The organism is Mesorhizobium sp. ESP-6-2, from assembly GCF_020164675.1.
Lineage (GTDB): Bacteria > Pseudomonadota > Alphaproteobacteria > Rhizobiales > Rhizobiaceae > Mesorhizobium.
The window spans coordinates 1-54781 of sequence record NZ_JAIUGT010000015.1; the positions used below are offsets into that span (position 1 = coordinate 1).

At 63.9% G+C, this 54781-nt stretch carries 57 protein-coding genes, 1 tRNA gene and 1 riboswitch (1 of these 59 cut by a window edge); of the genes, 29 read left to right on the forward strand and 29 right to left on the reverse strand.

From position 1 onward, the window contains the following. On the forward strand, positions 1 to 263 hold a 263-nt coding region (locus LB532_RS28840), incomplete at its 5' end, for a hypothetical protein (RefSeq protein WP_224557540.1). Between the two features lie 144 nt (positions 264 to 407). On the opposite strand, the gene LB532_RS28845 is transcribed toward LB532_RS28840, so the two are convergent. Together LB532_RS28845 and LB532_RS28850 are read right to left on the reverse strand one after the other, a co-directional pair. Next, positions 408 to 484, reverse strand: a tRNA-Arg gene (locus LB532_RS28845). Positions 485 to 569: 85 nt separating this feature from the next. Further along, positions 570 to 1733: a M20 aminoacylase family protein gene (locus LB532_RS28850; RefSeq protein WP_140640184.1), complete on the reverse strand. Its 1164-nt coding sequence runs from the start codon at positions 1731 to 1733 to the stop codon at positions 570 to 572. A gap of 200 nt (positions 1734 to 1933) precedes the next feature. Here LB532_RS28850 and LB532_RS28855 point away from each other — a divergent pair, with 200 nt between their 5' ends. Both LB532_RS28855 and LB532_RS28860 read left to right on the forward strand, forming a co-directional pair. Further along, positions 1934 to 3094: a D-alanyl-D-alanine carboxypeptidase family protein gene (locus tag LB532_RS28855; protein ID WP_140640185.1), complete on the forward strand. Its 1161-nt coding sequence runs from the start codon at positions 1934 to 1936 to the stop codon at positions 3092 to 3094. A 67-nt stretch (positions 3095 to 3161) separates the two neighbouring features. Further along, positions 3162 to 4268: a CobW family GTP-binding protein gene (locus LB532_RS28860; protein WP_140640186.1), complete on the forward strand. Its 1107-nt coding sequence runs from the start codon at positions 3162 to 3164 to the stop codon at positions 4266 to 4268. A gap of 12 nt (positions 4269 to 4280) precedes the next feature. Here LB532_RS28860 and LB532_RS28865 read toward each other — a convergent pair whose 3' ends face one another. From LB532_RS28865 to LB532_RS28885, 5 genes are all read right to left on the reverse strand, one after another. Continuing rightward, positions 4281 to 4511, reverse strand: coding sequence for a sulfurtransferase TusA family protein (locus LB532_RS28865; RefSeq protein ID WP_181169388.1), 231 nt, complete (start codon positions 4509 to 4511; stop codon positions 4281 to 4283). Positions 4512 to 4522: 11 nt separating this feature from the next. Beyond that, positions 4523 to 5842, reverse strand: a complete 1320-nt coding sequence (locus LB532_RS28870) for a murein L,D-transpeptidase family protein (protein ID WP_140640188.1) — start codon at positions 5840 to 5842, stop codon at positions 4523 to 4525. 253 nt (positions 5843 to 6095) lie between these two features. After that, the gene (locus LB532_RS28875) at positions 6096 to 7046 is read right to left on the reverse strand and encodes an acetyl-CoA carboxylase carboxyltransferase subunit alpha (protein ID WP_140500751.1); all 951 of its coding nucleotides are present in this window, start codon (positions 7044 to 7046) and stop codon (positions 6096 to 6098) included. Between the two features lie 98 nt (positions 7047 to 7144). Then, positions 7145 to 8062, reverse strand: a complete 918-nt coding sequence (locus LB532_RS28880) for a site-specific tyrosine recombinase XerD (protein ID WP_140640189.1) — start codon at positions 8060 to 8062, stop codon at positions 7145 to 7147. A gap of 22 nt (positions 8063 to 8084) precedes the next feature. Continuing rightward, positions 8085 to 8237, reverse strand: coding sequence for a histidine kinase (locus tag LB532_RS28885; protein ID WP_140553359.1), 153 nt, complete (start codon positions 8235 to 8237; stop codon positions 8085 to 8087). Positions 8238 to 8444: 207 nt separating this feature from the next. Between LB532_RS28885 and LB532_RS28890 the strand changes: the two genes are divergently transcribed. Genes LB532_RS28890 through LB532_RS28900 form a run of 3 tightly spaced genes read left to right on the forward strand, consistent with a single transcriptional unit; the run spans position 8445 to position 11127 of the window. Next, positions 8445 to 9056, forward strand: a complete 612-nt coding sequence (locus LB532_RS28890; protein ID WP_140640190.1) for a shikimate kinase — start codon at positions 8445 to 8447, stop codon at positions 9054 to 9056. Beyond that, on the forward strand, positions 9053 to 10237 hold the full coding sequence (gene aroB / locus LB532_RS28895; RefSeq protein WP_140640191.1) for a 3-dehydroquinate synthase: 1185 nt from the start codon (positions 9053 to 9055) through the stop codon (positions 10235 to 10237). Before LB532_RS28890 ends, aroB begins: the two co-directional genes overlap by 4 nt. Next, positions 10234 to 11127, forward strand: coding sequence for an HlyC/CorC family transporter (locus LB532_RS28900; RefSeq protein ID WP_140560158.1), 894 nt, complete (start codon positions 10234 to 10236; stop codon positions 11125 to 11127). The genes aroB and LB532_RS28900 overlap by 4 nt, the downstream gene beginning before the upstream one ends. 47 nt (positions 11128 to 11174) lie before the next feature. On the opposite strand, the gene LB532_RS28905 is transcribed toward LB532_RS28900, so the two are convergent. Genes LB532_RS28905 through LB532_RS28915 form a run of 3 tightly spaced genes read right to left on the reverse strand, consistent with a single transcriptional unit; the run spans position 11175 to position 16009 of the window. After that, positions 11175 to 12719: a SpoVR family protein gene (locus LB532_RS28905; protein ID WP_140640192.1), complete on the reverse strand. Its 1545-nt coding sequence runs from the start codon at positions 12717 to 12719 to the stop codon at positions 11175 to 11177. A 10-nt stretch (positions 12720 to 12729) separates the two neighbouring features. After that, positions 12730 to 14040 (reverse strand): YeaH/YhbH family protein, encoded by a 1311-nt coding sequence (locus LB532_RS28910; protein ID WP_140640193.1) that lies wholly within the window; start codon positions 14038 to 14040, stop codon positions 12730 to 12732. A gap of 19 nt (positions 14041 to 14059) precedes the next feature. Then, positions 14060 to 16009 carry a PrkA family serine protein kinase gene (locus LB532_RS28915; RefSeq protein ID WP_140640611.1) on the reverse strand — a complete coding sequence of 650 codons (1950 nt, stop codon included), beginning with the start codon at positions 16007 to 16009 and terminating at the stop codon, positions 14060 to 14062. Between the two features lie 356 nt (positions 16010 to 16365). Here LB532_RS28915 and LB532_RS28920 point away from each other — a divergent pair, with 356 nt between their 5' ends. Continuing rightward, positions 16366 to 17172 (forward strand): alpha/beta hydrolase, encoded by an 807-nt coding sequence (locus LB532_RS28920; RefSeq protein ID WP_140640194.1) that lies wholly within the window; start codon positions 16366 to 16368, stop codon positions 17170 to 17172. 54 nt (positions 17173 to 17226) lie between these two features. On the opposite strand, the gene LB532_RS28925 is transcribed toward LB532_RS28920, so the two are convergent. Further along, positions 17227 to 17529, reverse strand: a complete 303-nt coding sequence (locus LB532_RS28925; RefSeq protein WP_140640195.1) for a BolA family protein — start codon at positions 17527 to 17529, stop codon at positions 17227 to 17229. A gap of 183 nt (positions 17530 to 17712) precedes the next feature. Between LB532_RS28925 and LB532_RS28930 the strand changes: the two genes are divergently transcribed. From LB532_RS28930 to LB532_RS28945, 4 genes are all read left to right on the forward strand, one after another. Next, the gene (locus LB532_RS28930; protein WP_140553331.1) at positions 17713 to 18333 is read left to right on the forward strand and encodes a J domain-containing protein; all 621 of its coding nucleotides are present in this window, start codon (positions 17713 to 17715) and stop codon (positions 18331 to 18333) included. 123 nt (positions 18334 to 18456) lie between these two features. Beyond that, positions 18457 to 19443 carry a cobaltochelatase subunit CobS gene (gene cobS, locus LB532_RS28935; RefSeq protein ID WP_140500761.1) on the forward strand — a complete coding sequence of 329 codons (987 nt, stop codon included), beginning with the start codon at positions 18457 to 18459 and terminating at the stop codon, positions 19441 to 19443. Positions 19444 to 19454: 11 nt separating this feature from the next. Continuing rightward, entirely contained in the window at positions 19455 to 21353 is a 1899-nt protein-coding gene (cobT, locus tag LB532_RS28940; RefSeq protein ID WP_140640196.1) for a cobaltochelatase subunit CobT, read from the forward strand. Further along, positions 21350 to 22378: an esterase-like activity of phytase family protein gene (locus LB532_RS28945; RefSeq protein WP_140640198.1), complete on the forward strand. Its 1029-nt coding sequence runs from the start codon at positions 21350 to 21352 to the stop codon at positions 22376 to 22378. Before cobT ends, LB532_RS28945 begins: the two co-directional genes overlap by 4 nt. Positions 22379 to 22464: 86 nt before the next feature. Here LB532_RS28945 and LB532_RS28950 read toward each other — a convergent pair whose 3' ends face one another. The 3 genes from LB532_RS28950 to rpmB form a co-directional block, all read right to left on the reverse strand. After that, complete coding sequence (locus tag LB532_RS28950) at positions 22465 to 23145, reverse strand: hypothetical protein (protein WP_140640200.1); 681 nt, start codon at positions 23143 to 23145, stop codon at positions 22465 to 22467. 65 nt (positions 23146 to 23210) lie between these two features. Next, entirely contained in the window at positions 23211 to 23894 is a 684-nt protein-coding gene (locus LB532_RS28955; protein WP_140640202.1) for a queuosine precursor transporter, read from the reverse strand. Between the two features lie 164 nt (positions 23895 to 24058). Next, complete coding sequence (gene rpmB / locus LB532_RS28960) at positions 24059 to 24355, reverse strand: 50S ribosomal protein L28 (RefSeq protein ID WP_140640204.1); 297 nt, start codon at positions 24353 to 24355, stop codon at positions 24059 to 24061. Between the two features lie 251 nt (positions 24356 to 24606). Here rpmB and LB532_RS28965 point away from each other — a divergent pair, with 251 nt between their 5' ends. The 3 genes from LB532_RS28965 to LB532_RS28975 are packed head-to-tail and all read left to right on the forward strand — an operon-like array spanning position 24607 to position 26981. Continuing rightward, positions 24607 to 25395: a DUF3108 domain-containing protein gene (locus LB532_RS28965; protein WP_140640206.1), complete on the forward strand. Its 789-nt coding sequence runs from the start codon at positions 24607 to 24609 to the stop codon at positions 25393 to 25395. 27 nt (positions 25396 to 25422) lie between these two features. Then, positions 25423 to 26310: a DMT family transporter gene (locus tag LB532_RS28970; protein ID WP_140640208.1), complete on the forward strand. Its 888-nt coding sequence runs from the start codon at positions 25423 to 25425 to the stop codon at positions 26308 to 26310. Next, the gene (locus LB532_RS28975; protein ID WP_140640210.1) at positions 26307 to 26981 is read left to right on the forward strand and encodes a lysoplasmalogenase family protein; all 675 of its coding nucleotides are present in this window, start codon (positions 26307 to 26309) and stop codon (positions 26979 to 26981) included. Before LB532_RS28970 ends, LB532_RS28975 begins: the two co-directional genes overlap by 4 nt. Here LB532_RS28975 and LB532_RS28980 read toward each other — a convergent pair. Next, positions 26978 to 27436 carry a cupin domain-containing protein gene (locus tag LB532_RS28980; protein ID WP_224557542.1) on the reverse strand — a complete coding sequence of 153 codons (459 nt, stop codon included), beginning with the start codon at positions 27434 to 27436 and terminating at the stop codon, positions 26978 to 26980. The genes LB532_RS28975 and LB532_RS28980 overlap by 4 nt on opposite strands. A 23-nt stretch (positions 27437 to 27459) precedes the next feature. Further along, positions 27460 to 28227, reverse strand: coding sequence for a hydroxyacylglutathione hydrolase (gene gloB, locus LB532_RS28985; RefSeq protein WP_140640212.1), 768 nt, complete (start codon positions 28225 to 28227; stop codon positions 27460 to 27462). Positions 28228 to 28380: 153 nt separating this feature from the next. Here gloB and LB532_RS28990 point away from each other — a divergent pair, with 153 nt between their 5' ends. The 3 genes from LB532_RS28990 to LB532_RS29000 all read left to right on the forward strand — a co-directional run bounded on the left by LB532_RS28990 (position 28381) and on the right by LB532_RS29000 (position 32031). Then, complete coding sequence (locus tag LB532_RS28990) at positions 28381 to 29157, forward strand: class I SAM-dependent methyltransferase (protein WP_140640613.1); 777 nt, start codon at positions 28381 to 28383, stop codon at positions 29155 to 29157. Between the two features lie 150 nt (positions 29158 to 29307). Continuing rightward, positions 29308 to 31131: an ABC transporter ATP-binding protein/permease gene (locus LB532_RS28995; RefSeq protein ID WP_140640214.1), complete on the forward strand. Its 1824-nt coding sequence runs from the start codon at positions 29308 to 29310 to the stop codon at positions 31129 to 31131. Positions 31132 to 31227: 96 nt separating this feature from the next. Next, on the forward strand, positions 31228 to 32031 hold the full coding sequence (locus LB532_RS29000; RefSeq protein ID WP_140640216.1) for a DUF1194 domain-containing protein: 804 nt from the start codon (positions 31228 to 31230) through the stop codon (positions 32029 to 32031). Between the two features lie 114 nt (positions 32032 to 32145). Here the strand turns inward: LB532_RS29000 and metW are convergent, their stop codons facing one another. After that, a complete protein-coding gene (gene metW / locus LB532_RS29005; RefSeq protein WP_140500775.1) occupies positions 32146 to 32760 on the reverse strand; it encodes a methionine biosynthesis protein MetW in 615 nt (204 codons plus the stop codon). A 58-nt stretch (positions 32761 to 32818) separates the two neighbouring features. Further along, the gene (gene metX / locus LB532_RS29010; RefSeq protein ID WP_140640218.1) at positions 32819 to 33988 is read right to left on the reverse strand and encodes a homoserine O-acetyltransferase MetX; all 1170 of its coding nucleotides are present in this window, start codon (positions 33986 to 33988) and stop codon (positions 32819 to 32821) included. Positions 33989 to 34099: 111 nt separating this feature from the next. Next, positions 34100 to 34177, reverse strand: a riboswitch (SAM riboswitch). Positions 34178 to 34312: 135 nt separating this feature from the next. Between metX and hisC the strand changes: the two genes are divergently transcribed. Next, positions 34313 to 35422 carry a histidinol-phosphate transaminase gene (hisC, locus tag LB532_RS29015; RefSeq protein ID WP_224557544.1) on the forward strand — a complete coding sequence of 370 codons (1110 nt, stop codon included), beginning with the start codon at positions 34313 to 34315 and terminating at the stop codon, positions 35420 to 35422. Between the two features lie 6 nt (positions 35423 to 35428). Continuing rightward, positions 35429 to 36364 (forward strand): prephenate/arogenate dehydrogenase family protein, encoded by a 936-nt coding sequence (locus LB532_RS29020; RefSeq protein ID WP_181169389.1) that lies wholly within the window; start codon positions 35429 to 35431, stop codon positions 36362 to 36364. Here LB532_RS29020 and LB532_RS29025 read toward each other — a convergent pair. After that, positions 36361 to 37290, reverse strand: a complete 930-nt coding sequence (locus tag LB532_RS29025; RefSeq protein WP_140640224.1) for a sugar kinase — start codon at positions 37288 to 37290, stop codon at positions 36361 to 36363. The genes LB532_RS29020 and LB532_RS29025 overlap by 4 nt on opposite strands. A 9-nt stretch (positions 37291 to 37299) precedes the next feature. Then, positions 37300 to 38298 (reverse strand): DUF2125 domain-containing protein, encoded by a 999-nt coding sequence (locus LB532_RS29030; protein WP_140640226.1) that lies wholly within the window; start codon positions 38296 to 38298, stop codon positions 37300 to 37302. Positions 38299 to 38435: 137 nt separating this feature from the next. Here LB532_RS29030 and LB532_RS29035 point away from each other — a divergent pair, with 137 nt between their 5' ends. From LB532_RS29035 to LB532_RS29045, 3 genes are all read left to right on the forward strand, one after another. Beyond that, the gene (locus tag LB532_RS29035; protein WP_224557546.1) at positions 38436 to 38957 is read left to right on the forward strand and encodes a gamma-glutamylcyclotransferase; all 522 of its coding nucleotides are present in this window, start codon (positions 38436 to 38438) and stop codon (positions 38955 to 38957) included. Between the two features lie 118 nt (positions 38958 to 39075). Continuing rightward, the gene (locus LB532_RS29040) at positions 39076 to 40023 is read left to right on the forward strand and encodes an aldo/keto reductase (protein ID WP_140640230.1); all 948 of its coding nucleotides are present in this window, start codon (positions 39076 to 39078) and stop codon (positions 40021 to 40023) included. Between the two features lie 86 nt (positions 40024 to 40109). After that, positions 40110 to 40736 carry a LysE family translocator gene (locus LB532_RS29045; RefSeq protein WP_140640232.1) on the forward strand — a complete coding sequence of 209 codons (627 nt, stop codon included), beginning with the start codon at positions 40110 to 40112 and terminating at the stop codon, positions 40734 to 40736. 40 nt (positions 40737 to 40776) lie between these two features. On the opposite strand, the gene LB532_RS29050 is transcribed toward LB532_RS29045, so the two are convergent. Together LB532_RS29050 and LB532_RS29055 are read right to left on the reverse strand one after the other, a co-directional pair. After that, positions 40777 to 41565, reverse strand: coding sequence for a lysophospholipid acyltransferase family protein (locus LB532_RS29050; RefSeq protein ID WP_140500784.1), 789 nt, complete (start codon positions 41563 to 41565; stop codon positions 40777 to 40779). A 123-nt stretch (positions 41566 to 41688) separates the two neighbouring features. Continuing rightward, positions 41689 to 42591, reverse strand: a complete 903-nt coding sequence (locus LB532_RS29055; RefSeq protein WP_140640234.1) for a LysR family transcriptional regulator — start codon at positions 42589 to 42591, stop codon at positions 41689 to 41691. Between the two features lie 113 nt (positions 42592 to 42704). Here LB532_RS29055 and LB532_RS29060 point away from each other — a divergent pair, with 113 nt between their 5' ends. Continuing rightward, positions 42705 to 43175 (forward strand): DUF1348 family protein, encoded by a 471-nt coding sequence (locus tag LB532_RS29060; protein ID WP_140640236.1) that lies wholly within the window; start codon positions 42705 to 42707, stop codon positions 43173 to 43175. A gap of 24 nt (positions 43176 to 43199) precedes the next feature. Next, a complete protein-coding gene (locus LB532_RS29065) occupies positions 43200 to 43832 on the forward strand; it encodes a pyridoxamine 5'-phosphate oxidase family protein (protein ID WP_140560175.1) in 633 nt (210 codons plus the stop codon). 18 nt (positions 43833 to 43850) lie between these two features. On the opposite strand, the gene LB532_RS29070 is transcribed toward LB532_RS29065, so the two are convergent. The 3 genes from LB532_RS29070 to ftsE form a co-directional block, all read right to left on the reverse strand. Further along, a complete protein-coding gene (locus LB532_RS29070) occupies positions 43851 to 44564 on the reverse strand; it encodes a YdcF family protein (protein WP_140640238.1) in 714 nt (237 codons plus the stop codon). A 99-nt stretch (positions 44565 to 44663) separates the two neighbouring features. After that, on the reverse strand, positions 44664 to 45650 hold the full coding sequence (locus LB532_RS29075; protein ID WP_140640240.1) for a cell division protein FtsX: 987 nt from the start codon (positions 45648 to 45650) through the stop codon (positions 44664 to 44666). Further along, positions 45643 to 46302: a cell division ATP-binding protein FtsE gene (ftsE, locus tag LB532_RS29080; protein WP_027023302.1), complete on the reverse strand. Its 660-nt coding sequence runs from the start codon at positions 46300 to 46302 to the stop codon at positions 45643 to 45645. The genes LB532_RS29075 and ftsE overlap by 8 nt, the downstream gene beginning before the upstream one ends. A gap of 301 nt (positions 46303 to 46603) precedes the next feature. Here ftsE and LB532_RS29085 point away from each other — a divergent pair, with 301 nt between their 5' ends. The 3 genes from LB532_RS29085 (at position 46604) to LB532_RS29095 (ending at position 48357) form a co-directional block, all read left to right on the forward strand. Next, positions 46604 to 47245, forward strand: a complete 642-nt coding sequence (locus LB532_RS29085) for a hypothetical protein (protein WP_140640242.1) — start codon at positions 46604 to 46606, stop codon at positions 47243 to 47245. An 89-nt stretch (positions 47246 to 47334) separates the two neighbouring features. Beyond that, positions 47335 to 47877 (forward strand): hypoxanthine phosphoribosyltransferase, encoded by a 543-nt coding sequence (gene hpt, locus LB532_RS29090; RefSeq protein WP_140640244.1) that lies wholly within the window; start codon positions 47335 to 47337, stop codon positions 47875 to 47877. A gap of 108 nt (positions 47878 to 47985) precedes the next feature. Beyond that, the gene (locus LB532_RS29095) at positions 47986 to 48357 is read left to right on the forward strand and encodes a response regulator (protein WP_181169390.1); all 372 of its coding nucleotides are present in this window, start codon (positions 47986 to 47988) and stop codon (positions 48355 to 48357) included. Here LB532_RS29095 and LB532_RS29100 read toward each other — a convergent pair whose 3' ends face one another. Beyond that, the gene (locus LB532_RS29100) at positions 48358 to 49299 is read right to left on the reverse strand and encodes a DMT family transporter (protein WP_140640248.1); all 942 of its coding nucleotides are present in this window, start codon (positions 49297 to 49299) and stop codon (positions 48358 to 48360) included. 222 nt (positions 49300 to 49521) lie between these two features. Between LB532_RS29100 and LB532_RS29105 the strand changes: the two genes are divergently transcribed. Then, complete coding sequence (locus tag LB532_RS29105) at positions 49522 to 50403, forward strand: LysR family transcriptional regulator (RefSeq protein WP_140640250.1); 882 nt, start codon at positions 49522 to 49524, stop codon at positions 50401 to 50403. Here LB532_RS29105 and LB532_RS29110 read toward each other — a convergent pair. From LB532_RS29110 to LB532_RS29120, 3 genes are all read right to left on the reverse strand, one after another. Continuing rightward, positions 50382 to 50753, reverse strand: coding sequence for a glyoxalase superfamily protein (locus LB532_RS29110; protein ID WP_140640252.1), 372 nt, complete (start codon positions 50751 to 50753; stop codon positions 50382 to 50384). The genes LB532_RS29105 and LB532_RS29110 overlap by 22 nt on opposite strands. A gap of 49 nt (positions 50754 to 50802) precedes the next feature. After that, positions 50803 to 53397 carry a TIGR02302 family protein gene (locus LB532_RS29115; protein ID WP_140640254.1) on the reverse strand — a complete coding sequence of 865 codons (2595 nt, stop codon included), beginning with the start codon at positions 53395 to 53397 and terminating at the stop codon, positions 50803 to 50805. 118 nt (positions 53398 to 53515) lie between these two features. Continuing rightward, complete coding sequence (locus LB532_RS29120; protein ID WP_140640256.1) at positions 53516 to 54457, reverse strand: threonine/serine dehydratase; 942 nt, start codon at positions 54455 to 54457, stop codon at positions 53516 to 53518. A gap of 50 nt (positions 54458 to 54507) precedes the next feature. Here LB532_RS29120 and LB532_RS29125 point away from each other — a divergent pair, with 50 nt between their 5' ends. After that, on the forward strand, positions 54508 to 54781 hold the 5' portion of the coding sequence (locus tag LB532_RS29125) for an ArsR/SmtB family transcription factor (protein WP_140640258.1). It continues 29 nt past the right edge of the window; the window shows 274 of its 303 coding nt (coding positions 1-274); the start codon lies at positions 54508 to 54510; the stop codon falls past the right edge of the window.

Here is a 54781-nt window from a genome sequence, read left to right on the forward strand (position 1 = left end):
GGGGCGGCAAGGGTGGCGGCAAGGGTGGAAGCAAGGGGTCAAATCGTGACGGTGCGATGGAGATCGAAACCGGGCTGATACCCAGTTCAGTCGACGCAACAAACCCTACGCAGGTAAGATCTTTCAAAATTTTCGAGGGCAAGGGATGTCGCCGCGACTACGCACGGTTTTGCCCGACGAAACCGATGGGTAAATGTGACCTTGAAAGCCAGATCGAACGGCTATCACCTGCATGCAGAGCTTTCGTCGAGAAGCATCGGTGAAGCTGACTTGTGACCGGGGCGGATTTCCAGTGTCGGCTGGACATCGTGTTCTTCGAGATCGTGCGCTCCACGCGCCTAGAGGTCTCGGCGCAGAATCACCGCGCGGCATTCTCGGTGCCGTTCCACCTAAGCATTTGGAAATGCTGGTGATCCCGACAGGAATCGAACCTGTGACCTACAGATTAGGAATCTGCCGCTCTATCCTACTGAGCTACGGGACCACGCGGCCCGACACATAGCCGCTTCCGATCGTTTCGCCAAGGGGCGGGCCGAACACAATCGGCCCGCCCCTGCCGCCGCCAGGCCTCAGGCGGCGAGCGCGGTTTCGGCCAGCTTCACCCAGTAGCTCATGCCGTGCGGGATGGCCTCGTCGTTGAAGTCATAGGCCGGGTTATGAAGACCGGCGGTATCGCCATTGCCGATGAAGATGAAGGCGCCGGGCCGGGCTTCGAGCATATAGGAAAAATCCTCGCCGCCCATCACCGGCTGGATGGCGCGATGGACATGGGCGTCGCCGGCGACGTTTGCCGCGATATCGCTCGCAAAGACCGTCTCTTCCGCATGGTTGAAGGTTACAGGGTAGTTCGCCTGGTAATCGACCTCGATCCTGGCTCCGAAAGCCGTGGCCAGCCCGTCGCAGATGCTGCGGATGCGCTCTTCCGACTTCTTGGCGATTTCCTTGCGCAAGGTGCGCACCGTGCCTGCGATCTCGGCCGATTCCGGGATGATGTTGTAGGCGTCGCCGGCGTGGAACTTGGTCACCGACACCACCACGGCTTCGACCGGGTCGGTGCTGCGCGAGGCGATCGTCTGCAGGGCACCGACCAACTGGCTGGTGATGACGATCGGGTCGATCGTGCCGTGCGGCATCGCCGCATGGCCGCCGCGGCCCTTCACGGTGATGGTGAATTCCGCGGTCGCCGCCATGATCGGGCCCGGACGGATGGCGAACTGGCCGACCGGCAGGCCCGGCATGTTGTGCATGCCGAACACTTTTGCGATGTCGAAACGCTCCATCATGCCGTCCTTGACCATCTCGTTGCCGCCACCGCCGCCTTCTTCGGCCGGCTGGAAGATGACCGCCACCGAACCGGCGAAATTGCGCGTCTCGGCGAGATATTTCGCCGCACCCAAAAGCATCGCCGTATGGCCGTCATGGCCGCAGGCATGCATCTTGCCGGGAACGGTCGAAGCATAGGGCTTGCCTGATATCTCGTTGAGCGGCAGCGCGTCCATGTCGGCGCGCAGGCCGATGGTGGCGCCTTCGCCCTGGCGGCCGCGAATGATGCCCACGACGCCGGTCTTGCCCAGCCCCGTCACCACATCGTCGCAGCCGAAGGCCTTCAGCTTCTCGGTGACGAAGGCGGCTGTCTTGAAGACGTCGAAATTCAGTTCCGGGGTCTGGTGCAGATGTCGTCGCCAGCCGGCAACCTCGTCCTGCATTTCGGCGGCACGGTTCAGGATTGGCATGATGGTTCCATCTCGCTGTTGGGGCAGGTCCGCTGCCTTGCAATTGTGATCGTCAGGCACTTTGCCATGTTGACGTCACATAGAGTAAATAGCACCGCAACAATGCGGTCCGTTTTGAGGGCGGACTCATTTTGCTGGCGATCGCGTAAATCTTACGGAGCCAGGGGCGACTACGGCAAGAGGCGATTTCGGATTCGATCATGCGGCACAGGCATTTCCTCAAACTATTCTGCGCGGGCGCCGTGGCGTTCTCGGCGCTGGCCGGGCCGGCGCTGGCCAATCCGGTCGTGCTGTTCGACCTGAACAGCGGCAAGATCCTCGAGCACCAGGACGCGTTCAAACGCTGGTACCCGGCATCGCTGAGCAAGCTGATGACGGCTTATGTGACCTTCCGGGCGATCGCGGCCGGCGAGGTCCGGCTCGATTCGCCGATCAAGGTAACGAAACATTCCGCCGCCGAGCCGCCGAGCAAGATGGGCTTCAAGCCAGGCTCGGTGATGCGGCTCGACAATGCGCTGAAGATGATGCTGGTCAAGTCGGCAAACGACATCGCCATGGCCGTCGGCGAGAATGTCGGGGGATCGCAGGCAGCCTTTGCCGAGCGCATGAATGCCGAGGCGGTCCGGCTCGGCATGAACGGAACGCATTTCGTCAATCCGAACGGGCTTTATTCGCCGGACCAGTACACCACGGCGCGCGACTTGGCCGTGCTGGTAACGGCGATCCGCCGCGAGTTTCCGCAATATGCGCCGTGGTTCTCGATCGAGGGGCTTGCGGTCGGCAAGAAGGCGATCCCCAACTACAACCTGTTGATCGGCCGCTATCCCGGGGCCGACGGCATGAAGACGGGCTTCGTCTGCCCCTCCGGCTTCAACATGATCGGTTCGGCGACCCGCAACGGCCGCACGCTGGTGGCGGTGGTGCTCGGCGAGAAATCGGCGATCACCCGTGCCGAGGCCGCGGCCAAACTGCTCGACCAGGGTTTCGACACGCCTGCCGCTGGCTCGGCCACCATTGCGACGCTGGCACCCTACGGCGACACCATCTCGCCCAACGACATGCGTGACGAGATCTGCAAGAAGAAGGCGCCGGCTGAGCAATCCGAGGCGCCGCCCGCCGTGGCCAAGAACGTGCCGAAATCGCCCTACCAGGAAAAGCTCGACCACGTGCCGACGCTGGTTGCCGTGGGGCTTGGCGGCGCGACCGGCCCGACACCGATGGCCATGCTCGCCCAGGGCGGCCAGGAATATGCCGACGTGCCCATTCCGACCTGGCGGCCCGACAGACCGGCGCCCGGCGCCGGCCCGACGGTGGCGGGCTCGGCTGCGCAGGGCGACCAACCCGTCAAGGTCGCGAACTGAGCATGATCCCGAAAAGTGGAGGCCGGTTTTCGGGAAAGATCATGCTCAAACATAAAGACAGAATCCGATGAGCGGTTTTCCCATCCCGGTTTCCGTGCTGACCGGTTTCCTCGGCGCCGGCAAGACGACGCTGCTCAACCGGCTCCTGAAGGACCCGGCTCTGGCCGACACCGCCGTCATCATCAACGAATATGGCGAAGTGGCAATCGATCATCTGCTGGTCGAACAAGCGTCCGACGGCATCATCCAGCTTTCCGATGGCTGCCTTTGCTGCACGGTGCGCGGCGAACTGGTCGACACGCTGGCCGATCTGGTCGACCGGCAGCAGACCGGCCGCATAGCCCGCCTTGCCCGCGTCATCGTCGAGACCACCGGCCTTGCCGATCCGGCCCCGGTGCTGCAATCGATCATGGCGCATCCGGCCCTGGTCCAAGCTTTCCGGCTCGACGGCGTCATCACCCTGGTCGACGCGGCCAACGGCGATGCCACGCTCGATGCCCATGTCGAGGCGGTCAAGCAGGTCGCCGTCGCCGACCGCATCGTGCTCTCCAAAACCGATCTGGTCGCTGGTCCGGATGGGCTGGAAGCGCTGCGGACGCGGCTGCGCCAGATCAATCCGGGCGCCGAACTGCTGGCTGTCGACGATGCGAAAACGGGTGTCGCGGCGCTGTTCGACTGCGGCCTCTACAACCCGGCGACCAAATCCGCCGACGTGCGGCGCTGGCTCGGCGAGGAGGCGATGCATGACCACGATCATCATGATTATGCCGGGCACGGGCACGACCATGACCAGGGGCACCGGCACGATCAGCGCATCCGCACCCATTCCCTGGTGCATGACGGCCCGGTGCCGTTCTCGGCCATCGAGATGTTCCTCGACCTTTTGCGCTCCACGCATGGCGAGCACTTGCTGCGCATGAAGGGCGTCATCGAACTCGAGGAAGATCCGTCGCGGCCGCTGGTGGTGCATGGCGTGCAGAAAATCCTGCATCCGCCGGCTCGATTGCCGTCCTGGCCGGACGGCCAGCGCGGCACCCGGCTGGTGCTGATCACGCTCGACATGCCCGAAGAGTATGTAAGGCGACTGTTTGCCGCTTTCACCAATCGGCCGTCGATCGACACGCCCGACCGCGCGGCGCTGGAGAACAATCCCCTGGCGATCGCGGGACGCTGATCTTTACGACAGCTATTCGCCGCGCTCGACCAGGAAGCGGTGACCGCCCGATATGGCGGATGTCTCTACGAGATGATGACCAGCGTCGGCGCAGAACGCCGGAATGTCGATAACGGCGAGCGGATCGGTCGTTTCCAGCCAGAGCCGGCTGCCGGGCCGCATCCCGGCCAGCCGCTTCTTCGCCTTCAGCACCGGCAAAGGGCAGTTCAGCCCCTTCAGATCGTAGACGGTGTCGTCGGTCACGGCGAAAAATGTCAGCCGCCGAACATGCCGAGCAGCTTGTTCTTCAGCCTCGTCACGCGGCTCTCGTCGGCACTCGCGGCCTGCGTTTCGGCCGGCGGTGCGGGCTCGGCCGGCGCTTCGATCGTCGCGGTGGCGACAGGGGCTTCCTTGGCGGTCTTGGCCGCTTCCTTTTCGGCCAGCGCCTGCGCCTTGGCGGCTTCCTTTTCGGCCAGCGCTTGCGCCTTGGCCTGCTTGGCAGCTTCTATGGCGGCCAGCCGCTGCTCCTCGGCCTTTTGCTTCGCGGCCTTTTCGGCGTCGAGCGCGGCCATCTTGCGGCCGGCGGGCGAATCGATGCGGCCCATGCGCGCCGTCTCGGTGACCGAGCCGTCCGAATTGAGCGATGGCGGGTCGATCGGCACGCGCTCGCCGCGCGCACGGCGCTTCGACCAGTCGGAGACGATGCTGGCTTCCTTGATGCCGGCGATGGTGGGCTTGGGCGCCGGCGTGCTTGCCTTGAGGGCGCCGTTGAACGCAGCCTCATACGTGCTCTGATAAGCACTGTAGGCGCTTTTCAGCGAATCCGGCTGCGTGGATGCAGGGCAGGGGCCGGTCGGATTGAATGTGGTGCCTTCGGGAGCCACCTGGTTGAAGACGTAGCGCTTCTCGCAAACGTCGACTTTCGGCGGTACCTTGGTGATCTCGAAATTGTCGTAGCCGACCTTCAGCATCTTCCAGAATTCGTAATTCGGATCGTTGCGGTAGCGCGCCATGTTGGCGGCGGTCATGCGGAACGGGAAGGCCTGGATCTGGAACTCGGTCTGGCCGCCCTGGAAGGCATCGCGGCCGAACGCATAGATCTGCTCGATCTGGGGATCGGTCATCGAATAGCAGCCCGAAGACGAGCAGGCGCCGTGCACCATCAGGTTGGAGCCGGTGCGGCCGTTGGCGCGGTCATAGGCGTTGGGATAGCCGATGTTGAAGGACAGATGGTAGTTCGAGCGCGGGTTCATCTGCGCCGGACGCACGGTATAAAAACCTTCCGGCGCCTGGCGGTCACCCTCGGTGTATTTCGGCCCGAGCTTGCCCGACCATTTGCAGATATCGTAGCTGGCGACCATGTCGTAGCGGCCGTTGGTCTTGGCCTTCCAGATTTCGAGCTTGCCCTCTTCCTTGAAGATGCGCGCCATCACCGAGGAGGTGCGCACCATGCCCTTGGCCTTCATGTCGGCCAGGATCTTGTCGGGCAGAGGCTTGTTGGCCTCCGGGGCAAAATCCTTCATCGACGAATCATTGCAGCCGGCGACGGCTATCGCGGTGATGAGAATTCCGGTGCGGGCAAGCTTGGCAAACATGGATAAGGCTACGTCTTCTCTTTCGGGCCAATGGCTTCGAAACGGCCGAGCCCGCATGCTGAACACAGACGGACCGTAAGCCCGTTAACCTTGAAAATTCCTTACCGCAAGCCTCGGCCACCCCTCGCGGCAATTCCATTGAACCGAATCCGGCGGCATTTTTGTGGCGAAATTGCTCATCGCCGCCACATTGCCGTGGAGCGTTGCCGTGGAGGCGGCTTGCCGCGGCCCGGTTGCGCCGCCAAAGGGGTGTTCAGAGGCTGCGGCCCATTGCAAGATACTTCTCGCGGCGCTGCTCGCGAAAATCCATGTTGGCGCCGGCAAAATCCTTCATCGTCCTGGCGATGAGATCGCCCGTCGCGGCAATCACCGTTTCGGGCGCGCGCTGGGCGCCGCCGATCGGTTCGGGAATGATGGCGTCGATGATCTTCAGTTCCAGAAGATCCTGGGCGGTGATCTTCATGTTGGTCGCCGCGTCCTTGGAGCGCGTCGTGTCGCGCCACAGGATGGAGGCCGCGCCCTCGGGCGAGATCACCGAATAGATGGCATGTTCCAGCATGTAGACGCGGTTGGCGGTCGCGATGGCAATGGCGCCGCCCGAACCGCCTTCACCGATGACAACCGAAATCGACGGCACCTTGAGCGCAAGGCAGGCCGAGGTCGAACGGGCGATGGCTTCGGCCTGGCCGCGCTCCTCGGCGCCGACTCCGGGATAGGCGCCCGCCGTGTCGACCAATGTCAGCAGCGGGATCTTGAAGCGGTCGGCAAGCTCCATCAGCCGCACGGCCTTGCGATAGCCTTCGGGGCGCACCGAGCCGAAATTGTGCTTCAGCCGGCTCGCCGTGTCGGAGCCCTTCTCCTGGCCGAGGATCGCTACTGGTTCGCCGCGGAACCGGGCAAAGCCGCCGACGATCGCCTGGTCCTCGCCGAAATTGCGGTCGCCGGCGAGCGGCGTGAAATCGCTGAACAGGCCCTTGATGTAGTCGACGCAGTGGGGCCTGTCGGAGTGGCGCGCCACCTGCACCTTCTGCCACGGCGTCAGCGCCTTGTAGAGATCGCGCAGCGCATCGCGCGACCGCTTCTCGAGCCTGCTGATCTCGTCGGCGACATCGACCGCCTCGCCGTTCTCGGCAAGCTTCTTCAGCTCCAGGATCTTGAGTTCCAGATCCTGCACCGGCTTTTCGAAATCGAGGTAGTTGTACATGCTTGAGCGGACCGATACGTCGGAAGCAAAGACTGGCGGGACCCTGAAATCCGGGGCTCCGGGCGATGGAACGTCGCCCTCACATAGCGATATGAGGTCTAGTCGGCAAGCGGGTGATGATCGTTGACCAGCCGCACCAATCGCTCCTCCAGCACATGGGTATAGATCTGCGTCGTCGATATGTCGGCATGGCCAAGCAGTTGCTGCACGGCCCTGAGATCAGCCCCGTTCTGCAAGAGATGGCTGGCGAAAGCATGGCGAAGCACATGCGGCGAGACCTTGGCCGAGGCAATGCCGGCCCGGGCCGCCAGCCCCTTGAGGTCGCGAGCGAAGACCTGGCGCGAGAGGTAGCCGCTGTCCGACGCGGCAGGAAACAGGAACGGGCTGTCGGCGAAAGCGGGCACCATGGCCCGGGCGGCGAGCCAGGCCCGCATCGCCGCGCGCGCTTTGGCCGACAGCGGCACCATGCGCTCCTTGTCGCCCTTGCCGCGCACCATGAAGAAACGGTCGTCGCGTTGCGCCACCGTCACCGGCAAGCCGACCAGTTCCGAAACACGCAGGCCTGTCGCATAAAGCACTTCGACCAGCGCGTGCAGACGCAGCGCCGCCAGCCTGTCGCTGTCGCCGAGCCCGGCATCGCCGGCCTCCTGCGCGGCGCGGTCGATCAGCCGGCCGGTGTCGGCCTCGCTCATGGTCTTCGGCAGCGGGCGGCCTTTTTTCGGGCTGTCCAGGGTGCCGGTCGGGTCGTCGCCGCGCAGGCCCTCGGCGTAGAGGAATTTGAAGAACTGGCGGATCGCCGACAGTTTGCGTGCCTGCGATGTCGGTGCGAAGCCACGTGCGGCGATGTCGTCGAGATAGGCGCGGATGTCCGCGGCGCCGGCGCCGGCAAGACCGCCAGGGATCTCCTGCGAAGCGTCATCGAGGTCGCGGCGATAGGAGGAAAGCGTGTTTTCGGCGGCACCCCGCTCGGCGCTCATCATCTCCAGAAAGGCTTCGATGCGGGCAGCGCTGTTCATTTCCTGAAGTTTTTCTTCGGGCTCAGTTTTTCTTTGGGTTCAGCTTTTCCGCAGGGATGCGCACGCTCATTTCCGCCTTTTTCGGCTCGACGAACATCACCAACGCGAACATCGTACCATAGGCGATGCCCGCCAGAATCGCTGATATCACGACAAGGCGAAACAGTGTCGGCATCAATCTTCGCCCGTCTTCTTGTTCTGCGTTTCCAAACCCTGTGCCCTTATGGGACGCCAATCCGGCCAATTCAAGCAAGAAGCTGAAGCGCGCCGGCAACTTCCAATGCAGCCGGTTCCTCGCCCGCGGGAGGCCAGCCTGCCTCAGTGCGCTTGACGCAACCGGGCTTTTCATGTCGATACGCCGGCAAAGAGGGCTTCGAGGCTGATGAACGCGCTACCAGCAAATCCTCCGGGCGGGAGCCATGCCGCGCTGCTGGGCAGGCTTGGCGGCCGCTCCATCGTCTTTGTCGGCCTGATGGGCGCCGGCAAGACCGCGATCGGCCGCAAGGTCGCCACCGTGCTGGCGTTGCCTTTCATCGACAGCGACCAGGAGATCGAAAGCGTCTCGCGCATGACCGTTCCGGAACTGTTCGAACGCTATGGCGAAACCGAGTTCCGGGCGCTGGAGCAGCGCGTCATCCTGCGCGTGCTGGAAAACGGCCCGCAGGTGCTGTCGACCGGCGGCGGCGCCTTCATGAACGCACAGACGCGCGAGGCGATAGCGGCGCATGGCGTGTCGGTATGGCTGAAGGCCGAGCTCGACCTTTTGATGGAACGGGTCTCCAAGAAACAGAACCGGCCGCTGCTGAAGAGCCCCGATCCGCGTGGCGTGCTCGAGCGGCTGATGAGTGAACGCTATCCGGTCTATGCGACATCGGACGTCACCGTGCCGACCCGCGACGACCGAAAGGAAGTCATCGCGGCCGAGGTGGTGGAGGCGCTGTGCCGGCATTTCGATATCGCCCAGACCACTCCCGCGGGCGAGGTCGAACCATGAGCGCCTCTGCTGCCGTTGCCGTCGAGGTCGGACTTGGCGAGCGGGCCTACGACATCCTGATCGGGCCAGGGCTTTTGTCGCGCGCCGGCGCCGAGATGTCGCGCCGCCTGCCGGGCCGACGCGCCGCGGTCGTGACCGACGAAAACGTCGCGGCGGCGCATCTCGATGCGCTGAAGGCCGGCCTGCTGGAGAGCGGTATCGAGCCCGCCGTGATCACGCTGCCGCCCGGCGAGAAAACCAAGAGTTTCGCGCATCTCGAAGAGGTGGTGGACGGCGTCCTGGCCGCGAAGCTGGAACGCGGCGATGTCGTCATCGCCCTCGGCGGCGGCGTCATCGGCGACCTGGCCGGCTTTGCCGCCGGCATCGTGCGCCGCGGCATGAACTTCGTGCAGATCCCGACCTCGCTCCTGGCGCAGGTCGATTCCTCGGTCGGCGGCAAGACCGGCATCAACAGCGCGCGCGGCAAGAACCTGGTCGGCGTCTTCCACCAGCCGAAGCTGGTGCTGGCCGATACCGGAGTGCTCGATACGCTGCCGATCCGCGAATTTCGCGCCGGCTACGCCGAACTCGCCAAATACGGGCTGATCGACCGGCCCGAATTCTTCGCCTGGCTGGAGAAAAACTGGGCCAGCGTGTTCGCCGGCGGACCGGAGAGGGTGGAGGCCATCGCCGAGGCCTGCCGCGCCAAGGCGGATGTCGTTGCCCGCGACGAGTTCGAGACCGGCGACCGCGCGCTCCTCAATCTCGGCCACACTTTCGGCCATGCGCTGGAGGCCGCCACCCGATATGACGGCGCCCGCCTCGTGCATGGCGAAGGAGTCGCCATCGGCATGGCGCTGGCGCATCGCTTCTCGTCGCGGCTCAACCTGGCCAGTCCAGACGATGCGGCGCGCGTCGAGGCGCATCTCAACATGGTGGGACTGCCGTGGCGGATGGCCGACATTCCGGGCGAACTGCCCGACGCCGATGCGTTGCTTGGCTTCATCACCCAGGACAAGAAAGTGTCGCGCGGCGCGCTGACCTTCATCCTGACGCGCGGCATCGGCGAGGCCTTCATCGCGAAGGACGTGCCGGCCTCGGAAGTGCTCTCGTTCCTCAGGGAGAACCACCCGAGCGGGATGGGAAGCCGTCCGGGCCGGCAAGGAAGCCGTCCGGACAGGCAAGAGAGCCGTCCGAAATGAACGGGGCCGGCTGGATCGTCGTCGCTGTCCTTGCCGTCCTCATCCTGTTGGCCGTCGCCATGCGCACGCGCCTGCTTGCCGCTTTGGGCTATGAACTGTCGCGCATCGAGCCGCAGCGCTCGAGCGGGGACGAGCTGCGCGGCGCCGTCGACGATTTCCGCCGCGACGGCCAGGTGGTGCGCGAGGAGCGCGATCGCATCGGCGGGTTGTTCGACCTCGAGGAGCTCGAAGTCTCCGACGTCATGGTCCACCGCACCAATATGCGCTCGGTCAATGCCGACAATGCACCGGAAGCCGTGGTGCGCGAGATCCTGCAGAGCCCGCACACCCGCATGCCTTTGTGGAAGGGGTCGCTCGACAACATTGTCGGCGTGCTGCACGCCAAGGACCTGCTGCGCGCCCTCAACGATGTCGGCAACGACTTCTCCCGGATCGATGTGATGAAGATCGCGTCAAAGCCCTGGTTCGTGCCCGATACGACGACATTGCAGGAACAGCTCAACGCCTTCCTGCGCCGCAAGGCGCATTTCGCCGTCGTCGTCGACGAGTATGGCGAGGTCGAAGGGCTGGTGACGCTGGAGGACATCATCGAGGAGATTGTCGGCGAGATCGCCGACGAGCACGATGTCGACATACAGGGCGTCAAGCAGGAGGCGGACGGTTCCGTCGTCGTCGACGGAACCGTGCCGATCCGCGACCTGAACCGGGCGCTCGACTGGGACCTGCCGGACGAGGAGGCAACCACCATCGCCGGCCTCGTCATCCACGAGACGCAGTCGATTCCCGAGGAGAAGCAGGCCTTCACCTTCCACGGCAAGCGTTTCATCGTCATGAAACGCGACAAGAACCGCGTCGCCAGGCTCAGGATCAGGCCGGCAGGCGACAGCTGAACGGTCCATCGTGTCGCAGACACGCAGAACCGCGTCATCCCTGATGCTCAGCAGTCCTTGGTCGAGCGTTCGCCGACCATTGCGTCGGTGTCGGCGTCGACGGCCGCCAGGCTGACTTCATAGCCCCAGAGGCGCCGGATATGACGAAGGGTCGCGTCGCGGCTGTCATTCTCCAGCACGACGCCATTCTTCACCTTGTGCTGTAGCCGCAAATGCCGGTCGCCGAGCAGGTCCACGTCCACAACCTGGATGTCGGGCCGGCTCGCGCCCACATCATAGCTGTGGGCCAGTGCGGCGCGTATGTTGTTGTAGCCGCGCTCGTTGTGGATCGATGCGACTTCGTAGTGCGGCTGGTCGGCTCCATCGGCCAGCACAAAGAGCCGCCATTTTCGTATCAAGGTCGGGCTGAGATATTGACGAATGAAGGATTCGTCGCGGTGGTTGGCCCAGGCGTCGAGCAGCGTCTCAAGCCAGTCGCCACGGCCGGCTATGTCCGGGAACCAGTCGCGATCTTCGGCTGTCGGCTCGGTCGAGATGCGCTGAATGTCCTGCATCATGTCAAGCCCGAGCGCGTAGGGGTTGATGCCGGAAAACCGCTGGTCGTCGAAGGATGGCTGGAAGATCACGTTCGAGTGGTTGCGCAGGATTTCGAGCATCGCGCCTTCGGTGATCCGGCCACGGTCGAACAGCATGTTCATGAGCGTGTAGTGCACGAAAGTGGCGCAGCCTTCGTTCATCACCTGGGTTTGCCGCTGCGGGTAAAAATACTGCGCAATGACACGGACGATCCTGAGGATCTCGCGCTGCCAGGGTTCGAGGACAAGGCTGTTCTTCTCAAGGAAATAGAGCAGGTTTTCCTCGGGCAGATTGAGCGATTTCTTCCGTTCCGACACGCCTTCATCGCCCGCTTCGGAGTTGTCGGCGCCCTGCGCCGGCGGCAGGGTGCGCCATAAGTCATTGTAGGAACGCTCCTCATATTCGAGGCGCTCGCGAAGTCCCTCGCGCTGCTGCTCCGACGACAGTTTCGGCGGCCGGTGATACCGGAACACGCCTTGCTCCATCAGCGCGTGCGCGGAATCGAGAATGGCTTCCACGGCGGCCAGGCCGTGCCGCTCCTCGCACCGGGCGATGTAGCCCTTGGCGAAGTCCAGATAACTCAGGATCCCTCCGGCATCCGTCCATTGGCGGAAAAGGTAATTGTTCTTGAAGAAGTGATTGTGTCCAAGTGCTGCATGGGCGGTCACCAAGGCCTGCAGCGCCATGGTGTTTTCCTCCATCAGGTAGACGATGCAGGGATTGGAATTGATGACCAATTCATAGGCCAGCCCGCGACCGCCTTTGCGATAGAGAAGCTCGTTGTAGAGGAAATGCTTGCCGAACGACCAATGCCGGTACATCAGCGGCATGCCGACCGACGAGTAGGCGTCGAGCATCTGCTCGGAAGAGATGACCTCCATCTGCACCGGATAGGTGTCGAGATGAAGCTGGTCGACCGCAATCGCCTCGATCTCCTCATAGACCCGCGACAGCTTTTTGAAATCCCAGTCGGATCCGGAGAAAAGCAACCCCGATTTGTTGGCCTGGCCAGCCATCCGGCACCCCTTACGCGCTCTTGGCCATAGCCGGCTGCCTGGCGAAAAGCTGGCGAAATACCGGGTAGATATCGGCCGGAGCGGCGATGCGCCTCATCTGGAAGTTCGGCCATTTTTGCTCGACGGCGCTATAGGCGCGCCAGAGCGAGGTGCCATTTTCGGTCGAGCCGAAAATATGACTTTCGCGTTCGTCGATGATCTCCACATAGGCGAAATACTGGCACATGCGCATAAGCTTGCCGTGGAGCAGTTCTATGCAGCGCTGCGAGTCGGTGGCGAAATTGTCACCGTCCGAAGCCTGAGCGGCATAGATGTTCCACTCCGTGGCCGGATAGCGTTGTTCTATGATGCGTTGCATTTCCTCAAGCGCGGTGGAAACGACCGTGCCTCCGCTTTGCGTGCAGTAGAAGAATGTCTCTTCGTCCACCTCCTGGGCCTCGTGCGTGTGGCGGATGAAGACGATCTCCGTGCGCTCATAGCGGCGGGTCAGGAACAGGTGCAGCAGCACGAAGAAGCGCTTGGCCAAATCCTTCTCGCGCTCGCCCATCGACCCGGAGACGTCCATCAGGCAGAACATGACGGCGCTGGCATTCGGCACCGGCTGCGGGTCGAAGCGATTGAAGCGGATGTCGACGGGATCGACAAAGGCAATCCGCTTTCGGCGGCGCTCCAGCCGCTCGAGTTCCTCCCGCAAAGTCAAGATGCGTTCGCGGGTCGCGGCATTTGGCGGCTTCGATTCCAATTTGGCGAGCTGCCGGAGGATCGCATCCAGCTCCGGCTGCTTTGGGCGCCCAAGCGCGATCCGGCGGGCGTGGCTGTTTCGCATTGTGCGCCCGACATTGATGTTGGTCGGGGATCCTGTTGCCGCAAAACCTGCCCGCCTTGGCTTGAATGCGAGTATCTGCTTGAGATTGAGCTTGACCAGATCCGGCAGTTCGAGGTCCTCGAAAAAGAGGTCGAGCACTTCCTCGCGCGAAAGCATAAAGCGAAAGTCGTCCTCGGATGCCGTGTTTCCCGGCGACGAGGAACCCGCGCCGCCCTGTCCGGGTTTGGGCACCAGATCTCCGGGAATGAACGTTCTGTTTCCTGGCAGGATGTGCTGGCGCCGGCCGCTGTCCCTGGCATCACTGAAGGTCGGTTCGCTGGTGCCTCTATGAGGCATCGGCACGGCATGCCCACTGTCCACATCGGCGATCCGGCCCGTCCTTATCTGGTCACGGATGCTCCGCTTGAGCTCTTCCCGCGCGCGCCTGAGAAAGCGCTGGCGATTGCCCAGGTTTTTGTCCTTCGGATTGAGGCGGCGGTCGATGAAAATCGGCATGGAACCGTTCGAGCTTTTCTCAGCCCGCCTTGTTCACGCGCATATACCAGTCGACAAGCCGGCGCACCTGCCGTTCGGTGTAGCCGCGCTCCACCATGCGCTGCACGAACTCATTGTGCCGCTTTTCCGTGACGCTGTCCTGTTTGGAGCCGAAACTGATCACCGGCAGGAGGTCTTCGACCTGGCCGAACATGCGCTTCTCGATCACCTCGCGAAGCTTTTCGTAGCTTGTCCATGACGGGTTGCGGCCGTGGTTCCGCGCCCGGGCACGCAGCGTGAACTTGACCACTTCGTTGCGGAAATCCTTGGGGTTGGCGATGCCTGCCGGTTTTTCGACCTGCGACAATTCCTTGTCCAATACCTCGCGATTGAGGATCTGGCCGGTATCGGGATCCTTGTAGTCCTGATCTTCGATCCAGGCATCGGCATAGGCGATATAGCGGTCGAAGAGGTTCTGGCCATACTCGCTGTATGATTCCAGATAGGCTTTCTGGATTTCGTGGCCGATGAACTCGGCATAGCGCGTTGCGAGTTCCGACTTGATGAATTCGAGATAGCTCGCTTCCGTCTCCTTTGGGAACTGCTCGCGCTTGATTGCCTCTTCCAGGATGTACATCAGATGCACCGGATCTGCCGCGACCTCGTTGGTGTCATAGTTGAATGTTTGAGACAGGATCTTGAAGGCGAAGCGCGTGCTTACGCCGGTCATGCCCTCGTCGACGCCGGCGGCGTCGCGATATTCCTGAACCGACTTGGCCCGGGGATCGACCTCCTTGAGATTTTCCCCGTCATAGGCGCGCATCTTGGTGTAGAGCGGCGAATTGTCGTGCTCGGCAAGACGGGTCGAGACCGTGAACCGGCTGAGAATGTCCAGCACTTCCGGTGCGCAGGGGCTGCCGGCCAGTTCGCTCTCGCGCAACAGTTTCTCGTAGATATGCCTTTCTTCGGTGATCCGCAGGCAATACGGCACCTTGACCACCAGGATGCGGTCGAGAAAGGCCTCGTTGTTCTTATTGTTCTTGAACTGCTGCCATTCCGATTCGTTGGAATGGGCAACGATGATGCCCTGATAGGGGAAGGCGCCGAAATTCTCGGTGCCGTTATAGCTGCCTTCCTGGGTCGCCGTCAGCAACGGATGCAGGACCTTGATGGGCGCCTTGAACATCTCGACGAATTCGAGCAGGCCCTGCGTGGTCCGGTTCAGTCCGCCGCTATAGGAATAGGCGTCCGGATCGGACTGGCTGAAGTCCTCTAATTGCCTGATGTCGACCTTGCCAACCAGCGCCGAGACATCCTGATTGTTCTCGTCGCCAGGCTCCGTCTTGGCGATGGCGATCTGGCGCAGCCGCGAAGGCATCAACTTCACCACGCTGAATTTGGAAATGTCGCCAGACAATTCATCAAGCCGCTTGGCGGCCCAAGGCGAGATGATACCGTTGAGGCGACGCCGGGCTATCCCGTATTTATCCTCCAGCAGGTCGCCCATGCGATCGGGATGGAAAAGGCCAAGCGGCGATTCGAAAATCGGACTGATCTGATTGCCGGCCTTCAGCGTGTAGATCGGGCGTTCCTCCATCAGTTTCTTCAGCCGTTCGGCCAGGGAGGACTTGCCGCCGCCGACAGGGCCGAGGAGATAGAGGATCTGCTTGCGCTCCTCGAGCCCCTGCGACGCATAGCGGAAATATCCGGCGATGCGTTCAATCGTATCCTCCATCCCGTAGAAATCGGAGAAGGTGGGATACACTTTGACGGTGCGGTTCGAGAAAATGCGGCCGAGCCGCTCGTCCTTGCTGGTGTCGACCAGGTTCGGCTCGCCGATGGCCTCGACCATCCGTTCCGGCGCCGAGGCGTACATTGACTTGTCTTCTCGGCAAGCAAGGAGATATTGCTGGAGACTTATTTCTTCCTGGCCCGCGTTTGCATAAATCTTCGAAAACAGATCGAAGACGTCGGACTGGTTCTCACCCATGATGGTTGCCCTCAGAGCCATTCTGGCTGCCCGCCGGCTCATCACATTCAACTACCGGAATGCATTGTGGTTCCCTCCAATTGAAGAGAGCGCGTGCATCTGGCATCGAACCCTGGACAGCACACTGTTGCAATGCTCGTCTGATATCTCAGGTGGTGATGGCCGGACGAGACCGTCAAGGGGCAGATATCGATTTCGTGAACTGAACGAAAAAAGCGTTGCATTTGACGTGGTTGGTGCGGCTCGAGGAGCGGCCCCGAGCGGGTTCGGGTCTTGCCAATCCTTAATTGGACGCAGGTGGCGCCTGCGGGCACTCCTGGTCTAAATATCGGAGCCTACACGATCGGAAGGCTGCGATGATCGATCGACGAAACCTTATTCTGGCCTCCGCGGCGGCGATGTTGCCATTGGGCACATCGGCCGCATGGGGCCAGCGCCAAGCCGTGCCGACAACCGTCGATTACGGGCCGGCCAAGCTCGACATCTATGCACCGGATGGCGCAAGCGGATTGCCGGTCGTCTTCTTCGTCCATGGCGGCGCCTGGCGGTCCGGCAAGCGCTCGCAGGTCAACGCAAAGCCGGCCTTCCTGCTCGCCAACGGCTTCTGCCTGGTCTCCATCGACTATCGCATGCTGCCCGAAGCCGAGGTCGCCACCCAGGCCGACGATGTCGAAAAGGCCTATGCCTATGTCCGCGCCAACATTGCCCGGCATGGCGGCGATGCCAGGCGGATCGTGGCCATGGGCCATTCGGCCGGCTGTCACCTCGTTGCGCTGACCGGCATGCGTGGCGGTCTGCCGGGTGTCGCCGCACTGCTTCTCGACGACACCAGGGCCTATGACCTCACCGCGCTTGCCAGGAATGGCGGCATGGCGCGGGCCTATGCACGGGCCTTCCCCGATCCCGCGCAATGGGCGGCGTTGTCGCCGGCCAGTCATGTAGATGGCCGCAAGCACCCGCCGACCTTCATCGCCTACTCAGGCGCTTCGGGCCGGGCCGGGGACTCCAAGGCCTTTGCCGAGCGCCTGCGCGCCACCGGCACCAAGGTGACGCTGTTCGACGGCAGCGCCTATACGCATATGTCGATCAACCGCGATTTCGGCGAGGATGGCGACGCATTGACCGGGGCGGCACTGGCATTCCTGAAATCGGCGGTTGGGTGATTCCGGCATCAAACGGAGCTCTGAACGTCACCGCGAGGAGCGAGGAGGACCGGCCTACCAGCGCGTCTTTTCGCCGGGAGCCGCCGGTTCGATCGCCAGCGCGTGCAGGCCTGCCTTCAATTCGTCGGCCAAAAGCGCGTTGACCGCGCGATGGCGCTCGATGCGGCTCATGCCGGCAAAGTTCTGCGAAATGATGCGGACGCGGAAATGCGTCTCGCCGGTGCCGTCGAACGTAGCCTGGTGGCCAGATTCCAGATGATGATGGCCGGCGTGCAGATGGCTTTCGTTGATGACGACCAGCCGCTCCGGCGAAAATGCCTTGTTCAGCTTGTCTTCCATGGTTGCCTGTATGGACATTGCCGTCTCCCTTCACCACATATCGCCAGCGGGATCGCGGAAGCCGGACCGACTTCGTTGCATGCCGCGCTACAACAAAATCGGTCCTTCGCCCGCTTTATGCCGCGATTCAGCGGTTAGGGCGATCATCGCGAAAATGTCAATTCTTGTTTCGCATCTGCGAACGCCCCATAAATGGGTTAGATGAAGCCGTATCCCAAATATTTCGAGAAGATCCGCATCCGCCAGGAGAAGGACGCGGAGCTGAAGTCGCACGCGCCGGTCTGTCAGTGGGATGGCTGCAAGGAGGCGGGCACCCACCGCGCTCCGGTCGGGCGCATGAAGGAGGGAGAGTATTTCCGCTTCTGCTTCGACCATGTGCGCGAGTACAACAAGGGCTTCAACTACTTTTCCGGCGTGCCGGACACCGAGGTCGCCCGTTTCCAGAAGGAGGCGATGACAGGCCACCGGCCGACCTGGAAGATGGGAGTCAATGGCGCCTCGACGCGCTCGTCGCCCGATATGGCGCAGATGCGCTCCGGCCGCGCTGGCTACTACAACCGCATGCGCGACCCGTTCGACCTGTTCAAGGGGCCGAAGGATCCGCGCGAGGTGCGCGAGCGCAAGGCCAAGCCGCTTGAGGCCAAGGCGCTGGAAACGCTTGGCCTTGATACAAAGGCGACTGGCAAGGAGATCAAGGCGCGCTATAAGGAACTGGTGAAGCGTCACCATCCGGATGCGAATGGCGGCGACAGAGGTTCGGAAGACCGGTTCCGCGATGTGCTCCAGGCCTATCGCGTGCTCAAGCAGGCGGGTTTGTGCTGAGCAACCCAACGGTTCGTGTCGTTTTCCAACTTTCATAAGGGTGGAAAAGGCTCTAAGACCGCCCCCGGACAAAATCGATTGCCGGCGAAATCAGGCATTTCGCCCGTGGAGACGTGGATAGAGATGAACAAGGTCGATCGCGACATCGCCAACCTGCCCGACACCACGGTGTCGGTGAAGGACAAATTCGGCTTCGACTCCAAGATGGTGGTGCCGGCCTATTCGGTGACATCAGAACATGTGCCCGACATCGATCCCGACTATCTTTTCGACAAGGCGACGACGATGGCGATCCTCGCCGGCTTCGCCTACAACCGGCGCGTCATGGTCTCGGGCTATCACGGCACCGGCAAGTCGACCCATATCGAGCAGGTCGCGGCCCGCCTCAACTGGCCTTGCGTGCGCGTCAACCTCGACAGCCATGTCAGCCGCATCGATCTCGTCGGCAAGGACGCGATCGTCGTGAAGGACGGCTTGCAGATCACTGAATTCCGCGACGGCATCCTGCCCTGGGCCTACCAGCACAATGTTGCGTTGTGCTTCGACGAATACGACGCCGGCCGTCCGGACGTGATGTTCGTCATCCAGCGCGTGCTGGAATCGTCTGGCCGGCTGACGCTGCTCGACCAGAGCCGGGTCATTCGTCCGCACCCGGCGTTCCGGCTGTTCTCGACCGCCAACACGGTCGGGCTGGGCGACACCACCGGCCTCTATCACGGCACCCAGCAGATCAACCAGGCGCAGATGGACCGCTGGTCGATCGTTACCACGCTGAATTACCTGCCGCACGACAATGAGGTGAACATCGTGCTGGCCAAGGCCAAGCACTATCGCGACGGCAAGGGCAAGGACATCGTCAACAAGATGGTGCGCGTTGCCGACATGACGCGCTCGGCCTTCATCAACGGCGATCTGTCGACCGTGATGAGCCCGCGTACCGTCATCACCTGGGCGGAGAATGCCGAGATCTTCGGCAATATCGGCATGGCGTTCCGGCTGACCTTTCTCAACAAATGCGACGAACTGGAGCGTTCCGTGGTCGCGGAATTCTACCAGCGCGCCTTCGGCGAGGATCTGCCGGAGAGCGCCGCCAATGTGGTGCTGGGCTAAGCAGAGCCTCGATGGCGGGTCCGGGCGACAATACGCGCAACAAGTCGAAGACGGGCTCTGAAGCCGACAGCTTCAAGCGCGCCGTCACCGTCTGCATGCGCGCCATCGCCGGCGACAAGGAGCTGGAAGTCGGCTTCGCCAAGGATCGTCCGGCGCTGGCCGGCAGTCGGGCAAGATTGCCCGAGCTGCCGAAGAAAGCGTCGAAGACCGATATAGCCATCACCCGCGGCCTCGGCGATTCCATGGCGCTGAAGCGCGCCTGCCATGACGTGCGCATCCACAGCAGGCTGGCGCCGGAAGGCAAGGCGGCCCGCGCCATCTACGACGCGGTCGAGCAGGCGCGCGTCGAGGCGATCGGCAGCCGCGCCATGCAAGGGGTCGCCGACAATATAGGCTCGATGCTGGAGGACAAATACGCCAAGGCCAATCTCGTCGACGTCAAGGACAGGGCCGACGCGCCGATCGAGGAGGCGCTGGCGCTGATGGTGCGCGAGAAGCTGACCGGCCGGCCGATCCCCAAGAGCGGCGAGCGGCTGGTCGAGCTCTGGCGCCCCTGGGTCGAGGAAAAGGCCCGCGCCGACCTCGACGGGCTGTCGTCCAAGCTCGACGACCAGCAGGCCTTCGCCCGCGTCGTGCGTGAAATGCTCGCCTCCATGGAAATGGCCGAGGAACTCGGCGACGACCAAGAGACCGAAGATTCGGAGGACAATGACGACAACCAGCCGCAAGGCGAGGAACAGAGCGAGGAAGGCGGCGAGGACGATTCTGGCTCCGAACAGTCGCAGTCCGAGGATGCCGAGGCGTCGGCTGACGACGAGCAGTCGGCAGAGACCGAAGCCTCCGACGCCACCGCCGACGATTTGTCCGACGATGACGATGCCGATGCCGAGACGCCCGGCGAGGCGCGCCGCAACGACAACCCTTTCACCAACCTGCCGAAGGAGATCGATTACAAGGTCTTCACGTCAGCTTTCGACGAGACGGTGGGGGCGGAGGAGCTTTGCGAGGAAGAAGAACTCGACCGGCTGCGCGCTTTCCTCGACAAGCAACTCGCCAACCTGTCCGGCGTCGTCGGCCGGCTGGCCAACCGTTTGCAGCGCCGCCTGATGGCGCAGCAGAACCGGTCGTGGGATTTCGACCTGGAGGAGGGCTATCTCGACCCGGCACGGTTGGTGCGCGTCGTCATCGATCCGATGCAGCCGCTGTCCTTCAAGCAGGAGCGCGACACCAAATTCCGCGACACGGTGGTGACGCTGGTGCTCGACAATTCGGGTTCCATGCGCGGCCGGCCGATCACCGTGGCCGCCACCTGCGCCGACATTCTGGCGCGCACGCTGGAACGCTGCGGCGTTTCGGTCGAGATTCTGGGCTTCACCACGCGCGCCTGGAAAGGCGGGCAGGCCCGCGAGAAGTGGCTGAAGGACGGCAAGCCGCCGAATCCGGGCCGGCTGAACGACCTGCGCCACATCATCTACAAGTCGGCCGACCATCCCTGGCGGCGGGCACGGCGCAATCTCGGACTGATGATGCGCGAGGGCCTGCTCAAGGAAAACATCGACGGCGAGGCGCTGCTGTGGGCGCATAACCGGCTGATCGCCCGACCCGAACAGCGCAAGATCCTGATGATGATCTCCGACGGCGCGCCGGTCGACGATTCGACGCTGTCGGTCAATCCGGGCAATTATCTTGAGCGCCATCTGCGCGCCGTCATCGAGCTGATCGAGACGCGCTCGCCGGTCGAGCTGCTTGCCATCGGCATCGGCCATGACGTCACCCGCTACTACCGGCGCGCCGTCACCATCGTCGATGCCGAGGAACTGGCCGGCGCCATGACCGAGCAACTGGCTTCGCTGTTCGCCGAGGAAAGCGCACGCGATACGCGGCGCGGCGGCATGCGGCGCGCCGGATGATCTTTTTTCGCGGCGGATTTCGACAAGCACTTTTCGCCACCATCGCCCTGTTTGCCGGTGCAGCCCCGGTGCCATCCAGTTCGGCCAGCGGGACCTCGGTTGAACCGGTCGAGGTCTCGGCCCGCCCGATCACCGAATTCCGTATAGGCCGTGCCGACAAGCAATTCGGTCCGCTCGAATTCGTCGGCGGGCTGGAGATGACATCGCCGTCGCGCGATTTCGGCGCCCTGTCGGCCTTCCGTTTCCTGAAAGGCGGTCGCGACTTCGTCGGCGTCGCCGATACCGGATTCTGGTTCTTCGGCACCGTGACCCATGATACGGACAAGCGCCCGTCAGGCATCCGGGACTTCCGCATGGAACAGATGGTCGATGCATCGGGCCAGCCGATCGACGAGAAATCGGAAGTCGATGCCGAGGGGCTTTCCGTCAAGGACGGCATTGCCACCGTAGGTTTCGAGCGCAACCATCGCGTCGCCCAGTTCAAAATTGGCCCCGGCGATATGAAGGCGCCGTTCAGGCGGATGGATTTCCTGGTTCCGGCATGGGAGTTGCGCCGGAACCGAGGCTTCGAGACCGTCACCCACGCCAATGCCAATGGCCGCCACCAAGGCGGCCTGGTCGTGGTGTCGGAAAAGAGCTTGGACAAGGCCGGCAACATCTATGCCGCCATCATCGAAGGTCCGCACAAGGGCGTCTTCACCGTCAAGCGAAATGGCGATTTCGACATCACCGATGGGGCCTTCCTGCCGGACGGCGACCTTCTGCTGCTGGAGCGCAGTTTCACGATGGCAGGAGGCCTCAAGATGCGGCTGCGGCGCATTGATGGCGAGACCGTGGAGAAGGGCGCGGTCGCCGACGGTCCGGTGCTGCTGGAAGCCGATATGGGCTACCAGATCGACAATATGGAAGGGCTCGACGTCTGGACGCGCGAAGACCACGCGCTGATGGTGTCGCTGATCTCCGACGACAATCACTCGATCCTGCAGCGCAATCTCTACCTGGAATTCATTTTGCACCAGGACTGATTTGGCGCTCCAACTGCGAAGCTGAAGTTGAGTGTATTCAACGCCGGCTCGATTTGGTCGACTATTCATCAAATGACGGCGTCCGCTCAGGGTCGCGAGCCGTTGGTGGCGATCCAGATGACATGGCGCGCGCCGCGCTTGCCGTTGGCGCGCGTGCTCACCTCCTCGACCGCGAAACCTGCCTGCTTCAGCCGCCGGGTGAAGCCGCTGTCCGGCCCTTGCGACCACACGGCAAGCACGCCGCCGGGCTTCAGTGCGGTGCGCGCTGCCGCCAGGCCCTGCAGGCTGTACAGCGCGTCGTTGGATTTGTGAACGATGCCGTCCGGGCCGTTGTCGACATCGAGCAGGATGGCGTCCCAGACTGCGGGCCGGGATCTTATCAACTGCCCGACATCGGCCTCCCGCACGATGACGCGCGGATCGTCGAGACAGCCACCAAACAGTTCGGCCATCGGCCCCCGCGCCCACGCGACGACCGCCGGCACCAACTCCGCGACAGTGATTTCGGCATTCTCGGCCAACTCGTCGAGAGCGGCGCGCAGTGTAAAACCCATGCCAAGCCCGCCGATCAGCATTCTCGGCTGTCTGCGGCCGGCGATCCTCTGACAAGAGAGCTTTGCCAGCGCCTCTTCCGAGCCGCTGAGGCGGCTGTTCATCAACTCGTTGGTGCCCAGCATGATCGAGAATTCGGAGCCGCGCCGCTTGAGACGAAGCTCCTGCGCGCCATCCGGGGTCTTCGCGGAGTCCAGCTGGATCCAAGGAATCACGCGCCACCTCTCTTTTTGGCCGTGATCTGGTCCGAAAACCGGATTCCACTTTTCGGGATCACGGCCTAGACCGCAGCAACAGCCGGCTGGCTCCAGCGGGCGGCGAGCACCCGGTAGGGAATCAGTGCCACGACGGCGATGATCAGCTTCACGCTGAGGTCGCCAAGCGCCCAGGAGACCCAACGCATGGCCTCGACCGGCAGCACGCCCATCAGCGGCGCCGTTTCCAGCGCAAAGCTGTCGCTTGGGCCAACGAAGGCGAAAGCCGCGGAGAAAGCGACGCTGAAGAACACGACTGTGTCGAACACCGAGCCGACCAGCGTGCCGACGATCGGCGCCCGCCACCAGCTCTGTCGGCGCAGGCGATTGAACACGGTCACGTCGAGCAATTGCGCGGTGAGGAAAGCCGCGCCGGACGCCGCCGCGATGCGCACCAGCCGGTCGGCGGCGGTCTCGAATTCGATGAAACCATGGCGGAACAGGAAGGGCGGCACGAAAATCGAGCAGACCACCGCCGTCATGAAGCCGACAAAGACGATCCGGCGCGCCACGGCAGGCCCGTAGCGGCGATTGGCAAGGTCGGTGACCAGAAAGGAGAACGGGTAGGTGAAGGCGCCCCAGGTGAGCAGGTCGGCAAGCGACAAGCCGCCGATCCGACCCTGCATCGGGAACTGCACGAGAATGTTCGATGCCACAACGACAAGCGCCATGGCGGCCACGAAGGGCAGGTATCGCGAGAAGGAAGTCATTTTTTTATCCTGGGTAATGGAACCAGCGGAGCGTCATGCCGAAACCCGATCGCGCTCGCTTTGTTCGAGCATCGGATTTCCGAAACCGCCTTGCGGACGGCGATCCGATGCTCAAGGCCAACAAGAGGTTGGCTAGGGCGGTCGTCCCCCGCCTGAAAGACAGTTTACGCGGCAGCCTGCTCGGCGAGCTTCTTGGCGATCTGCTTCTTCAAGAGGCGCGCGCGCTGCGACAGCTCCTTGATGTCAGCCTTGGCCAGGAAGGCGTCGAGACCGCCGCGATGCTCGACCGAACGCAGCGCGTTGGCGGAAATGCGCAGGCGCACGTTCTGGTTCAGCGCTTCCGAAATCAGCGTCACGTTGACGAGGTTCGGCAGGAAACGACGCTTGGTCTTGTTGTTGGCGTGGCTCACATTGTTGCCGGTCTGGACTGCCTTGGCAGTGAGTTCGCAGGTGCGGGACATGGTTCTAACCTTCAGTTCTCTCGGGGACCTGCCAAACCTTCGTGCCCACGCCGGGTGGCGCGCGGTTGTGGTCAAGCGGCCTTATGGAAAAAGTTGGCGTTCCATAGTTGCATTTCGCCCATGCGTCAAGCTCCAGCCTGGCCCAGCGGCATTTCATACTAAGGCCGGAATTCGTCGTATAAGCGGTTCCATAGGGACATGCCAGACCGGAGTTGTCCGCCCCCGGCTGAAATCAAGGACCCGATCGCGCCATGCTTCGTTTGCCCCATGCCCTTGCCACCGCGCTGGCCGTCGCCTTGCCATCGGTTGCGATGGCCGCCTCGCCGCAGTCCTTCAAGGGCGAATACACGGTGTCGTTCCTCGGGCTTTCGATCGCGAAATCGAGCTTTTCAAGCCGTTATGAGAACGGCGTCTACTCGATCGACGGCAGCGTTTCCGCGGCTGGTCTGGCCAAGCTGTTCGATGACACGCGCGGCACGATCTCGTCCAAGGGGACGATTTCGGGCCAGAAGATGGTGCCGCAGGCGTTCCGCGCCGACTACACTTCCGGCAAGAAAGCCTCCGCGATCGATATCCGTTTTGCCAATGGCAACGTCACCTCGACGACGGTCGTTCCCGCGCCGGAAAAGCGTGATCCCGAGAGTTGGGTGCCGCTCGGCGCCGGCGACCTGGCATCGGTGCTCGATCCGATGGCAGCGACCGTCATCCATGCCGACAGCCTCGACAAGGTCTGCGGCCGCACGGTGAGGCTCTACGACGGCGAGATGCGCGCCAACCTGACGCTGAGCTACGCTTCAAAAGGGTCGATCTCGGTGCCCGGCTACAAGGGCGACACGGTCACCTGCCGGATGGGTTTCGAGCCGGTGGCGGGCTATCGAAAGGGCCGCAAGGCGCTCAACTACCTCAAGAACAAAAGCCGCATCATGGTGACATTTGCGCCGCTCGGCCAAACCGGGGTATATGCGCCGATCCGCGCGACGGTCGGGACGCAGATCGGCACCTTGACCATCAGCGCCAGGCGTTTCGAAGCAATACAATAGGGCGCCACGCGCGCCGCTGGAGACAGAATGGGGCGCGCGACTCTGATCGGCTTTTCGGCCGTCGCCATGTGGGCACTGCTGGCGTTGCTTACGGACGCATCCGGCAAGGTGCCGCCGTTCCTCTTGTCGGCGATCACCTTCTCGATCGGCACCGGGGTCGGGCTTGTCGCGCGCCTTTTCATGCCGGCCGCGGATAAAAGCCAGAAGATACCGCGCCAGGTCTGGGTGATCGGCATTGCCGGCCTCTTCGGCTACCACTTCTTCTACTTCACAGCGCTGCGCAACGCGCCGGCGGTGGAGGCCAGCCTGATCGCCTATCTGTGGCCGCTGCTGATCGTGCTCGGCTCGGCGCTGATGCCGGGCGAGCGGCTGGCCTGGAACCATATCGTGGGCGCGCTGCTCGGCCTTGCCGGCACGGTGCTCATCGTCACCAAGGGCGGCGGCCTCGCCTTCGACGCGCGCTACGCCTTTGGCTACGCCATGGCTGCCGTGTGCGCCGTGCTGTGGTCGTCCTATTCGCTCCTGTCGCGGCGTTTCCCCTCGGTGCCGACCAGCATCGTCACCTGGTTCTGCGCGGCGACCGCGCTGCTGTCGCTTGCCTGCCATCTGGCGCTGGAAGAGACGGTGCTGCCCGCGAGTGCCGGGCAGTGGCTTGCCGTGCTCGGGCTCGGCCTGATGCCGGTGGGGGCGGCCTTCTATGCCTGGGATGTCGGCGTCAAGCGCGGCAACATCCAGGTGCTGGGCGCGGCAAGCTATGCCGCGCCGCTCCTGTCGACCCTGGTGTTGATCGCGGCTGGCGTCGCCGAGCCGTCGCTGCGCATTGTCGCGGCCTGCGTGCTCATCACCGGCGGGGCCGCACTTGCGGCAAAGTCGCTGCTCCTGCGCAAGCCCGCAGAAGGCGGAGCCCGGGCGTGACGATGCCGTTTCCAGGCGGCATCGACGCCAACGCCAATGCGACGCTGATCTTTTCGCTGGTGGCGGCGGTTGTCTACGCCTTCACATCAGGCATGGCGCCGACGCTCGCCCGTTCGGCGGCAAAAACGCTCGCGGTGGCCATGCTTGCCGTGCTGGCGGCGATGCAGGGCGGGCCGCTGCTACTGGTCGCCGCTCTTGCGCTGAGCGCTATCGGCGACGCCTTCCTGTCGCGCGATGGCGAAAAGATGTTTCTGGGCGGGCTGGGCAGCTTTGTCGCCGCGCATATCGTCTACGTCGTGCTGTTCCTGCGCAGCGGCGGGGGGCTGGGAGTGCTGGGGGCCGAACCTTGGCGCGCGGCAATCGCACTGGCGATGGCAGCGTTTGTTATCCTCATGCTGGCGGCGCTGCGGCGCCGCGTCGGCCCGGCCCTGCAGGCCCCGATCGCGGGCTATGTCGCGGCCATCCTCGCCATGGGCATTTCGGCGCTGACGACGAGCAGTGCCGCTGTTATCGGCGGCGCCGTGCTGTTCATGGCGTCCGACGCGCTGCTGGCCACGGAACGCTTCCTGGCGGCCGCCATTTCGCCACATCGCGCCTGGATGCGTTTGGCGGTCTGGGTGCTTTACTACGCCGCGCAACTCGTGATCACGCTTGGTTTCCTGCTGCGCTAAGGATTTCCTGCTGCGTCAGGCTGTTTTGGCCGCCAACCAGGCTCCGCCAGTTCAAACGCCGCAAAGTCGAAGCCCGGCGCCACGGTGCAGCCGACCAAGGTCCACTCGCCCAGGCTGCGCGCCGATTGCCACCAGCCCGCCGGCACGACGATTTGCGGCCGCTCGCCGGCCGCAAGCTCGATGCCGAGCACCTGCTCGATCACCCGGTTAGCCTTTGGGCCGCCTTCTTCCCATATCGACAGCGCCAGCGGCGCGCCGGCGTAGAAGTGCCAGGCCTCGGCTGCATCCCTGACGCGATGCCAGGCGGAAACCTGGCCCTGCTCCAGCAGAAAATAGATCGCCGTCGAGTGGCCTCGAGCTTCGCCGCCACCGTCGCGAAAGGTTTCCGTGTACCAACCGCCTTCCGGATGCGGCTTCATGCCAAGAATGGCGATGATTGCTGCGGAACTCGTCATGGTTTCGACCAGTGTCGCTTGGCCTAGAAATTATCCTTGCGCTTGCGGATCTCGGCAAAAACCTCGACGTCCGACGCCTTCTCCATGCCGAGATGCCTGCGGATTGCCGGATCGTGCCAGCGCAGGAAAGGGTTGGTCGACAATTCCTCGCCGATCGTGGTCGGCAGCGTCGGCTTGTTATCGGCGCGCAGCGCTTCAATTTTTGCCGCGCGTTCCTTCAATGCCGAATTGGTCGGGTCGACGCTCAGCGCGAAACGGGCGTTGGCGAGCGTGTATTCGTGCCCGCAATAGATCACGGTCGCGGCAGGCAGTGCCGCGAGCTTCTTCAGGGATCCATACATCACCGGCGGCTTGCATTCGAACAGCCGCCCGCAGCCGAGCGCGAACAGCGTGTCGGCGGTGAACGCCACTTTCGATGCCGGCAGGTGATAGGAGACGTGGCCGGCGGTGTGACCAGGGGTGGCGATCACTTCGATGCGCTCCTCGCCGAGATGCAGGACCGAACCGTCCTCGACAGTGTCGTCAATGCCGGGAATCTTGGCCTTTTCCGCTTCCGGGCCGACGATGCGCAGCTTGAACCGCTGCTTCAGCGCCAGATTGGCCTCGACATGGTCGGCATGATGATGCGTGGTCAGGATCATCGTCGGCGTCCAGCCGGTGCGCTTGACCGCAGCCAGGATCGCCGCCTCTTCCGGCGCATCGATGAGCGCGGTCTGACCGCTTTTGGGGTCATGCACCAGAACGCCGAAATTGTCGCTGCGGCACATGAACTGTTCGATTTCGACCGCCATCGCATCTCTCCATCTTTCGCCGCAGACATAGGACGCCGACGCGCAGATGTCATCCCGGAGATGACTAATGTCAGGATGTCATTCGACATCCGGGATCTTGGGACGTCGCGGCCTTTTGTTGAAACCCGCCGATATCGCGGCTACATCCCTGACATGCATTCCGACATCGTCGATCTCCGTTCCTTCTATTCGACAGCGCTTGGTCGCTTTGCCGAACATTCGATCACCATGGCCCTGTCATCGATATGGGCCACAGTGCCCAATGAGCGGCTGGTCGGGCTCGGCTACACCCTGCCGTGGCTGGAACGGTTCGGCAGCGACGCCGAGCGGGTGTTCGCCTTCATGCCGGCGACGCAGGGCGCCGTGGTCTGGCCGGCGGCGGGACCGACGGCGACGGCTCTGGTTTTCGACGAGGAACTGCCGCTGGTCGATTCCTGCATCGACCGCATGCTGCTCGTGCATTCGCTCGAACATGTAGAAAACCCGCGCGAAACGCTGAACGAGATCTGGCGCGTGCTGTCGCCGGCCGGCCGGGTGGTCATCGTCGTGCCCAACCGGCGCGGCGTCTGGGCGCGGTTCGAACACACGCCGTTCGGCAATGGCAGGCCCTTCTCGCGCGGTCAGCTCACCGAGTTGCTGCGCGAGGCGAATTTCACGCCCGCCGCCTGGTCCGACGCCCTGTTCTTTCCGCCATCGCGGCGGCGTTTCATGATGCGCTTCCACAATATGCTGGAGCGCGCCGGCCGGCGGCTGTGGCCGATCTTCTCCGGCGTCATCGTGGTCGAGGCGCAGAAGCGGCTCTATCAGGGCGTGCCGGCCGCCCAGCGCGCTTCGCGACGGGTTTTCGTGCCGGTGCTTTCGCCGCATGCAGCAACGCGGCTCGGCCGGCGGATAGAGACCGGGCCGCGACATCGCCGTGTCCGCGAATGACACCTTCGTGATCATGCCAGAAACTTGCGCCGAACGGCATTTCGCGACCTATCTGTCGCTGACGGGCTCGCAGCCTGGCTGAGTGACGGATGGCGTCACTACACTTCATCCGGTTTTCAGCGCCGCTTTTGAACGCAAGGACTTCAGCTCATGGGGGATTATCCGGACAATGATGCCTCTGCCCGGCCTATCGCTGCGGTCGAAGCCTCGAGCCTGCGTGACCAGGTGGCGACGATCAAGCTGGCGCTTGCCGGATCGCCGGTCCGCAAAGGACTACGCTGGGCTTCCATCGGGATGGTTGCCGTCATTGTCGCGACCTCGATCGGCCAGGTTCTGCTCAACCGCTGGAACCAGCCTTTCTATGATGCGCTTGCACGCCGCGACATGCAGGCCTTCCTGCACCAGCTCGCCATTTTTGCCGCCATTGCCGGTGGGCTTCTTGTGCTCAATGTCGGCCAGACCTGGCTCAATCAGACGATCCGGCTGAAGCTGCGCGAGGCGCTGACGCTCGATCTGATCGATGGATGGATGCGGCCCGCGCGCGCCTTTCGCCTGGCGCATGCGGGTGCCATCGGGGTCAATCCCGACCAGCGCATGCAGCAGGATGCGGGCCATCTTTCCGACCTGTCGACGGATCTTGGCGTCGGCCTGCTGCAATCCTTAATCCTGCTCGCCTCCTTCGTCGGCGTGTTGTGGGAACTGTCCTCGGGCTTCGTCTTCCACATCGGCGGGACGTCGCTCGCCATACCGGGCTACATGGTCTGGGCGGCCATACTCTATGCCGGAACGGCTTCCTGGCTGAGCTGGCTGGTCGGACGGCCCCTGATCCACCTCAACAGCGACCGCTACACACGCGAGGCGGAGCTGCGTTCCTCGATGGTGCGCGTCAACGAGAACATCGATGCCATCGCGCTCGCCCGAAGCGAGCCCGACGCCAGGCGGCGGCTGGAAATCGATCTCAGCACCGTGCTCGGGGCCATGCGGCGCATATACAGCGCCCAAATCAATCTCGCCTGGGTGACGGACACCTATGGCTGGATCACCGTGGTGGCTCCCATACTGGTCGCTTCGCCGGTCTATTTCGCGGGCGATATCAGCTTCGGCGGGTTGATGATGGCGGTCGGCGCTTTCAACCAGGTCCATTCCTCATTGCGCTGGTTCATCAACAATATCGGCAGCATCGCCGATTGGCGCGCGACGCTGATGCGCGTCGCCGATTTCCGTATTGCACTGGATGAGACCGATGTGCTGCACGACCAGGAAAGGCGCATCGAATTCGGCGAGAATGCAAACGGCAAGCTGACCTTCGAGAAACTCGAAGTGGCCTCGCCGGAGGGCTGCACGAGGCTCGCCGACCAGCATGTCGAGATCCACGCTGGCGAACGCGTCATGCTCACTGGGGAGCCGGGGGCGGGCAAGACGCTGTTCTTTCGCGCCATTGCCGGCCTGTGGCCGTGGGGAAGCGGGCGCATCGGCATGCCGGCGGGAGAGACGCCCATCTTCGTGCCGCGCACGCCTTACTTCCCAACCGCCACGCTGCGCGAAGTGCTCGACTGCGTGGACGGGGTTGCGCCGGCAAGCGATACCGATATCTCAGCCGTGCTGGCCGAGATCGGCTTGGAACACCTGTCGTCGTCGCTCGGCCGCAGCGCGCGCTGGGAGCATGAACTGGCCGACGAAGAACTGCGCCTGCTGGCCTTTGCCCGCCTCGTGCTGCGGCAACCAAAATGGGTGATCATCGATGAGGCTCTCGATGCCTTCGACGGACCGACACTGCGGCGGGTGCTGTCGATGCTGGAGAAGCGGCTGGCCGGGGCGACGATCCTCAATATAGGGCGCGGCCAGCACGACAATCAGTTCTTCCCGCGCGCCCTGACCATCGTGAAGGCGTCCGGCGTGCCGGCCCTGAAGCCCGCGCGCATAAGGGCGGGCGCGATCGAGCCGCCGCCGGCCGCTCCTCGCCGCAAGAAATAGCACCTCTCGGGGCTGGCCCGCGCCACGCCATGAGGCAGCTTTATTTCGCCGTGATCGCGAGGGAAGATCGCAGCGGAAACATCGCTTGAGCCGGCCATGCTTGATGCTCTCAGCCTGCTTGCCTGCCTGGCCTGCACCGAGGCCACCGCGACTGCCGCTGCACCGGATGGCTTGGCCGTTGACGTCGAACTGGTGCTGGCGGTCGATATCTCATTGTCGATGGACGAGAAGGAGTTCGCCCTGCAGCGCGCCGGCTATGTGCAGGCGCTGCGTCACCCCGACTTCATCAAGGCGGTCCGCGCCGGGGCCACGGGCCGCATCGCGCTCACCTATTTCGAATGGGCCGGCACGGTCCGTGACGACGCGCTCATCGGCTGGCAGGTCGTCGACGGCGCCGAGAGTGCCAACGCTTTTGCCGACAAGATAGCGGCCCGCCCGTTCCGCAGCTTCCACGGCACGTCGATCTCCGGCGCGCTCGCCTTCGGCGCGGGGCTTTTCGACCGCACTACTTTCGAAAGCGAACGCAGCGTCATCGATATTTCCGGTGACGGACCAAACAATATCGGGGCGCCCGTCACCGCCACGCGGGATGCGGCAAACGCCAAAGGCATCGTCATCAACGGCCTGCCGATCCTGATCAATCCGTCGCCCACCTTCAGCCACCTCGACCGGTATTACGCCCAGTGCGTAACCGGCGGGCCGGGCTCCTTCGTGCTGCCGATTTATGCAGCCGCCGAATTTTCCACCGCCATCCGCCGCAAGCTGATTCTCGAGGTCAGCGGCGTCCAGAACGAGACCAGGATCATTCCCGCCGAAGCCGAGGCTCCGATGGACTGCCTGCAAGGCGAACGCGACAGACGGTTCTTGTTGGATCCGTATTTCCCGGAGCTCGATCGCTGAGCCTTCGCCGGTCTATGCGGGCCGGGTTCCAACCTGCTGATGACCTTCGTCGGATCAACCCGCAGCTCGACTTCGCCCGAAAAGGGGGTGTCATAGCCGCCTCCGGGATGGGCCTTATCGCTTCAACAAGAACACCGCTTGCTGGCCGAAGAAATTCCAGAACCACCATGGCATCGACAGGCCGATCTTCTGGCCGTTGGCGTCGAGCGCGGTTGCCCTTTCCACGGTCGCGCCAAGCTCCTCGCACAGATTGACGAAGTCGCGGATGGTGCAGAAGTGGATGTTCGGCGTGTCGTACCAGGAATAGGGCAGGTCTTTGGTGACCGGCATGCGGCCCTTGACGAACAGCGACAGGCGCACCCGCCAGTGGCCGAAATTGGGGAAGGACACGATGGCGTGTTCGCCGATCCTGAGCAATTCGTCGAGAACGAGCTTCGGGTTGCGGGTCGCCTGCAAGGTCTGCGACAGGACGACGAAATCAAAACCTTTGTCGGGATAGAATTCAAGATCCTTGTCGGCGTCGCCCTGGACGACGGAAAGGCCGCGCGCGACGCATTCGTTGACGCCGCGCTGCGACAGTTCCAGTCCACGGCCGTCGATCTGCTTGGTCTCCTGCAAAAGCTCGAGCAGCGAGCCGTCGCCGGAGCCGACGTCCAGCACCCGCGATTGCGGCGGGATCAGACCGGCGATCACCTCGAGATCGACGCGTTGGGCGCGATTGACGCTCATGGCTTGCCCCTTGTCGTGGCGCGTGACCCTTGACGGACAAGTCTGCAATTTTGCGGGGTCATGCGCCGAGCCCTCTCGCTCGCGCGGCCGAGCCGATGAAGCCGTTGATGGCGGCGAACAGTTCTGGCTCGTCGAGCAGGAAGGCGTCGTGCCCGCGATCGGTCTCGATCTCGACGAAGGACACCGACGCGCCGGCGGCATTCAGCGCATGGACGATCGAGCGGCTCTCCTCGGTCGGAAACAGCCAATCCGAGGTGAACGACACCAGGCAGAAGCGTGTCTTGGTGCCGGCAAAAGCATCGGCCAGCCTGCCGCCATGGTCTGCGGCGAGGTCGAAATAATCCATGGACCGCGTCATGTAGAGATAGGAATTGGCGTCGAAACGGTCGACGAAAGTCATGCCCTGGTGACGCAGATAGCTCTCGATCTGGAAGTCGGCGTCGAAGCCGAAGGTCAGCGCTTCGCGGTCCTGCAAGTTGCGGCCGAACTTCCGGTGCAGGGCTGCTTCGGACAGGTAGGTGATGTGGGCGGCCATGCGCGCCACGGCGAGCCCCTTTTCCGGGCGTTTGCCGTGGTCGAAATATTTGCCGCCATGCCATTCAGGGTCGGCCATCACGGCCTGCCGGCCGACCTCGTGGAAAGCGATGTTCTGCGAGGAATGCCGCGCGCCGGTGGCGATCGGCAGCGCCGAGAAAACACGCTCCGGATAGCTCGACGCCCATTGCAGCACCTGCATGCCGCCCATCGACCCGCCGAGCACGCAAAACAGTTTTTCGATGCCGAAATGGTCGATCAGCATCTGCTGGGCACGCACCATGTCGCGGATGGTGATGACCGGAAGGTCCAGCCCATAGGGCTTGCCGGTAGCGGGATTGGTGGAGGCCGGACCGGTGGAACCGAGGCAGCCGCCGATGACGTTTGAGCAGATGACGAAGAAACGGCTGGTGTCGATGATCTTGCCGGGGCCGATCAGCACTTCCCACCAACCCGGCTTGCCGGTCACTGGATTGGTGCTGGCCACATGCTGGTCGCCGGTCAATGCGTGGCAAACGAGAATGGCGTTGGAACGGGCTTCGTTCAGCGTGCCATAGGTCTGGTAGGCGATCTGGAACGGCGACAGCAGGGTGCCGGCGTCGAGCTTGAGCGGCTTGTCGGCGCCGAAGCGCACGACCGGGCTCGACGGCTGGTCTGCCTCGTTGTTGGTTCTGCCAGCGCGCTGAGCGGCCATCGCATCCTCTTACATCGCACGACGTGTCTGGCGGAAACCGAATACGGGCCGACACGGGTGTCCGGCCGGCCGCGGACAATAAAAAACCGGCAATGCCTTCGCAAAGCCGGTTACGTCACGCAAACGGCCCTTTAGCGAATTGTTTAACGTGGCTGCAAGCCGACCGGCCAAATCACCACGGAACTGTTGCTGCCCTTCTAGAACTCGCCTGCCTTGCCGTCAATGCCGCTTGCTGGCACCACTGCCGCCTCTCGACATTGCCGGCCATGGCTTGTATTTCCGCTGCGGCTTCCAGACGGGAGCGTTCTCGACGGATTTTGCAAAATGAACCAGAAACCGGATCAGGCACGTCCTCAGCCGCGCGCGGGTATCATGGACATCCAGGCCTATGTGCCGGGCAAGAGCTCGGCCCCTGCCGGGGTGGACAAGGTCCACAAGCTGTCGTCGAACGAGAACCCGCTCGGCCCCTCGCCAAAGGCAATCGAGGCCGCGCGCGAGGTCGCCGCCAAGCTCGACGTCTATCCCGACGGCACCGCCCGGCGCCTGCGCGAAGCAATCGCCGAGGTGCATTGTCTGAACGCACAGAACATCATCTGTTCCAACGGCTCCGACGAGATCCTCGGCCTGCTGGCGCAGACTTATCTCGCGCCCGGCGACGAGGCCATATTCACCGAACACGCCTTCATGGTCTACAAGATCTACATCCAGTCGGCGGGTGCCACGCCTGTCGCGGTCAAGGAGACCCAGGAGCGCGCCGACATCGATGCGATCCTGGCGGCCGTCACGCCACGTACGAAGATCGTGTTCCTCGCCAATCCCAACAATCCGACCGGCACTTACGTGCCGTTCCAGGAGGTGCGCCGCCTGCATGCCGGCCTGCCGAAGAACGTGCTTCTGGTGCTCGATGCCGCCTATGCAGAATATGTCAGGCGCAACGACTATGAGGCCGGCATCGAGCTCGCGGGCAGCTCTCAGAACGTGGTCATGACCCGCACCTTCTCCAAGATCGGACTTGGCGGGGCGCGGATCGGATGGATGTATGGGCCGATGCACATCGTCGACGCGATCAACCGCATACGCGGCCCTTTCAATGTCAATGCGACGGCGATCGAGGCCGGCATCGCTGCCGTCCGCGACCGCGCCCATGTCGAGCGCAGCGTCGCGCATAACGAGACCTGGCTGGCCTGGCTGAGCGAGCAGATGACTGGGCTCGGGTTGCGGGTGACGCCGAGCGTCGGCAATTTCCTCCTCATTCATTTTCCCGACGACGGCAAGCATTCGGCCGCGGCGGCGGACGACTATCTCACCCAGCGCGGCTACATACTGCGGCGTGTTTCGGGCTATGGCTTTCCCAACGCATTGCGCATGACGGTCGGCACCGAAGAGGCCAATCGCGGCGTGGTCGCGGCACTCACGACATTCCTGAAAAGCTAGAACGCCATGACATCACCGATGTTCGAAAAGATCGCGCTGGTCGGCATCGGCCTGATCGGCTCGTCGCTGGCCCGTATCATCCGCCGCGAGGGCCTGGCCGGCCATCTCGCCATCTCGACGCGCAGCGCTGCAACGCTGGCGCGGGCGCAAGAGCTTGGCCTGGGCTCCTCCTACACCATAGATGCCAAGGAAGCGGTCCGCGATGCCGACCTGGTCATCGTCTCGGTGCCGGTCGGCTCGTCCGGCACGGTGGCGCAAGAGATCGCGCCGGCGCTGAAGAAGGGCGCCATCGTCACCGATGTCGGCTCGACCAAGGCTTCCGTGATTGCACAGATGCAGCCGCATATACCCGATGGAGTGCATTTCATTCCCGGCCATCCGCTGGCCGGCACGGAGAAATCTGGGCCCGATGCCGGTTTCGCCGATCTGTTCGACAACCGCTGGTGCATTTTCACCCCGCTGCCGGACACGGATCCGGACGCGCTGGAAAGGCTTTCCGAATTCTGGCGCCGTTGCGGCGCCAACATCGACACGATGGATCCGCAGCATCACGACATGACGCTGGCCATCGTCTCGCATTTGCCGCACATCATCGCCTACAACATCGTCGGCACCGCCGATGACCTGGAATCGGTGACCAAGACGGAAGTCATCAAATATTCCGCTTCCGGTTTCCGCGACTTCACGCGTCTCGCCGCCTCCGATCCGACCATGTGGCGGGACGTGTGCCTGCACAACAAGGATGCGATTCTGGAAATGCTGGCGCGGTTCTCGGAGGATCTGGCTTTCCTGCAGCGGGCGATCCGCTGGGGCGACGGCGACAAGCTGTTCGACCTGTTCACCCGCACCCGCGCCGTGCGCCGCTCGATCATCGAGGCCGGCCAGGACATCGACGTGCCGGATTTCGGCCGCCAGGCGGTCGAACATCCGGCGAAAAACTAGGCTCCTTCAGGCCAGGTCGCCGCCATCATCGCCAGTGTCTCGGCGCGATCGGGCGCGCCCAGCCTACCACCGAAGCGCTGACATTTGAGCGCCGCGGCCGCGCTGGCAAAGCGCAGCGCCTTTTCGATCGGCATGGCTTGCGCCAGCCCGGCCGCGAAGGCGCCATGAAAGACGTCGCCGGCTGCCAGAGTATCCACCACCTCGACCTTTGGCGCAGCGACGTGGCGTACGCGACCGGCGTGCCTGTCGTGCCACCACGTTCCAGCGCCGCCGGCGGTTACCGCGACGAAAGCGTCGGTGCGCGACGCGAGGTCGGCGCATGCGGCCTGCGGGTCCAGCGCCTGGCCGCAGACGATGCGCGCCGCCGGTTCGGAGGCGACGATGTGCGAGGCGAGCGGCAACAGTCCCTCCAGCACTGCCAATGGCGCGGTGTCGGCATCGAGGATCGCGGGTCGGCCGGCAGCGCGAGCGGCCGTGAGGGCAAGCGCTGAGGCACCCGGCCAGCGCACATCGGCCAGCACGGCATCGAAGGCGGCGAGATCGGCGACCGGCAAGCCGTCGGGATCGGCCTGGGCACGCTGATCGTAGAAAGGCACGATGATGCGCTCGCCGTGGCCGTCGACGAGGATCGCGGCCAGCGCCGAGCGCGCTCCGGCGACGCGACGGACGAGGCTGCAATCGACGCCCTCCGCCTCGATGCCCGATATCAGCTGGTCGCCGGCCTGATCATCGCCGGCGCTCGCCCAAAGCCACACTTCGGCGCCCAGCCGGCGTGCGGCGCAGGCGGCACTCGTGGCCATGCCGGAAGCGATCTGGACGCCATCGGCGGCCATGAACTTGCCCTGATGGACGGGAAGCGTTTCGACGCGAAGAATGGTGTCGAGCGTCAGCGCGCCGACGCTCAGGAGTTTTGCCGGTCTGTCCATTGGGGATGCTTAGTCGACCGGCTTGATCTTGCCCAGCGGGATAAAGCCGAGCGAGGCCTTGCCCTTGACCACCTTGAGCGGCATCGACGGTTCGTTGCCGAGCAGCGCCAGGGCGGCAAAGCCTTGTTCGATCTGGTTCTTCTGTTCGGGTATGGCGGCGCCGAGAATGGCGGCCACGGCTTTCGGGTCTTTCAGTCTGATCATCAGATCGGCGTCGACCAGGCCCTCGGCGTCGACCGACAGCGGCCCGGAAACGGCGACGTGCGCCGTGCCCGACGACAAATCGAGCCTGCGGATCTCGACGGCCTGGCCGCGCAGGCTTTTCAGTTGCGTTCCGATCAGTGCCAGGCCGTTCTTCAGCGTAGCCTCGCCACTGGCGTCGAGCGGCGGCAGGACGCGGCCCCCAATCGCATCGGGGTCGATCTCCAGATCGCCGAAGCTGCCGGTATAGTCGATATCCCTGCCGTTCGGCTGCAGCTGGCCCGCCGCCTTGCCGGCGCTGAACAGTTGCACCGGATCGGTGTCGTCGGCCGGATCGGTCTGGCCGGACAGGCCCTCGGCCGTGAGCGAAATGCGTCGCGGCAGCGGCCATGAGAGTTTGACGTTGGCCTTAAGATCATCCCAGTCGATCCACAGCGGCACCATGCCCGGAACCGAGGTCCTGAGCGGACCGCGCAGGTCCGCGACCGGCGACAGCGGCTGGATGATCTGGGCGACGGCGTTGAAGGAGCCGGCAGAGGCGGCAACGTTCTTGGCGTCGTCCTCATAGGCAAGATTGTCGCAGGAGACGGCGAAGCTCAGGGGGTAACCGCTGACCTGGAGATTGGCGCAGCCGGCCTCGATGCCGTTCTTGTTGAGCGTGGCGACCGCCTTGTCGGCTTCGCTCCGGACCCTGTCGGCGAGATAGAACCAGCCGCCGCTGTAGATGGCGAACAGCGCGATGACACACGCTGCAAGCCAGAACAGGCGGCGGCGATGCTTCGGCTGGCGTTCGTCAGTGGACGTCATGCTGCGGTTCTCGTTCACGCATGGGGGCTGTGGGCGGGCTGTCGATTCTGGCAACGACAACAGGTAGACAGAGATGGACGGAAAAAACACCGATTCCGGTGTGGTGTTGCCATTCTTACGCAATCAGGCACGGCGATATGGGCGATTTTTGGGTGTTTGGCTATGGTTCGTTGATATGGCGGCCGGGGTTCGCGCATGTCGAGACAAGGCGGGCGCGCCTGCATGGCTATCGTCGCGCGCTGTGCGTCTATTCCTTCGTGCATCGCGGCACGCGGGAACGTCCGGGCCTGGTGCTCGGCCTTGACCGCGGGGGCTCCTGCGTCGGGCTGGCTTTCCGGGTGCCGGGCGAGTTGCGGGACGAGGTCATCGCCTATCTGCGTGAGCGCGAGCTGGTCACCAATGTCTATCTTGAGCGCATGCTCAATGTCCGCCTTGACGGCGGCGGCACGGTCGAAGCCGTGGCCTATATCGTCGACCGCGGCCATGAGCAGTATGCTGGTGCGCTCGATGCCGCCCACGCCGCTGATGTGGTGCGCGGCGCTGTCGGCCAGTCCGGCAACAATGAGGACTATGTGTCGAGCACGCTGGACCATCTCCGGGCGCTCGGCATTCGCGACCACTGGCTGGAAGACGTGGCGAGGCGGATCGCGCCTTTGTGAAGCGCTGGCTCTGCGGAAAAGCCCGGCGAGGCCTTTGACCTCGATGCGGCAAGACCTAGCTTAGGCCTCGAACCCGCAATGGGCGGCAGCCGCCCAATCCCACCCACGGAGATCAGCCTTGCAGAAACGCCGTCTCGGTCGCACCGACCTTTCCATCGCGCCCCTGGTTCTGGGCGGCAATGTCTTCGGCTGGACCGCCGACGAGAAGACGTCCTTCGACCTGCTCGACCGCTTCGTCGGCGCTGGCCTGAACGCGGTCGACACAGCGGACGCCTATTCGCGCTGGGTGCCCGGCCACCAGGGCGGCGAATCGGAAACCATCATCGGCAAATGGATGAAGGACCGGGGCAACCGCGATAAGGTCGTGGTGATCACCAAAGTCGGCTCGGACATGGGACAGGGCCACAAGGACCTCTCCGCCGCTTACATCGAAAAGGCCGTCGATGCTTCGCTGAAGCGGCTGCAGACCGAGTTCATCGATCTTTATCTGTCGCACTGGCCGGATCCGACCACGCCCTATGAGGAAACCCTCGGCGCCTATGAAAAGCTGCTCGCCAAGGGCAAGATCCGTTATGCCGGCTGCTCGAATCTCGACGCCGGTCAGTTGCGCGCCGCGCTCGACGTGGCAAGCCTGCGCAGCCTGCCCCGCTATGAAGTGCTGCAGCCGGAATACAATCTCTACGACCGCTCGTCGTTCGATGGCCCGCTGCGCGATCTCTGCATGGCCGAGGATATCGGCGTCATCACCTATTTCAGCCTGGCCAAGGGTTTCTTGAGCGGCAAATACCGCAGCGAGGCCGATCTCGGTCAAAGTCCGCGCGGCGGCGACGTGAAGGACTACCTCGATGCGCGCGGCATGCGCATCCTCGCGGCACTCGATGCGGTGTCCGCCAGGCATTCGGCCAAACAGGCGGAAGTGGCGCTTGCCTGGGTCATTGCCCGGCCGGGCGTCACCGCGCCGATCGCCAGCGCCACCAAGCCTGAACAGATGGACAGCCTGATCAGGGCGGCGTCGCTGGAGCTCAGCGCCGACGACATGGCCGAGCTCGACAAGGCGAGCGGCTGAGCCGCCAACAGCGCGCACGATCGTCCAAGACGGTCGCCCCGGCCTTGCCATACCGTCATTGACGCTTGGCAAGACAGGAGGCGTGGATGGCAGGCCCGCTTTTTTCGCAGCCGGATCTGTGGCGTCAGCTCGTTGCGCTGATGCTTGCCGCCACGGTCGTCATGGGCAGCCCGGGGCCGGCGACGATAAGCGTCACCGCCGTCGGCGCGGCATTCGGCCTGCGCCATTCCCTGAGCTACGCCTTGGGGGTGATCCTGGGCACGATCGCCGTGCTTCTGGTCGTGGCAAGCGGAGTGAGCGCGATGCTTGCCGCGATGCCGCGGCTCGCTCCGCTGCTGGTCGCGGCGTCGGCTGCCTATATCCTCTATCTCGCGTTCAAGATCGCGACCGCGCCGCCCCTGGCGGCGCGTGCCGGCGAGGCCGCACGACCGACATTCGCCGGCGGCTTCCTGCTGGCGGTGGCCAACCCCAAGGCTTATGTGGCAATCGCCGCGGTGTTCGCCGGCGCGTCCGCGGATAGGGGCGCCGGCGCCATAGGCACCGGGCCGAAGCTCGCCGCTCTCGCATTCATGATCGTCGCCATCCATGCCGTGTGGCTGCTTGCGGGGGCGGCTTTCGCGCGCTTCCTTCGCAGGCCGGTGGCCTCGCGCATCATCAATCTGGTCTTTGCCGCGACGCTGGTGCTGACGACCGCACTGGCTGTGTTCGCCTGAACGTTGCGCGAGCCGCCATCGGCGCGCCGAAGGCCGCACTTCAGGCTTTGGCGCCGAGTTCCCGCAGCCGCTTGACCGCCGTCGGCGGCAAAGCAGGCGGATTGGGTGCACGGGATGCGTCGATGAGGAATTGGTCGCAGGCGGTTTCGGTTTCGCCGATCAGCCGCCGCATGAATTCCTCCTTGTCCAGGCCCGGCGGGATCGGCGGCAGGAAGCGCGCCTTGATGGTGCCGGGATAGCGCAGGAACTTGCGGCGCGGCCAATAGAGGCCGGCAACATGGGCGACCGGCACCACGGGAATGCCGAGCTGCGCATAGATTTCGACGATGCCGTATTTGTAGGCGGGTTCGTCGCCGGGCGCGCGGCGGGTGCCTTCGGGATAGATGATGAGCTGCCGCGGGTTGCGCGCGATTTCTTCCTTTGTCGCCGCAACCACCGCCTTCAGCGCCTTTGAGCGGCTGCCGCGGTCGACCGGGATCATGCGCATTTTCAGGATGTACCAGCCAAAGAACGGAATCCAGGTCAGCTCGCGCTTCAGGATGTAGAGCGGATCCTGCAGATAGGGGAAGAAGGCGATCGCGTCCCAGAAGGACTGGTGCTTGGGCGCCAGGATGAAAGAGCCTTCGGGCAGATTTTCCAGCCCGGTGATGTCGCTCTTCGTCCCGGCGATCTTGTCGTAGAGCCACATCGAGGTGCGCGACCAGAACTTCGGCACGAACCAGGCGCGATGGCGCGGCGACAGGAAATAATAGGGAGTCCAGAGGATCATCTGGACGATCAGATTGACGTAGAAGACGAAATTGAACGCCAGCGATCGGACTTGGAGCATTGGGGGAGGCCCGGTAAAGAGGTGTGCGTTGGTTACACCAAGCGGGCGCAAAAAGGAAATGGCCGAAGATGCCCCGAAATGGCGCCGAAAAGCGTTTCGGCCTCGCCCGAAGGCCCAGCCGCGCTAGATCAGCCGCGCCAGTCTTTCTTTCAGGCGCGGGGCGGCGAAGTCGAGAAATGCGCGCAGCTTGACCGGCAGCAGGCCGTGGCCTGCGTGCACCAGGCTTACCGGCCAGGGTTCCGGTTCGAACTCCCGCAGCAGCACGCGCAGCGCGCCTGACCGCACCGCCGCGTCGATCTGGTAGGACAGCACCCTCGTCAGCCCGACGCCGGCGAGTGCGGCATCGATCGCCGCTTCGGCGGTGTTGACCTGAAGCCGCGAGCGGACCCGAACCGGCATCTCGGTCTTCCCTGCGGTAAAGCTCCATGTCGAGAGCGCGCCCGGCCCTTCGAAGGTAATGCAGCTGTGGGCCTCGAGGTCCGCAAGCGCCGTCGGGGCGCCGCGTTCGGCCAGATAGCCGGGGCTCGCGCAAACGACATGGCGGATCGTACCGATGCGCATGGCGACAAAACTGGAGTCGGAAAGCCGGCCGATGCGGATGGCGAGGTCGAAATGGTCCTCGACCAACCGGGTTATGCGGTCGGCCAGCGTCAGGCGGATGTCCACGTCGGGATAGGCGGCGAGGAAGCCGGTCACCACCGGCAGCACGTGCAGGCGGCCGAAGACGACCGGCGCGGTGATGGCCAGTTCGCCCGTCGGGGCGCTGTATTCGCCGGCCGCCATGCGCTCGGCCTCGCCGACCTCGCCCAGGATGCGGCGGCAGGCGACCAGATAGGCCTGACCGGCATCGGTCAGCGTCAGCCGGCGCGTCGAGCGGTTCAGAAGGCGAGTCTTGAGATGCCGTTCCAGGTCGGAAACCTTGCGGCTGACCGTCGCCAGCGGAATGCAAAAACGGCGCGCGGCGGCAGACAGGCTGCCGGCCTCCGCCGCGGCGACAAAAAGCGACATGGCTTCGAGCCGGTCCATGGTTTCTTCCGGAAATTGGAAGGATAGATTACAAATATGGCATCTACATCTGCTTGATGGAAGCCTCCATATTGGCCGCGACGCAGACGGCCTGGGTCAAGAAAGGAATCATCATGTCGCAAGACCGCCCGCCGCTGCCGCCATTCACCGCGGAAACCGCCGCGCAGAAGGCGCGCATGGCCGAGGATGCCTGGAACTCGCGCGATCCAGCCCGTGTCGCGCTTGCCTATACGGCAGACAGCCGCTGGCGCAACCGTGCCGAGTTCCTGCAAGGCCGCGATGCCATCCAGGCTTTCCTGACGCGCAAATGGAGCCGGGAACTCGACTACCGGTTGATCAAGGAGGTCTGGGCTTTCCATGGCAACCGTATCGCCGTGCGTTTCGCCTATGAATGGCATGACGACAGCGGCTCCTGGTTCCGCAGCTATGGCAATGAGAACTGGGAATTCGACGAACATGGGCTGATGCGACTGCGCATCGCCAGCATCAACGACCTGCCGATCGGCGCTGCCGACCGTAAATATCACTGGCCGCTCGGCCGGCGGCCGGACGACCATCCCTCGCTGTCGGAACTCGGGCTTTAACCTCTCCGGCAAGAAAGGCTATCGATGGACGCGCATGCTTTCACCAGCGACGTCGCTTTCACGCCGACCGTCAAGGCGATCCAAGCCCGCAAGGGCTCTCGCCAGGCCTATTCCCGGGTCGAGGAGCGCGGTGGCTGGCAGTCGGTGATTACATCGGACCTTGCGGCCTTCATCGAGATGCAGACCAGCGTCTTCCTGTCGACGGCCAACGGTGTTGGCCAGCCCTATATCCAGCATCGCGGCGGGCCGGCCGGCTTCCTCAAAGTGCTCGATGAAAAGACGATCGGCTTCGCCGATTTCGCCGGCAACAGACAGTTCATCACCCAGGGCAATCTCGCCGACAATCCGCAGGCCTTCCTGTTCCTCATCGACTATGCCCATCGCCGGCGCGTCAAGATCTGGGGCAGCGCGCGCGTGGTGGAAGGCGACGCCGAGCTGATGGCGAGGCTGATGCCGCGGGATTATGCGGCACGGCCCGAACAGGTCATCCTGTTCACCGTGGCGACCTGGGATGCCAATTGTCCGCAGCACATTCCGCAGCGTTTCGAGGCCGCCGATGTGGCGGCGGCGCTGGCCGAACGGGACAGGCGGATCGAACGGCTCGAACAGGAAGTCGCTCGCCTGCGGCAGGCGCCGGGATCCGTCGTCACCAAATGACGAGGCGCCGAGGCAGGTTCAGCTGCCGGCGGCGATCTCGGCCAACGCTATGCCGTCCGGCGTCGGCTTCACCGGAACGATGCCGCGCGCCAAAGCCAGCAGATATTTGTTGTATTCGGTGAACAGCACGCGCAGTGCCCGTGGCTTGGTCAGCCAGCCGCCATTGTCGAGATTGCTGTTGACCACCGGATAGGGTTCGAGCTTGGCCTTGTGCAGCAGCCGGCCCATTTCGAGCAGGCTGCGCGGCATGTGGTAATTGTTGGTTACAAGGATCACCGTGCCATAGGCATGGCTCTCGACCCATTTGGCGCTTTCCTCGGCATTGCCGATCGTGTCGAGCGCGGCGCGGTCGATGTCGACGCAGCAGGAAAACAGCCTGATGTCACCGCCGGTCGCGGCCTGAAGCTGACGTCTGCTGGCCGAGGGATGCACACCGCTGATCAAAAGCCGCGCGCCCTTGCCGGACGCCAGCAGCTCCATCGCCGCATCGAGGCGCGATTGGCCGCCGGTCAACACGATGATCGCGTCGGCCCTGGCCGGGTTGGCAGGGGTGGTCAGATGACTGACAGTGTTGGCGAACCAGCCGAAGCCGCCGGCAAACAGGGCGACCAGGGCAAGCAAGGCGAAAGAAGAAACGCGCAGCACGGCCGAAACCCGGCCGCGTCCATGCGGACGCGCCGCCAACGCCGGCATCGATCCAACGGTACTGGTCGAGTCCCGCACCTCCATCATGGCATGGTTAATCCCGAAATGCGGCCTTTGGTAGGTAAAAATCGCAATTTGCGTTACGGCGGTTCTTCATGCGTGATCGATCCTGCTTGGGTGCCGTCGTCATGCCTCAGGCTGGCGGACGTCGATGTCGCTGAGATAGGCGACGACGGTGGCGTGCGAGGTTGCAGCCGTCAGCCCGCCGATGACCAGCACCATCAGCACGACACCGAGATAGCCGGCCGAGCCGATGGCGAAGTTGCCGAATAGCGCAGTCGCCTGGTCGGCCTGCGGGGTCGCCATGTTGCGCGAGGACCACCAGGAAAAGACGATGAAGACGGCGACCGCGGCGGCTCCGCCGGCGGCCGCGCCCTTCATGCCGGTGATCAGGAAATGGCGGCGGAACTCGCGGGCGATGAAACGCGCTTCGGCGCCGACGAAATGCAGCACCTCGATGATGTGGCCGTTGCCGGCCATGGCGCCGCGCGTGGCGAACACCACGGTCAGCACCGTCGCCGAGAGCATCAGCGCCAGCACCGCGATACCGATGGTCACCGTGGTGCGGGCCATGGCCACCAGCCGGTCCACCCAGGTGCGGTGATCGTCAAGCGATGCGCTCGGCAGCTTCGGCGTGATCGCGGCGCGCATGGCGGCGAAATCGGGCGGGTTGTTCTCGTCGATGGTGACGATGATCAGCCGCGGCACCGGCAGTTCGTCGATGTTGAGGCCCGAACCCAGCCATGGCTCCAGCAATCTGGCGGTGGCGTCGCGGTCGATGATCCTGGTCGCCTTCACGCCGGGGAATTCGGCGGCGATCTGCGAGGCCTGGGCAAGGGCTGCCTCCATGTCGAGGCCGTCGACCGGCTTGATCTGGATCGTCGCCTCGCGCGAGATCTGGTTTTCCCAGACCGAGGCGGTGTCGCGCACCAGGGTAACCGCGCCGAAGGTCAGGCAGGACAGGAAGGTCATGATGGCGATGACCAGCACCAGGGCGCGGCCGGCGATGTTCTGCGCCGGCACGATGGGCGCCATCTTGCGCTGGACGCGCGGCCTTGGCGCGGCCGCTTCGTCGGCCTGTGCGTCGAGGTGTTCGGCGGAAAGCTCAGTCATAGATATCAAGCCTCCCGCCGGCCAGGATCATGCGGCGCGCATCGACCTGCTCCATCAGGCCGAGATCGTGGGTCGCGATCACCACGGCGGTGCCCAGGCGGTTGAGTTCGATGAAGAGCCTGAGCAGGCGCCGCGCCAGCGGCGGATCGACATTGCCGGTCGGCTCGTCGGCCAGCAGGATTTCCGGCTGCTCGATCAGGGCGCGGGCGATCGCCGCGCGCTGCTTCTCCCCGCCCGATAGCACCGGCGGCAGCACATGCATGCGTTCGCCGAGCCCGACCCATTTCAACAGCTCGGTCACGTCGGTGCGGTAGCTCGCTTCCTCGCGCCCGCGCACGCGCAAGGGCAACGCGACATTCTCATAGGTGGTCATGTGGTCGAGCAGGCGGAAATCCTGGAACACCACGCCGATGCGGCGCCTGAGATGCGGCAGTTCGGCGCGCGAGATGCGCGAGCGATCCTTGCCGAAGATGGTGATCAGCCCACGCGTCGGCTTCAGTGACATGAACAGAAGGCGCAGCAACGTCGTCTTGCCGGCACCCGAAGGCCCGCTCAGGAACTGGAAGGAACGCTCCGGTATGTGCAGGGAGATGTCGCGGAGGATTTCCGGACCCATGCCATAGCGGAGGCCGACATTTTCGAAGCGAATCAATTTCGGCGACCTGAAATTCCTAGAGCGTGATGCCGAAAAGTGTGAGGCGGTTTTCGGGCGACATCATGCTCTATCACTCTAATTCGGAGGCGGATTCAGATTTCAGGTCGATTTGACCTGAAATCTGAATCCGTCGGCGGCAAGCCGGCCTGTTCTCGGAAAAGACCATCGGCCGGCATGGTTAACCGGCGGTTAATCGGTGGGTTGTTTCGGCTCGTCACAAGGGCTCCGGTGGGGAAGCGTTAACCATTTGCCTTTACGCAAAAGAAACGAAAAGCGAACGTGCTGCAATGCTGGGGCCATGATGGCTGAGGATCGAACCGCGCGCCCGGTTTCCGGCGAAATCATGGCCGATCCGCCGGCAAATGCCGCGCCGGAGCGTATCCTGCGTGCTGGCGCGGCGGATATCGTCGATGCCGACTATGTGGTGGTGCCGCGCGCCGCGCCCTGTGCCGAAGCTATTTCGCCGCAGCGCGTGATGTCCATGCCATCCCTCGAAGGCATGGACATGCTGCGCAAGCCCGAGCCGCCGGCGGAGCGGCCACCGGCGTCGCGCGGCGGGCCGATCTTCTGGATCGCCGGTATCGGCGCCGCCTTCGCCGCCTTCTGGGTCTCCGGCGGGCATGCACTGGTGCGCCAGGCGCCGCCCCTCGCGGGCGGACCGGCCTCGGCGTTGAGCATTTCAGGAGTGACGTCACGCGTGGACGCCTCCGGAGCGAGCCCCGTGCTGTTCGTCGACGGCGAGGCTGCCAATGACGGAGCAAGTCCGGCGACGTTGCCGCCGCTCGAGATCCGCGTCACCGGCAATGACGGGCGCACAACGCGCTATACTTTGGGGACATCCAGCCGCTCATTGGCGCCAAGTGAAAGATTCGGCTTTGCCAGCCGGCTCGACGTGCCTAGAAACGGCGTAAGGACGGTGTCGGTCACCTTCGCTGAATAGCATGTGCGACAGGTGAGGCCGGCCGGCAAACGGCTGATGTCAGCGCTTGCGGTGCGCGAAGGCCTTTGAAAATCTTGAAGGGACGAAGAATGCCAGTTGTGCGCGGCAAGGACATCGAGGTCCTGTTTTCGGCGTCGGCCATCGCCCGGCGCAATCTCGAACTCGCCAAGGAGATCGCCGGGCACGACTATCACGATCTTCTGGTGATCTCGGTGCTGAAGGGCTCGTTCATCTTCGCCGCAGACCTCATTCGCGCCATGCATGATGTCGGCCTGTCGCCGGAGGTCGAGTTCATCTTCATCTCCAGCTACGGCGCCGGCACCACAAGCGGCGAGGTGAGGGTGCTGCGCGACATCGACAACGAGGTCGCCGGCCGCGACGTGCTTCTGATCGACGACATTCTGGAGTCGGGCAAGACGCTGAGCTTCACCCGCGACCTGATGCTGTCGCGCGGCGCCAAAAGCTGCGCCATCGCGGTGCTGCTCGACAAGCGCATGCGCCGCCAGACCACCCTCAATGCCGATTATGTCGGCTTCGACTGCCCCGACTATTTCGTCGTCGGCTACGGCATGGATGTCGCGCACGCTTTTCGCGAACTGCCGTTCGTCGGCGTCGTCAAAGGCGATGCCTGAGGCCGTGGCAAATACTGAAAAAGGGCTTAACGGCTTCAAGAAAATAACCATCCCGGAGCGCCGGGCCCTTCAGAAAAAGTCAACATTTGCTCGCCAAACATGCCGGCCATGGCAAAGCTCCTGATCGTTGAGGACGATGAGTCCGTCCGCACCCTCGCAGCCCGGGCGCTCGAACGCGCCGGGCACGCAATCGACATCGCCGCCGACGGCGCGCAAGGACTGGCGATGATACGCGCCGCGAAGGGCGGCTACGATCTCGTCGTCTCCGACATCCGCATGCCCGAGATGGACGGCATCGAGATGGCGATTGCAGCTTCGGCACTTTTCCCGTCGATGAAGATCCTGCTGATGACCGGCTATGCCGATCAGCGCGAGCGCGCCGAGGAACTGAACGGCATCATCCTCGACGTCGTGCAGAAGCCGTTCACGCTGGCCGAAATCCGTTCACGCGTCGAACGGGCGCTGAGCATTTTCGCCTGATCAGGCGGGATCGGCAGCGACGAGCACCGGGGGATTGCGCCGTCCGGTGTTGAGCGCCAAGAGGCCAGCTCCGATGATAAGGGCGGCGCCGATCACGGTCGTCGACCGCGGCACTTCGGCGAAGAACAGAAAACCCCACAGCGGCGACCACAGGATGCCGGTGTATTCGAAGGTGGCGACGCGGTTTGCCGGCGCCATCCGGTAGGCCTGCGACAGCAAGATCATGCCGGCGGAAGCGACGAAGCCGCAGGCGGCCATCTTGAGGAAATCCGGCACTGTCGGCCACAGCCAGGGGCGCACCAGGAATTCCAGGCTGGGATGGGCGGCATGATTGATGCCGGCAAGCCAGAACAGGCTTGCGACCAGTGCCGCGCCGGCGAGATAGGCACCGTTCTGGTAGAAGGCCATCACGGTTGAGGATTCGGTGTCGCCGATCTTGCGCGCCATCAGTTGCGAGAAGCCGTAGAGCACCGCGGAACCCAGTGACAGCAGCGCCGCCCAGTCGAACAGTCCCGCACCCGGGCGCAGCATCACGACGACGCCAAGCAGCCCGATCAACACGGTCGCCAGCGTCTGCCAGGAGACCCGTTCGCCAAGATAGGGCCCGGCCAGCACCATGATGCACAGCGGGGCCATGAAATAGAGCGCCACGGCATCGGCCAGGGGCAAGGCGGCGATGGCGAGGTAGTACATGGTGTAAGAGGTGAACTGAATGAAGGCGCGCATGGTCAGCATGCCGAACCGCCGCGACAGGATCGCCCGCAGCCCGACATCGGCATGGACGAGGACAATCAGGATCGGCAGGGCGACGATCGCGCGGATGGCCATCACCTCGGTCACGGGGTAACCGCCCGACACCGCCTTGACGAGCGGGTCTTGCAGCGAGAAGACCAACACGCCCAGGCACAGGCTCAGCATGCCGAGCACCATCCGATTGCGCATGAGGGTCCCAAGCTCCCGTACCAGGGCGCAAGCAAGCTTGCAGCAAGCTAAAAAGAACCCGCCACCGTTTCGGGCAGCGGGCATGAGTGAGGACTCTTGATTGGCCCGTGGCCGAATCCTCAGCCACATATCCAATGGGTGAAGCAACTATCATCCCGTGTTTGACATGTTGCAAACGAATTGGAATGATATCAGCAATCAAAATTCCTTATGGCGGACGGGATGCGGCCCACTCTCGACAGCGATCTCCTGCGCACCTTCGTGGCCATTGTCGAAGCAGGCAATTTCACCAAGGCGGCCGAGCAGGCCGGTCGCACCCAATCGGCGGTTTCGATGCAGATGAAGAAGCTCGAAAGCGTCATCGGCGACAGCCTGTTCGAGCGCGGGTCGCGCGGCGTGGCGCTGACGCGGCGCGGCGGCGAACTGATTGTCAATGCCCGCCGCATCGTCTCGCTGCTCGACGAGACGGCAGCGTCGATGGCGGCGGCGCCGCTCGGCGGGCCGGTGCGGATCGGCATTCCGGAAGAATACGGCCATGCCATCCTGTCGCGCGCGCTCGGCGCGTTCTCGAAGCGTCACACCAAGGTCGAGGTCACCGTGCGCTATGCCCATTCGGGGGCGCAGATAGCGGCGCTAGCCGCCGGCGAACTCGATCTTTGCGTGGTGTTCGAATGGCAGGATCCTTCAGGAGGCGAAGTGCTGATGCATGATCCGACGGTGTGGGTGACATCGATGCTGCATAACATGCATGAGGAGCGTCCGGTGCCGATCGCTCTCTATAACCGGGCCGGCTGGTGCAAGGATTTCGCCATCAAATCGCTCGAACAGCGCGGGCTTGGCTATCGTGTCGCCTACACCAGCGACACGACCGGCGGCCTGAAGCTTGCCGTGACCTCGGGTCTGGCGATCGCACCGATTTCGCGCAGCAACATTCCGGGCGGCTGCCGGGAGTTGACGTCGGCCGACGGTTTCGGGGACATCGATTCCTCGAATGTGGTGATGCATCGTAACCCGAATGCGTCGGGCGAGGCGATCGACGGCATGCAAGAGGCGATCCGCGAGGCGTTCGTCAACAGGCAGACTCAGCCGGCCGCATCCTCGTAGAAATGCAGCCGGTTGCCGAACGGATCGGCAACCGACACCTCGCGGGTCTTCCACGGCGTCTCTTCCAGGCCCGGCCTGGCGAAACGGTATGCTTTGCCGATCATTTCGCTATGCAGGGCGGCGATGTCCTCGACCTTGATGCGCATGGCGATGCCGGGCGCGCCGTCGTCATGGTGTTCGCTCAGATGCAGGATGCAGCCGTCACGGCCGATCGCCATGTAAAGCGGCGCGTTGTCGTCAAAGCGGTGCTCCCACAGCACCTCGAAGCCGAGGAAGCCGACGTAAAACTCATGGGCCTTGGCAATGTCGAAGATGCGCAGGATGGGCGTCACTGTGCCGAATTTGGGCATGATGTTGCAGCCGCTCCCGAATTACAGGCCGATGTCGCGGCGGCGATCCCTATTTCAGTTCCAGCAGCCGTTCCAGATAGCTGCGCTCGATGTCGGGGCTGAGTGCATTGCCGAGCCGTTTGCGGATCGCTTCCAGGATCTGGCGGGCGCGCTGCACGTCGATCTCGTCCGGCACCTTCACCGAATCGCCGAAATCGGGACCCTGGCTGGCGCGCGGCCGGCCGAGCGGATCGCGATCGGCGTTCTGCTGGCGACCGCCTTCCTCGCTGCCGCCTTCGTCGCCCTGCATCGCCTGCATCTGCTTCATCATGTCCTTGGCGCCCTTGCGCAGCGCCTCCAGCGCGCGGCCCTGGTGGCCAACGGCCTGATCACCTTCACCATCGCCCAAGGCCTGCTCGGCATTGCCCATTGACTTGCCGGCCTCACCAAATCCTTCATTGGGCTCCATGCCCATCCCCTCGAGCCCCTTCTTCAACTGTTCGAGGTCGTTCTTCAGCTGGCCTTGGCCTTCCTGCAACTGCTTCAGCGCATCGGCGAATTCCTGCGGCGTCATCGGCTTTTGCCCGGCGAGCGGATCGCGGTTCTCGCCTGCGCCCGGCCTGTCCTGATCCTCGCCGCCGCCTTCGCCGAGCTGTTCATCGCGGTTCTGGCCGCGTTGGCGCTCGCCGCGTTGCATCTGATCCATGCGGAAGGTGTCGTTCATCATCTCCTGCTGGCGCCGCAGGATGTCGCCGAGCTTGTCCATCTGCTGGCGCATCTGGCTGTCCTGCTGGCCACCCTGCTGCTGGCGGCCTGCCTGAAGGTTGTTCATCATGTCCTGCAGCTGCGACAGCAATTGCTGCGCCTTGTCGCGATCGCCGGACTTCGCCAGGTTCTCGATCTGGTCCATCATGCGGTCGATGTCGCTCTGGCGCAGTTCCTGGCCGTTCTGCTGCATCTGCGGGGCGTTGGGATTCTGCTTGGCGCGCTCGGCGAATTCCTGCAGGAACTGGTTCATCGCCTCGCGCAGTTCCTTCATCGCCTTTTCGATCTCCGCGTCGCTGGCGCCGTTCTTGATAGCGTCCTGCAAAGCCTGCTGCGCCTGGCGCAGCCGCTTCTCGGCAGCCGAGAGATTGCCCTCCTCGATGCCGAGCGCGATTTCCCAGAGATAGGACACCTCGTTGCGCAACTGGTCGTCGCTGTCGGCCATCTTCAGCCGGCTGCGCGCGCTCATGATGGCGAGGTAGTGGGACATGTTGTCGAACGTGTCCTCGGGTCGCAGCGTGATCGCATCCATCAAGTCGAGCACGCGCGGCTTGGCGTTGGCGTCGAGCGCCAGCAGGCGGCGCTGCTCGATAACGGCCCGCGCCAGCGGATTGGAGAACGGCCGCTCCGGCATCACCAATGTCTTGGTTTCGCTGCTCGCCGTATGCCCGGCATCGTCGGTGGCGACCAACGTCAACTTGATCTCGGCGCCAGCCCAGACGTGCTCGGTCAGGTCCTTCGAGGTCCGGGCGGCATTCGCCTTGCCGCCGCGGCGCGGCAGCGTCAGCGGCATGTCAGGCGGACCGTAGAGCGGACGCGCATCGGGCGCCTGCGGATCGGCGAGCGCGAACACGGCCTTGGCGTTGGCGGCGCCATAATCGTCGTCGATCTGGTAGTTGAGCTCGAAAGCGCCGTTGACAGCGCGCTTCGGCTCGCCGACGAAACGGATCTGCGGCGGCTTGTCCGGGATCACCGTGAAGGCCCAACGGCCGAGTTCGTCCTCGCCCGACTTCAGCGTCAGCGTGCCATCGCTCGTCAGCTTGCCAATGAACTGGCGCACTTTGGATTGCGCTGTCGGGCTTGCCGCCGGCTTGGCCGCGGCCGCCTGCGGGTCGGCGGGATCGATGGCGCGCGCATTGCCATTCTTGTCGGCATAGGCAAGTGTCTCCTCGCCCGTGCCGCCTGTGACGCGCAGCGAAACATCGCTGCCTTCGGGAACGTGGAAGGCCGGCGCCGCCTGGTTGGCATCCGCGGTGAGGAAGATCGGCGGCTTGCCGGTATAAGCGGGCGGCGTCACCCATGCATCGATGCGCGGCGGCACGGCGTCATGCGCGTCCTGGGCGCTGAACGCGTCGGCTACCCGGCCACCGGTCGGTCCGAAGGAAAAAGCGAAGGCGGTGACGAGCAGAAGCGCCGCCACGGCGCGCAATCCCCAGGGATCGCGTTCCGGCACGCGCGTGCGCGGCACGTCGGCGCCGAGGCTGTCGAGCCTGTCGGCCATGCGCTTCTGGTGCTCGCGCCACAGCGCCTGCGAGAAGCTGCTTTCGCGGCCGCTCGGCCGGTCCGTCTGGGTCTGGACGGGGTGGTGCAGCAAATGGTTGGCCGCCTCGATGCGGCGGTCGATCTCGGCGCCGCCCGGCATGCGAAAAAAGCGTAGCGGGTAGAGCGCAGCCAGTGTCGCGACGCCGAAGGCAGCGACCAGCCCGATGCGCGCCGCATCGGGCAGGCGCGGGAAGAGCCCTAGCCAGGAAATGCTGAGAAACAGGCTGGCGACGACGAGAAGCGGCAGCAGGAGCGGCCAGCCCCGTTCGACCATCATCGACACCCGCGTCGCCAGCCGGCTGAGCGCCAGGCGCCCGGCGAGACCGCGATCGCTGCTGAAGATCGGTCGTTCCGTCATCGGCCCTTCCACGGGAGCGGGCGGGATGGCCCGAACCTCACGACTCGAAGAATACCCAGCAAACGCGGCGAAGGCGAGGCAGTTCCTGAAAAACGTGAAGGAGAGAAAGGCGCGGCGATCAGAATTTCGCCGGATCTGCGTTCGCGCCGCAGACGAGGACGGCGACCCGTTCGCCGGGTGCCGGCGCATAGCAGCCGGACAGGATGGCGCCGAAAGCCGCGGCGCCACCGGGTTCCGAGATGATCCGCACCCGGTCCCACAGCGCCTTCTGGGCGGCGACGATGTCGTCGTCGCTGACCAGGATGGAGCGTTCCACGAAGGCCTCGGCGATCGGGAACATCATCTCGCCGACACGTTTGGGCGCCAGGGAATCGGCGGCGATGCCCTCGGCCGGCGCATCAACCGGATGGCCGGCCTCAAGGGCGCGATAGAGTGTCGGCGCGCCCTCCGGTTCGACGGCGACGATGCGAATACGGCCGGCGAACCAGGCGGCGATGCCACCGATCAGGCCGCCGCCGCCGACGGCGACCAGCAAAGTATCGATCTGAGGCAGGTCGTTCTCAATTTCCAGCCCGAGCGTGCCTTGGCCGATAAGCGTTTCCTCCTGGTTGAAAGCGTGGATCTGCAAGGCGCCGGTTTGCTCGGCAAAACGTTCGCTGGCGGCCAGCGCCTCGGCATAGCGGGCGCCGCCGACGACCAGCTCGGCACCGTAGCCGCGGATGCGCTCCAGCTTGGCCGGCGGGCTCACTTCCGGAACGAAGATGGTCGCCCTATGGCCGAGCCGCATGGCGGCATACGCCACCGCCGCTCCATGATTGCCGCCCGAGGCGGCGACTACGCCGGCCTCTGGGACCGGCCGCTCGAGAAGGTTGGTGAAGGCACCGCGCGCCTTGAACGAGCCGGAATGCTGCAGGCATTCGAGTTTGAGGTCGACCGCCAGCGGCGGCCTGTCGAAGTCGGCCATGTCGACGCGCAGCACCGGCGTGTGGCGCACATAGCGACGGATGCGCGGTTCCATCGCGACGATGCGTTCGCGCGTTATGGTGTTGCCGTTGGTCATGGCCATCTCCTTGGGATTGACAGTAATCAGTAACTTGGCAAAATGGCTAAATGCAAGAGGTTGATGTGTTCAAGGCGATCGCCAACGAACGAAGGCTGCGGATCCTCGATTGGCTGAAGGATCCGCGGGCGCATTTCCCAGCCCAGGCGGATGGCGATCTGGTCCAGGACGGCGTCTGTGCACTGCTGATCGCTGAAAAGCTCGGCATTACGCAAGCGACGCTCTCCGAGCATATGCGTGTGCTCACCCAGGCAGGGCTGTTGCGGACCAAGCGCATCAAGCAATGGACCTTCTACCGCCGCGACGAGGACAAGATCGCGGAGA

Excerpts from the sequence above, each read along its gene's own strand:
- LB532_RS28850 (WP_140640184.1), bottom strand. The coding sequence starts at position 1,733 with ATGCCAATCCTGAACCGTGCCGCCGAAATGCAGGACGAGGTTGCCGGC.
- LB532_RS28855 (WP_140640185.1), top strand. The coding sequence starts at position 1,934 with ATGCGGCACAGGCATTTCCTCAAACTATTCTGCGCGGGCGCCGTGGCG.
- LB532_RS28860 (WP_140640186.1), top strand. The coding sequence starts at position 3,162 with ATGAGCGGTTTTCCCATCCCGGTTTCCGTGCTGACCGGTTTCCTCGGC.
- LB532_RS28870 (WP_140640188.1), bottom strand. The coding sequence starts at position 5,842 with ATGTTTGCCAAGCTTGCCCGCACCGGAATTCTCATCACCGCGATAGCC.
- LB532_RS28875 (WP_140500751.1), bottom strand. The coding sequence starts at position 7,046 with ATGTACAACTACCTCGATTTCGAAAAGCCGGTGCAGGATCTGGAACTC.
- LB532_RS28880 (WP_140640189.1), bottom strand. The coding sequence starts at position 8,062 with ATGAACAGCGCTGCCCGCATCGAAGCCTTTCTGGAGATGATGAGCGCC.
- LB532_RS28885 (WP_140553359.1), bottom strand. The coding sequence starts at position 8,237 with ATGCCGACACTGTTTCGCCTTGTCGTGATATCAGCGATTCTGGCGGGC.
- LB532_RS28890 (WP_140640190.1), top strand. The coding sequence starts at position 8,445 with ATGAACGCGCTACCAGCAAATCCTCCGGGCGGGAGCCATGCCGCGCTG.
- aroB (WP_140640191.1), top strand. The coding sequence starts at position 9,053 with ATGAGCGCCTCTGCTGCCGTTGCCGTCGAGGTCGGACTTGGCGAGCGG.
- LB532_RS28900 (WP_140560158.1), top strand. The coding sequence starts at position 10,234 with ATGAACGGGGCCGGCTGGATCGTCGTCGCTGTCCTTGCCGTCCTCATC.
- LB532_RS28905 (WP_140640192.1), bottom strand. The coding sequence starts at position 12,719 with ATGGCTGGCCAGGCCAACAAATCGGGGTTGCTTTTCTCCGGATCCGAC.
- LB532_RS28910 (WP_140640193.1), bottom strand. The coding sequence starts at position 14,040 with ATGCCGATTTTCATCGACCGCCGCCTCAATCCGAAGGACAAAAACCTG.
- LB532_RS28915 (WP_140640611.1), bottom strand. The coding sequence starts at position 16,009 with ATGGGTGAGAACCAGTCCGACGTCTTCGATCTGTTTTCGAAGATTTAT.
- LB532_RS28920 (WP_140640194.1), top strand. The coding sequence starts at position 16,366 with ATGATCGATCGACGAAACCTTATTCTGGCCTCCGCGGCGGCGATGTTG.
- LB532_RS28925 (WP_140640195.1), bottom strand. The coding sequence starts at position 17,529 with ATGTCCATACAGGCAACCATGGAAGACAAGCTGAACAAGGCATTTTCG.
- LB532_RS28930 (WP_140553331.1), top strand. The coding sequence starts at position 17,713 with ATGAAGCCGTATCCCAAATATTTCGAGAAGATCCGCATCCGCCAGGAG.
- cobS (WP_140500761.1), top strand. The coding sequence starts at position 18,457 with ATGAACAAGGTCGATCGCGACATCGCCAACCTGCCCGACACCACGGTG.
- cobT (WP_140640196.1), top strand. The coding sequence starts at position 19,455 with ATGGCGGGTCCGGGCGACAATACGCGCAACAAGTCGAAGACGGGCTCT.
- LB532_RS28945 (WP_140640198.1), top strand. The coding sequence starts at position 21,350 with ATGATCTTTTTTCGCGGCGGATTTCGACAAGCACTTTTCGCCACCATC.
- LB532_RS28955 (WP_140640202.1), bottom strand. The coding sequence starts at position 23,894 with ATGACTTCCTTCTCGCGATACCTGCCCTTCGTGGCCGCCATGGCGCTT.
- rpmB (WP_140640204.1), bottom strand. The coding sequence starts at position 24,355 with ATGTCCCGCACCTGCGAACTCACTGCCAAGGCAGTCCAGACCGGCAAC.
- LB532_RS28965 (WP_140640206.1), top strand. The coding sequence starts at position 24,607 with ATGCTTCGTTTGCCCCATGCCCTTGCCACCGCGCTGGCCGTCGCCTTG.
- LB532_RS28970 (WP_140640208.1), top strand. The coding sequence starts at position 25,423 with ATGGGGCGCGCGACTCTGATCGGCTTTTCGGCCGTCGCCATGTGGGCA.
- LB532_RS28980 (WP_224557542.1), bottom strand. The coding sequence starts at position 27,436 with ATGACGAGTTCCGCAGCAATCATCGCCATTCTTGGCATGAAGCCGCAT.
- gloB (WP_140640212.1), bottom strand. The coding sequence starts at position 28,227 with ATGGCGGTCGAAATCGAACAGTTCATGTGCCGCAGCGACAATTTCGGC.
- LB532_RS28990 (WP_140640613.1), top strand. The coding sequence starts at position 28,381 with ATGCATTCCGACATCGTCGATCTCCGTTCCTTCTATTCGACAGCGCTT.
- LB532_RS28995 (WP_140640214.1), top strand. The coding sequence starts at position 29,308 with ATGGGGGATTATCCGGACAATGATGCCTCTGCCCGGCCTATCGCTGCG.
- LB532_RS29000 (WP_140640216.1), top strand. The coding sequence starts at position 31,228 with ATGCTTGATGCTCTCAGCCTGCTTGCCTGCCTGGCCTGCACCGAGGCC.
- metW (WP_140500775.1), bottom strand. The coding sequence starts at position 32,760 with ATGAGCGTCAATCGCGCCCAACGCGTCGATCTCGAGGTGATCGCCGGT.
- metX (WP_140640218.1), bottom strand. The coding sequence starts at position 33,988 with ATGGCCGCTCAGCGCGCTGGCAGAACCAACAACGAGGCAGACCAGCCG.
- hisC (WP_224557544.1), top strand. The coding sequence starts at position 34,313 with ATGAACCAGAAACCGGATCAGGCACGTCCTCAGCCGCGCGCGGGTATC.
- LB532_RS29020 (WP_181169389.1), top strand. The coding sequence starts at position 35,429 with ATGACATCACCGATGTTCGAAAAGATCGCGCTGGTCGGCATCGGCCTG.
- LB532_RS29025 (WP_140640224.1), bottom strand. The coding sequence starts at position 37,290 with ATGGACAGACCGGCAAAACTCCTGAGCGTCGGCGCGCTGACGCTCGAC.
- LB532_RS29030 (WP_140640226.1), bottom strand. The coding sequence starts at position 38,298 with ATGACGTCCACTGACGAACGCCAGCCGAAGCATCGCCGCCGCCTGTTC.
- LB532_RS29035 (WP_224557546.1), top strand. The coding sequence starts at position 38,436 with ATGGGCGATTTTTGGGTGTTTGGCTATGGTTCGTTGATATGGCGGCCG.
- LB532_RS29045 (WP_140640232.1), top strand. The coding sequence starts at position 40,110 with ATGGCAGGCCCGCTTTTTTCGCAGCCGGATCTGTGGCGTCAGCTCGTT.
- LB532_RS29050 (WP_140500784.1), bottom strand. The coding sequence starts at position 41,565 with ATGCTCCAAGTCCGATCGCTGGCGTTCAATTTCGTCTTCTACGTCAAT.
- LB532_RS29055 (WP_140640234.1), bottom strand. The coding sequence starts at position 42,591 with ATGGACCGGCTCGAAGCCATGTCGCTTTTTGTCGCCGCGGCGGAGGCC.
- LB532_RS29060 (WP_140640236.1), top strand. The coding sequence starts at position 42,705 with ATGTCGCAAGACCGCCCGCCGCTGCCGCCATTCACCGCGGAAACCGCC.
- LB532_RS29065 (WP_140560175.1), top strand. The coding sequence starts at position 43,200 with ATGGACGCGCATGCTTTCACCAGCGACGTCGCTTTCACGCCGACCGTC.
- LB532_RS29070 (WP_140640238.1), bottom strand. The coding sequence starts at position 44,564 with ATGATGGAGGTGCGGGACTCGACCAGTACCGTTGGATCGATGCCGGCG.
- LB532_RS29075 (WP_140640240.1), bottom strand. The coding sequence starts at position 45,650 with ATGACTGAGCTTTCCGCCGAACACCTCGACGCACAGGCCGACGAAGCG.
- LB532_RS29085 (WP_140640242.1), top strand. The coding sequence starts at position 46,604 with ATGATGGCTGAGGATCGAACCGCGCGCCCGGTTTCCGGCGAAATCATG.
- hpt (WP_140640244.1), top strand. The coding sequence starts at position 47,335 with ATGCCAGTTGTGCGCGGCAAGGACATCGAGGTCCTGTTTTCGGCGTCG.
- LB532_RS29095 (WP_181169390.1), top strand. The coding sequence starts at position 47,986 with ATGGCAAAGCTCCTGATCGTTGAGGACGATGAGTCCGTCCGCACCCTC.
- LB532_RS29100 (WP_140640248.1), bottom strand. The coding sequence starts at position 49,299 with ATGCGCAATCGGATGGTGCTCGGCATGCTGAGCCTGTGCCTGGGCGTG.
- LB532_RS29105 (WP_140640250.1), top strand. The coding sequence starts at position 49,522 with ATGCGGCCCACTCTCGACAGCGATCTCCTGCGCACCTTCGTGGCCATT.
- LB532_RS29110 (WP_140640252.1), bottom strand. The coding sequence starts at position 50,753 with ATGCCCAAATTCGGCACAGTGACGCCCATCCTGCGCATCTTCGACATT.
- LB532_RS29115 (WP_140640254.1), bottom strand. The coding sequence starts at position 53,397 with ATGACGGAACGACCGATCTTCAGCAGCGATCGCGGTCTCGCCGGGCGC.
- LB532_RS29120 (WP_140640256.1), bottom strand. The coding sequence starts at position 54,457 with ATGACCAACGGCAACACCATAACGCGCGAACGCATCGTCGCGATGGAA.